This window comes from Gilliamella sp. B2824 (assembly GCF_026536245.1).
GTDB lineage: Bacteria > Pseudomonadota > Gammaproteobacteria > Enterobacterales > Orbaceae > Gilliamella.
In genome coordinates, this window is the sequence record NZ_JAFNON010000012.1 from 1 (window position 1) to 57,671 (window position 57,671).

At 32.7% G+C, this 57,671-nt stretch carries 51 protein-coding genes and 1 tRNA gene; 22 read left to right on the top strand and 30 right to left on the bottom strand.

The genetic code is table 11. The features are described 5' to 3' along the window. Positions 1-472: 472 nt before the first annotated feature. Both J3U56_RS10315 and J3U56_RS10320 read left to right on the top strand, forming a co-directional pair. The gene (locus J3U56_RS10315) at positions 473-1,186 is read left to right on the top strand and encodes a helix-turn-helix domain-containing protein (protein WP_267344126.1); all 714 of its coding nucleotides are present in this window, start codon (positions 473-475) and stop codon (positions 1,184-1,186) included. A gap of 51 nt (positions 1,187-1,237) precedes the next feature. Continuing rightward, positions 1,238-2,281: a YdgH/BhsA/McbA-like domain containing protein gene (locus tag J3U56_RS10320; protein WP_267367591.1), complete on the top strand. Its 1,044-nt coding sequence runs from the start codon at positions 1,238-1,240 to the stop codon at positions 2,279-2,281. Between the two features lie 101 nt (positions 2,282-2,382). On the opposite strand, the gene hrpA is transcribed toward J3U56_RS10320, so the two are convergent. Further along, positions 2,383-6,261: an ATP-dependent RNA helicase HrpA gene (gene hrpA, locus J3U56_RS10325; RefSeq protein WP_267367594.1), complete on the bottom strand. Its 3,879-nt coding sequence runs from the start codon at positions 6,259-6,261 to the stop codon at positions 2,383-2,385. Between the two features lie 74 nt (positions 6,262-6,335). Here hrpA and J3U56_RS10330 point away from each other — a divergent pair, with 74 nt between their 5' ends. The 4 genes from J3U56_RS10330 (at position 6,336) to J3U56_RS10345 (ending at position 12,208) form a co-directional block, all read left to right on the top strand. Continuing rightward, positions 6,336-6,755 carry an META domain-containing protein gene (locus tag J3U56_RS10330; protein ID WP_267344128.1) on the top strand — a complete coding sequence of 140 codons (420 nt, stop codon included), beginning with the start codon at positions 6,336-6,338 and terminating at the stop codon, positions 6,753-6,755. 335 nt (positions 6,756-7,090) lie between these two features. After that, the gene (gene pykF / locus J3U56_RS10335; protein ID WP_267332828.1) at positions 7,091-8,503 is read left to right on the top strand and encodes a pyruvate kinase PykF; all 1,413 of its coding nucleotides are present in this window, start codon (positions 7,091-7,093) and stop codon (positions 8,501-8,503) included. Positions 8,504-8,614: 111 nt separating this feature from the next. Further along, positions 8,615-10,672: a polyphosphate kinase 1 gene (gene ppk1 / locus J3U56_RS10340; RefSeq protein WP_267367596.1), complete on the top strand. Its 2,058-nt coding sequence runs from the start codon at positions 8,615-8,617 to the stop codon at positions 10,670-10,672. 66 nt (positions 10,673-10,738) lie between these two features. After that, positions 10,739-12,208, top strand: a complete 1,470-nt coding sequence (locus J3U56_RS10345) for an exopolyphosphatase (protein WP_416379550.1) — start codon at positions 10,739-10,741, stop codon at positions 12,206-12,208. 56 nt (positions 12,209-12,264) lie between these two features. Here the strand turns inward: J3U56_RS10345 and J3U56_RS10350 are convergent, their stop codons facing one another. The 3 genes from J3U56_RS10350 to J3U56_RS10360 all read right to left on the bottom strand — a co-directional run bounded on the left by J3U56_RS10350 (position 12,265) and on the right by J3U56_RS10360 (position 17,574). After that, on the bottom strand, positions 12,265-13,725 hold the full coding sequence (locus tag J3U56_RS10350) for a DASS family sodium-coupled anion symporter (protein WP_267332825.1): 1,461 nt from the start codon (positions 13,723-13,725) through the stop codon (positions 12,265-12,267). 90 nt (positions 13,726-13,815) lie between these two features. Continuing rightward, positions 13,816-14,775: an FAD:protein FMN transferase gene (locus J3U56_RS10355; protein WP_267367599.1), complete on the bottom strand. Its 960-nt coding sequence runs from the start codon at positions 14,773-14,775 to the stop codon at positions 13,816-13,818. A 27-nt stretch (positions 14,776-14,802) separates the two neighbouring features. Then, complete coding sequence (locus J3U56_RS10360) at positions 14,803-17,574, bottom strand: flavocytochrome c (protein WP_267367602.1); 2,772 nt, start codon at positions 17,572-17,574, stop codon at positions 14,803-14,805. A gap of 522 nt (positions 17,575-18,096) precedes the next feature. Here J3U56_RS10360 and J3U56_RS10365 point away from each other — a divergent pair. Then, complete coding sequence (locus tag J3U56_RS10365) at positions 18,097-19,152, top strand: hypothetical protein (protein ID WP_267344133.1); 1,056 nt, start codon at positions 18,097-18,099, stop codon at positions 19,150-19,152. A 75-nt stretch (positions 19,153-19,227) separates the two neighbouring features. On the opposite strand, the gene J3U56_RS10370 is transcribed toward J3U56_RS10365, so the two are convergent. The 3 genes from J3U56_RS10370 to dnaQ all read right to left on the bottom strand — a co-directional run bounded on the left by J3U56_RS10370 (position 19,228) and on the right by dnaQ (position 20,567). Then, positions 19,228-19,590, bottom strand: coding sequence for a YbaN family protein (locus J3U56_RS10370; RefSeq protein WP_267332821.1), 363 nt, complete (start codon positions 19,588-19,590; stop codon positions 19,228-19,230). Between the two features lie 101 nt (positions 19,591-19,691). Further along, a tRNA-Asp gene (locus J3U56_RS10375) sits at positions 19,692-19,768 on the bottom strand. A 118-nt stretch (positions 19,769-19,886) separates the two neighbouring features. Then, on the bottom strand, positions 19,887-20,567 hold the full coding sequence (gene dnaQ / locus J3U56_RS10380; RefSeq protein ID WP_416379709.1) for a DNA polymerase III subunit epsilon: 681 nt from the start codon (positions 20,565-20,567) through the stop codon (positions 19,887-19,889). A gap of 238 nt (positions 20,568-20,805) precedes the next feature. Here dnaQ and rnhA point away from each other — a divergent pair, with 238 nt between their 5' ends. From rnhA to J3U56_RS10395, 3 genes are all read left to right on the top strand, one after another. Beyond that, the gene (rnhA, locus tag J3U56_RS10385) at positions 20,806-21,279 is read left to right on the top strand and encodes a ribonuclease HI (RefSeq protein WP_267332819.1); all 474 of its coding nucleotides are present in this window, start codon (positions 20,806-20,808) and stop codon (positions 21,277-21,279) included. A gap of 64 nt (positions 21,280-21,343) precedes the next feature. Continuing rightward, positions 21,344-22,072 (top strand): hydroxyacylglutathione hydrolase, encoded by a 729-nt coding sequence (gene gloB / locus J3U56_RS10390; protein ID WP_267344134.1) that lies wholly within the window; start codon positions 21,344-21,346, stop codon positions 22,070-22,072. A gap of 42 nt (positions 22,073-22,114) precedes the next feature. Beyond that, entirely contained in the window at positions 22,115-23,374 is a 1,260-nt protein-coding gene (locus J3U56_RS10395) for a transglycosylase SLT domain-containing protein (protein ID WP_267332817.1), read from the top strand. Here the strand turns inward: J3U56_RS10395 and J3U56_RS10400 are convergent. From J3U56_RS10400 to rlmC, 6 genes are all read right to left on the bottom strand, one after another. After that, complete coding sequence (locus J3U56_RS10400) at positions 23,355-24,134, bottom strand: endonuclease/exonuclease/phosphatase family protein (RefSeq protein ID WP_267332816.1); 780 nt, start codon at positions 24,132-24,134, stop codon at positions 23,355-23,357. The two genes, J3U56_RS10395 and J3U56_RS10400, sit on opposite strands and share 20 nt — an antisense overlap. Before the next feature lies 1 nt (position 24,135). Further along, the gene (gene gshA / locus J3U56_RS10405; protein WP_267332815.1) at positions 24,136-25,698 is read right to left on the bottom strand and encodes a glutamate--cysteine ligase; all 1,563 of its coding nucleotides are present in this window, start codon (positions 25,696-25,698) and stop codon (positions 24,136-24,138) included. A 293-nt stretch (positions 25,699-25,991) separates the two neighbouring features. Beyond that, positions 25,992-26,510 carry a HugZ family protein gene (locus J3U56_RS10410; RefSeq protein WP_267347736.1) on the bottom strand — a complete coding sequence of 173 codons (519 nt, stop codon included), beginning with the start codon at positions 26,508-26,510 and terminating at the stop codon, positions 25,992-25,994. Between the two features lie 56 nt (positions 26,511-26,566). Next, the gene (locus J3U56_RS10415; RefSeq protein WP_267332813.1) at positions 26,567-28,243 is read right to left on the bottom strand and encodes an ABC transporter ATP-binding protein/permease; all 1,677 of its coding nucleotides are present in this window, start codon (positions 28,241-28,243) and stop codon (positions 26,567-26,569) included. Between the two features lie 82 nt (positions 28,244-28,325). Further along, positions 28,326-30,521, bottom strand: coding sequence for a TonB-dependent hemoglobin/transferrin/lactoferrin family receptor (locus tag J3U56_RS10420; protein ID WP_267347739.1), 2,196 nt, complete (start codon positions 30,519-30,521; stop codon positions 28,326-28,328). A gap of 338 nt (positions 30,522-30,859) precedes the next feature. After that, the gene (gene rlmC / locus J3U56_RS10425) at positions 30,860-32,014 is read right to left on the bottom strand and encodes a 23S rRNA (uracil(747)-C(5))-methyltransferase RlmC (RefSeq protein WP_267347740.1); all 1,155 of its coding nucleotides are present in this window, start codon (positions 32,012-32,014) and stop codon (positions 30,860-30,862) included. Positions 32,015-32,229: 215 nt separating this feature from the next. Here rlmC and map point away from each other — a divergent pair, with 215 nt between their 5' ends. Beyond that, complete coding sequence (gene map, locus J3U56_RS10430) at positions 32,230-33,018, top strand: type I methionyl aminopeptidase (RefSeq protein WP_065634177.1); 789 nt, start codon at positions 32,230-32,232, stop codon at positions 33,016-33,018. 205 nt (positions 33,019-33,223) lie between these two features. Here map and J3U56_RS10435 read toward each other — a convergent pair whose 3' ends face one another. Together J3U56_RS10435 and J3U56_RS10440 are read right to left on the bottom strand one after the other, a co-directional pair. Further along, positions 33,224-34,093 carry a co-chaperone YbbN gene (locus J3U56_RS10435; protein ID WP_267367604.1) on the bottom strand — a complete coding sequence of 290 codons (870 nt, stop codon included), beginning with the start codon at positions 34,091-34,093 and terminating at the stop codon, positions 33,224-33,226. A 26-nt stretch (positions 34,094-34,119) separates the two neighbouring features. Continuing rightward, positions 34,120-34,890: an SDR family oxidoreductase gene (locus J3U56_RS10440; protein WP_267332809.1), complete on the bottom strand. Its 771-nt coding sequence runs from the start codon at positions 34,888-34,890 to the stop codon at positions 34,120-34,122. A 101-nt stretch (positions 34,891-34,991) separates the two neighbouring features. On the opposite strand from J3U56_RS10440, the gene J3U56_RS10445 reads away from it, so the two are divergent. Together J3U56_RS10445 and J3U56_RS10450 are read left to right on the top strand one after the other, a co-directional pair. Further along, entirely contained in the window at positions 34,992-35,684 is a 693-nt protein-coding gene (locus J3U56_RS10445) for a 5'-methylthioadenosine/adenosylhomocysteine nucleosidase (protein ID WP_267332808.1), read from the top strand. After that, the gene (locus J3U56_RS10450) at positions 35,681-36,304 is read left to right on the top strand and encodes a TRIC cation channel family protein (protein WP_267332807.1); all 624 of its coding nucleotides are present in this window, start codon (positions 35,681-35,683) and stop codon (positions 36,302-36,304) included. The genes J3U56_RS10445 and J3U56_RS10450 overlap by 4 nt, the downstream gene beginning before the upstream one ends. 25 nt (positions 36,305-36,329) lie before the next feature. On the opposite strand, the gene rnd is transcribed toward J3U56_RS10450, so the two are convergent. Together rnd and J3U56_RS10460 are read right to left on the bottom strand one after the other, a co-directional pair. Beyond that, on the bottom strand, positions 36,330-37,421 hold the full coding sequence (gene rnd, locus J3U56_RS10455; protein WP_267367607.1) for a ribonuclease D: 1,092 nt from the start codon (positions 37,419-37,421) through the stop codon (positions 36,330-36,332). A 19-nt stretch (positions 37,422-37,440) separates the two neighbouring features. Beyond that, positions 37,441-38,589, bottom strand: coding sequence for a metallophosphoesterase (locus J3U56_RS10460; RefSeq protein ID WP_267367610.1), 1,149 nt, complete (start codon positions 38,587-38,589; stop codon positions 37,441-37,443). Positions 38,590-38,621: 32 nt separating this feature from the next. On the opposite strand from J3U56_RS10460, the gene cmoA reads away from it, so the two are divergent. After that, positions 38,622-39,392: a carboxy-S-adenosyl-L-methionine synthase CmoA gene (cmoA, locus tag J3U56_RS10465; protein ID WP_267332804.1), complete on the top strand. Its 771-nt coding sequence runs from the start codon at positions 38,622-38,624 to the stop codon at positions 39,390-39,392. A 36-nt stretch (positions 39,393-39,428) separates the two neighbouring features. Then, positions 39,429-40,397, top strand: a complete 969-nt coding sequence (gene cmoB, locus J3U56_RS10470; RefSeq protein WP_267332803.1) for a tRNA 5-methoxyuridine(34)/uridine 5-oxyacetic acid(34) synthase CmoB — start codon at positions 39,429-39,431, stop codon at positions 40,395-40,397. A gap of 439 nt (positions 40,398-40,836) precedes the next feature. Here cmoB and J3U56_RS10475 read toward each other — a convergent pair whose 3' ends face one another. Then, complete coding sequence (locus tag J3U56_RS10475; protein WP_065634168.1) at positions 40,837-41,259, bottom strand: hypothetical protein; 423 nt, start codon at positions 41,257-41,259, stop codon at positions 40,837-40,839. A gap of 657 nt (positions 41,260-41,916) precedes the next feature. After that, a complete protein-coding gene (locus tag J3U56_RS10480; protein ID WP_267367614.1) occupies positions 41,917-42,297 on the bottom strand; it encodes a helix-turn-helix transcriptional regulator in 381 nt (126 codons plus the stop codon). Positions 42,298-43,348: 1,051 nt separating this feature from the next. Between J3U56_RS10480 and J3U56_RS10485 the strand changes: the two genes are divergently transcribed. Continuing rightward, positions 43,349-43,558 (top strand): hypothetical protein, encoded by a 210-nt coding sequence (locus J3U56_RS10485; protein WP_065632933.1) that lies wholly within the window; start codon positions 43,349-43,351, stop codon positions 43,556-43,558. Between the two features lie 5 nt (positions 43,559-43,563). Here J3U56_RS10485 and J3U56_RS10490 read toward each other — a convergent pair whose 3' ends face one another. The 3 genes from J3U56_RS10490 to J3U56_RS10500 all read right to left on the bottom strand — a co-directional run bounded on the left by J3U56_RS10490 (position 43,564) and on the right by J3U56_RS10500 (position 45,587). Continuing rightward, the gene (locus J3U56_RS10490) at positions 43,564-43,770 is read right to left on the bottom strand and encodes a hypothetical protein (protein WP_065632932.1); all 207 of its coding nucleotides are present in this window, start codon (positions 43,768-43,770) and stop codon (positions 43,564-43,566) included. Between the two features lie 412 nt (positions 43,771-44,182). After that, on the bottom strand, positions 44,183-44,623 hold the full coding sequence (locus J3U56_RS10495; protein ID WP_267367616.1) for a hypothetical protein: 441 nt from the start codon (positions 44,621-44,623) through the stop codon (positions 44,183-44,185). A 271-nt stretch (positions 44,624-44,894) separates the two neighbouring features. Further along, positions 44,895-45,587: an HAD family hydrolase gene (locus tag J3U56_RS10500; RefSeq protein ID WP_267367618.1), complete on the bottom strand. Its 693-nt coding sequence runs from the start codon at positions 45,585-45,587 to the stop codon at positions 44,895-44,897. A gap of 126 nt (positions 45,588-45,713) precedes the next feature. Between J3U56_RS10500 and J3U56_RS10505 the strand changes: the two genes are divergently transcribed. Both J3U56_RS10505 and J3U56_RS10510 read left to right on the top strand, forming a co-directional pair. After that, positions 45,714-45,977, top strand: coding sequence for a LysR family transcriptional regulator (locus J3U56_RS10505; RefSeq protein ID WP_267367619.1), 264 nt, complete (start codon positions 45,714-45,716; stop codon positions 45,975-45,977). 56 nt (positions 45,978-46,033) lie between these two features. Further along, positions 46,034-46,612, top strand: a complete 579-nt coding sequence (locus J3U56_RS10510) for a LysR family substrate-binding domain-containing protein (protein WP_416380350.1) — start codon at positions 46,034-46,036, stop codon at positions 46,610-46,612. 322 nt (positions 46,613-46,934) lie between these two features. On the opposite strand, the gene J3U56_RS10515 is transcribed toward J3U56_RS10510, so the two are convergent. Further along, positions 46,935-47,375: a putative T6SS immunity periplasmic lipoprotein gene (locus J3U56_RS10515; protein ID WP_267332795.1), complete on the bottom strand. Its 441-nt coding sequence runs from the start codon at positions 47,373-47,375 to the stop codon at positions 46,935-46,937. A gap of 805 nt (positions 47,376-48,180) precedes the next feature. Between J3U56_RS10515 and J3U56_RS10520 the strand changes: the two genes are divergently transcribed. Both J3U56_RS10520 and J3U56_RS10525 read left to right on the top strand, forming a co-directional pair. After that, positions 48,181-49,389 (top strand): MFS transporter, encoded by a 1,209-nt coding sequence (locus J3U56_RS10520; protein WP_267367621.1) that lies wholly within the window; start codon positions 48,181-48,183, stop codon positions 49,387-49,389. 49 nt (positions 49,390-49,438) lie between these two features. Beyond that, complete coding sequence (locus J3U56_RS10525; protein WP_267347752.1) at positions 49,439-50,239, top strand: PQQ-binding-like beta-propeller repeat protein; 801 nt, start codon at positions 49,439-49,441, stop codon at positions 50,237-50,239. Positions 50,240-50,572: 333 nt separating this feature from the next. Here J3U56_RS10525 and J3U56_RS10530 read toward each other — a convergent pair whose 3' ends face one another. Next, positions 50,573-51,478, bottom strand: coding sequence for a LysR family transcriptional regulator (locus J3U56_RS10530; protein ID WP_267347753.1), 906 nt, complete (start codon positions 51,476-51,478; stop codon positions 50,573-50,575). 184 nt (positions 51,479-51,662) lie between these two features. Further along, positions 51,663-51,833, bottom strand: coding sequence for a hypothetical protein (locus J3U56_RS10535; RefSeq protein WP_267347754.1), 171 nt, complete (start codon positions 51,831-51,833; stop codon positions 51,663-51,665). A 117-nt stretch (positions 51,834-51,950) separates the two neighbouring features. Between J3U56_RS10535 and J3U56_RS10540 the strand changes: the two genes are divergently transcribed. Then, positions 51,951-52,073 carry a hypothetical protein gene (locus J3U56_RS10540; RefSeq protein WP_267332790.1) on the top strand — a complete coding sequence of 41 codons (123 nt, stop codon included), beginning with the start codon at positions 51,951-51,953 and terminating at the stop codon, positions 52,071-52,073. 101 nt (positions 52,074-52,174) lie between these two features. Then, a complete protein-coding gene (locus J3U56_RS10545) occupies positions 52,175-52,468 on the top strand; it encodes a hypothetical protein (protein ID WP_267332789.1) in 294 nt (97 codons plus the stop codon). Positions 52,469-52,656: 188 nt separating this feature from the next. Here J3U56_RS10545 and J3U56_RS10550 read toward each other — a convergent pair whose 3' ends face one another. The 5 genes from J3U56_RS10550 to J3U56_RS10570 all read right to left on the bottom strand — a co-directional run bounded on the left by J3U56_RS10550 (position 52,657) and on the right by J3U56_RS10570 (position 57,355). Next, on the bottom strand, positions 52,657-53,043 hold the full coding sequence (locus J3U56_RS10550; protein WP_267332788.1) for a hypothetical protein: 387 nt from the start codon (positions 53,041-53,043) through the stop codon (positions 52,657-52,659). Between the two features lie 1,191 nt (positions 53,044-54,234). Then, the gene (locus J3U56_RS10555; protein ID WP_267367624.1) at positions 54,235-54,588 is read right to left on the bottom strand and encodes a hypothetical protein; all 354 of its coding nucleotides are present in this window, start codon (positions 54,586-54,588) and stop codon (positions 54,235-54,237) included. Positions 54,589-55,101: 513 nt separating this feature from the next. Beyond that, on the bottom strand, positions 55,102-55,527 hold the full coding sequence (locus J3U56_RS10560; protein WP_267332786.1) for an NTF2 fold immunity protein: 426 nt from the start codon (positions 55,525-55,527) through the stop codon (positions 55,102-55,104). A gap of 190 nt (positions 55,528-55,717) precedes the next feature. Continuing rightward, positions 55,718-56,734 carry a hypothetical protein gene (locus J3U56_RS10565; protein ID WP_267367627.1) on the bottom strand — a complete coding sequence of 339 codons (1,017 nt, stop codon included), beginning with the start codon at positions 56,732-56,734 and terminating at the stop codon, positions 55,718-55,720. Positions 56,735-56,980: 246 nt separating this feature from the next. Next, positions 56,981-57,355, bottom strand: a complete 375-nt coding sequence (locus J3U56_RS10570; protein ID WP_267332784.1) for an SMI1/KNR4 family protein — start codon at positions 57,353-57,355, stop codon at positions 56,981-56,983. Positions 57,356-57,671: the final 316 nt, after the last annotated feature.

Below are 57,671 nucleotides of genomic sequence, written 5' to 3' on the forward strand. Positions count from 1 at the left end.
AAAATAACATCAAAAGGTCTGGAGCTGGGGGATTAAACGATATCGAAATTGGAAATGTTATAGCACGCTTAAATTTCCAATATAATAAAGTGCGCATAATGTATATTATGTTAAATTTATTAAATTGTTATTTTATTATTAATATTTCATTTGAATGTTTAAGTTGTTGTTGATTCAAATTATAGACCTTGAGTTTTGATTATGAAATGTTACGTATATCATCTTATTTATTCAAGCTTTTGAGTCTATGCTTCTCACCTACCTAGGCTTTTAATTTAAGTTACTTTGAAGCTCATAAAAATTTATGATTTGATCTTATCGAATTTAATCAGGCACTTTTAATCGAATTTATCATTTATTTTGTTCTTTTTTAACATATAAAAAAATAATGGCTAACTGTTATATATTGTTTTATTGTAAAATATGCGATTATTATCAATTATCGAATTGGAATTAATCCTTTTAATAAAATATGCAAAGTAACTATAAGCCATTACGTTCCAAAAGTTATTCAGTCCCTTGTGAATTATGTAGTGTAGGTTCATTATGTATTCCTATGTTAGTCAATAACAAATTGCATACAGTTTTAGATCGTAAATGTTCTTATACCAAAGATCAGATCTTGATAGAAGAAAATACACCTTTCACTAAATTTTATATTATTCATTCAGGTGCTTTAAAAACTTATATCACCACCGCCGATGGTAATGAACATATTAATGGGTTTTACTTGCCAGGTGACATTGTTGGTTTAGATTCTATTTCAACAAAAGTATATAACTATACTATTAAAGCCTTAAATAATGTTGCCGTTTGTGAACTTAATTATGAAGAATTAATGTCACTTATTGAAGTCAATAAAACCGTTAGAGATATGATATTCAAGTTGTTAAGTACGGATATCTATAACTATCAGAAATTACTATTATGCTATTCCCAGAAAAAAGCGGATGAACGATTAGCATTTTTTATCTATTCATTATATAAACGCTACGAAAAACGAGGTCACACCTCTTTGAATATAAAATTATCAATGAGTAGGACTGATATTGCCAATTATTTAGGATTAACAATTGAGACAGTTAGTAGAATTTTGTCTAAGTTTCAAGAGCAAGATATATTATCAGTAAAAGGAAAATATATTTTTATCAAAAATTTAAATGCTTTAATTGTTTTGGGAAAGTAATTTATTTCATGATAAAATATTTTAAAAAGTTCATATTAAGGTTTAACAACTATGATAAGTTTAAAGAAAACTCTTATAGCAGCAACTGTGGCCATTATGCCAATGAGTTCATTTGCTGCACAACAGCTCACTGAAGAGCAAGCTAAAAATTTGCAATCATTCAAACAGATTACTGTTCGTGGTGCATTTTACACTGATAGTGATTATGTAATGGCAATGTCTAAAGCAGCAGATAAAGAAGGAGCAGCTGCTTTTTTTATTACAACAACAAATATTAGTCCTTCAAATGATACTTTGCGTATTGTTTATGCTAAATTATATAAATCAGATGCACCAAAATTAGAAGAGCCCGCTGAAAATCTTCGCAAATTTGAAGGTGTTTATGAATATCCTAAGTCTAAAGCTATTCGATTAGAACCTTTTAATATTGTTAGAATTCGTGGCTATTTTCCTAATGATTACGATGTAAATCAAGCGATTGCAAAAGAAGCCTTAGCTCAAGGTGCATATGCATTTTATATTGATTCGCGATCAGAACTTGGTAGTAATTTGCAAGTTGCTGCATATTTATTTAAAAAAGATGCGCCAGAACGAAAATTACAACCTGAAAATGCTATTCCTTATGATTCAGAAGCTGGGCAACTTGCCTTAGCTCAAGGTGGTGAAGCTGCAATGCAAGTTGAAAAACCAGGCTATTATTCACCATCAGCATTTAACGAAAAATTCTATGCCGAAAAATTCCACAATAAAGTTATTGATAAAACCGCTAAACCAAGCAACACTAGCACAGTGAGTGGTACATCAACAACAGAAGCTGCAACCGCAGATGCAGCAAATGCACCACAACGAGCAAGCCGTTACACTGTCACTTTGCCAGATGGCCGCAAAATTCAAGAACTCAATGATGCAACTGCGGCGAAGATGGTTGCATATGATACCGTGAAGTTTAGAGGATATTATCCAACCGATCAGGAAATCTCGTATCAAGCGGGTAAACGTGCTATTGATGCTGGCGCTAAATATTATCATATTGCTCGCATCGCTCAAGATGCTAACGGACCAAATATCACAGTATTTGTTGATCTTTATCGATAATAACAGTATTGGGCGCTTTGGCGCCCTACTTTTTCAACTCTTCCTACCTTAATTTAAATCGGATTAATCAGCGTTCATATTTAAATTCAACACTATAAAAATTATAATTCCGATTTAACTAATTCAATTTGTTGTTTTATTCGTTTTGATGAAATTGGATATGGTGTACCTAGCTGCTGAGCAAATAGATTAACTCGCAACTCTTCAATCATCCAACGTATATCTTTCACATTATCTTGCAATCTTTGATTTTCAGGCAAAGTAGTTAGCCAACTTTCGTATTGATTTTTAACTTCTTCAACAATGTTCATGGCTTGTCTATCTTTATTTGGATTAACTGTTAATTTTTCGATACGTTTTTCGATTGCTGATAAATAGCGATAGAGATCAGATAATTTTTTATAACCTGTTTTAGATACAAACCCTTTATAAATCAGTCCATCGATTTGTTGTTTTATATCTGATAATGCAAAAACTAAAGACAAGTCAACTCGCCCTTTAAGCTTTTTATTAATACTGAAATGTAAAGTTAAAATTGATTCAACTTGCTTGGCGATATGATAGACATATTCATTCACATTAGCTTTGGTATAATTCAATAATTGCTGGTACTGTTCTTGGTTTTGGACAAATTGATTATTTTTGTCTATCAACTCATCAATTGCACAAGCAATACAATCATCGATTAAACTTAATACAGTGCCAAACGAATTAAAATAAAGACCTAATTTAGATTTATTGGGTAATTTTTCGTGTAAATACTTTATCGGTGAAGGAATATTTAACAACAACAAACGCCTTAATCCCAATTTACTTAATCGTTGTTGTTCTTCGTAACTATCCACTAGATTTATACTTACCGATGTCTGATTATCAACAATTGCGGGATAAGCTTTAATCGTGTAATTTTTTTGTTGTCCCTCATAAATAGTGGGTAGTGTTCCAAAATTCCAATCGATAATATTCTTTTTTTCTATTAAATCAGTTTTTTTAGTATTTATATTCGACAAAGCATGCTGTATTTGTGCTTTAAGTTGTTCTTTAAGCTGAACCAAATCTTTACCTGCGGCTAATTCTTTATTATTGATATCAATAATAGCAAAGGTCATTTTTAAATAATCAGGAATTTGATTTAACTGCCAGTCTTCATTGAGTATTTTTACACCTGTCATTTTTTTAAATTCACTTTGTAAACTTTCAAGTAAAGGAATGTCAGTTGAACTCACCCTACTTAAGAATGCATCAGCATAATTTGGAGCAGGAACCAGACTTTTACGTAGTGATTTGGGTAATGACTTGATTAATGCTATAACTAATTCTTTCCTAAAACCTGGTACTTGCCATTCAAATCCTCTATTTTTAATTTGATTAAGTGCATCGATAGGAATTTCAACTGTGACGCCGTCACGTTTATTGCCAATGTCAAAATGATAACTTAATGGTAATTTGAAGTTGCCTTGTTGCCAAAAGTCAGGAAACTCATTAAGGTTAACTTGTTGAGCACAATGATTAATCAACATATTTTTTTCAAAATTCAGCAAATCCGGATCTGACTTTTGTTTTTGTTTCCACCATGAATCAAAATGCTTGGCCGAAATAACAGACTGATCAATTCTATGATTATAAAAATCAAATAATTCTTGATCATCAATTAAAATATCTTGTCGACGAGACTTATGTTCTAAATCTTCGACTTCTTTAATCAGCTTTTGATTTTGTATAAAAAAACGATAATTTGTCTGCCAATCGCCTTCTACCAGTGCATGCCTAATAAATAAAGTTCGGCTTAAATCAGGATCGATTTTGCTATAGTTTATGACTCTATTAATGACAATTGGCAAACCAAATAATGTTGCCTTTTCATTGGCGATGGCAACCCCTTGTTTTTTTGACCATCTAGGCTCACTATAGCTATACTTAAGCAAATGTTTAGCCAAAGGCTCGATCCATTCAACGTCGATTTTTGCCACTATCCTACCCCACAAACGACTGGTTTCGACAAGTTCGCTTGCAATACACCACTTAGGCTGATTTTTAAATAATGTTGAATTCGGAAATAAAGCAAATTTAATATTGCGAGCACCTATATATTCGTGCTTTTCAAGTTCTTTCATCCCAATATGTGATAGTAAGCCGCTTATTAACGCTAGATGTACGGAACGATAATCAGCAGGTTGACTATTTATTGGAAAAGTTAATTGCTTGATTGTTTGTCTAATTTGAGTATAAACATCTTGCCACTCTCGAATACGAAGATAATTTAAATACTCTTTTTGACATAATCGTCGAAATTGATTTCCTGAAAGTTGGTTTTGTTGTTCTTCAATATAATGCCAGAGATTAATGAAAGAAATAAAATCTGATTGCTTATCGGTGAACCGTCTATGCTTCTCATCGGACGCTTGCTGTTTATCAAAAGGACGCTCTCTCGGATCTTGAATAGATAAAGCTGCAGTTATGATCATAATCTCTTTAGTGCAGCCCGATCGCCTTGCTTCAACCAACATCCTCGCTAATCTTGGATCAATTGGCAGTTGTGCTAATATTTTTCCTATTTCGGTCAAACGATATTGATGATGATGAGCGTTAATTGCACCAAGTTCCTCTAATAATCGAATCCCATCACGAATATATTTAGAGTCCGGTGCTTGAACAAATGGAAAGGCAGCGATATCACCCAATCCTAAGGCGGTCATTTGCAAAATAACAGAGGCCAGATTGGTACGCAAAATTTCTGGTTCGGTAAATTCTGGACGAGATAAAAAATCTTGTTCATCATATAAACGAATACATATCCCATCAGAGGTACGACCACAACGCCCTTTTCGTTGATTAGCCGATGCTTGCGAAATCGGCTCGATCGGTAATCGTTGAACTTTAGTTCTGTAACTATAACGGCTTATTCTCGCCAAACCAGGATCGATGACATATTTAATTCCGGGTAAAGTTAATGATGTTTCTGCCACATTGGTTGAAAGAATAATGCGTCGCTGAGTATGCGATTGGAAAATACGATTTTGTTCAGAAGCAGATAACCTAGCATACAAAGGTAAAATCTCAGTATGACGTAAATCTAGTTTATTTAATGTATCGGCCAGATCACGAATCTCACGTTCACCAGTTAAAAACACTAAAATATCGCCATGACTTTCAGCAGACAGCTCATCAATTGCATCAACGATAGGTTGAAAATCATTACTACTTTCATTGTCATTATCTGAATCACGAATCGCAACTTGTGGGCGATATCTCACCTCAACAGGATAAGTTCTACCTGATACTTCAATAATTGGCGCACAATTAAAATGCTGAGAAAATCGCTCAACATCTATTGTTGCTGATGTAATAATCACTTTTAAATCAGGGCGTTTAGGTAATAATTGTTTCAAATAACCAAGAATAAAATCGATATTTAAACTGCGTTCATGTGCTTCATCAATAATAATGGTGTCATAATTTAATAGTAATTTATCTTGCTGTATTTCGGCCAGTAAAATACCATCAGTCATTAATTTGATTAAAGTGTTATCACTAACATGATCAGAGAATCTCACTTTATAACCGACTAATTGCCCTATTTCAGTGCTTAACTCTTCCGCAATACGATTAGCAACCGAACGAGCAGCTAATCGTCTAGGTTGAGTGTGTCCAATAAAACCTTTTACACCTAAACCAAGTTCTAAACAAATTTTTGGAATTTGTGTGGTTTTACCTGATCCTGTTTCGCCTGCAATAATCACAACTTGATGATTTTTTATAGCTTGATAAATTGCTTGTTTTTTGTCAACAACAGGTAAATGTTGAGGATAACTAATTTGCTTCGGCAAAGATTGCAATTTAGTTTGGTAATGATCAACAGCTTGCAAAATAGCAGCATTAATTTTTAATGAATCAGCTTTGGTACGTGACAGTTTTATTATTTTTTGTTTATCACTTAAAGTCGTTGATTCGAGAAGTTTGAATTGTTGTTGAGATAACATAAAGTGTCAAGTATATTAGTAAACAATTATAATTATGTCATTATAGCAAAATTTACTTATTATTAGGAGTTGGTATGAAAAAAACGATTGGCTATATCTCTTTGCTCACAGCTTTTTTCACTTTATCTGGATGTGGGGAGTCAGGCAAAATTAAAGATACAGATTTAATGCATCATCATTTTGTGTTGATTAAAGCCAATGGTCAAGACGTTGCTTTAGATAAACAAGCCGACTTAGAATTTGGTGAAAAGATGACAATAACAGGAAAAATGTGCAACCAATTTTCTGGTCAGGTTACGTTAAAAAATGATGAAATTAAAGGTGTTGGCGTTGCTATGACAAAAATGCTTTGTAATGATGACCAACTTGATAAATTGGATATTGTGATAGATCAACTGATTAGTAATGGCGCTAAAGTTGAATTGACAAATAATCAACTTATTTTAAAAAATAAAGATAACGAACTTATCTATCAAGTCAAAGAATGGATGTGACACAAACTCCATAGTTTATCTTAAAACACTTGAGGTATTTAATTTTACATAAGGTTTTAAGGTAACTAAGTTGTAAAAAGAGAAGACACATATCACGATAAAAAGCTTTATTTTAACAATAGTTAAGAATATAATGACCACAGTTTTTTAAGGGTCACACTTTGATGAAAATAATCAATTCTTCAAATAATTTATTTAAATTGAGTAACCATATTGCAGTTACTCATTTCCCTTTACCTATCATTCCCATCAATGTACTGACATTGATTTTTTTTTATTTAAAAACAGTTTATTTAAAATTTTAACTTCAACCTTAACAACTAGTAGATAATATTATGAAAAAGACAAAAATCGTTTGCACCATTGGTCCTAAATCTGAATCAAAAGAGATGTTAGCAAAATTATTAAAAGCAGGCATGAATGTTATGCGTTTAAACTTCTCTCATGGTGATTATGAAGAGCATGGTAATCGAATCAAAAATTTACGAGAAGTGATGCAAGAAACAGGTTTAAAAGCCGCTATAATGCTAGATACCAAAGGTCCAGAAATTCGTACCATTAAATTAGAAGGTGGCAATGATGTTTCACTTGTGGCAGGTCAAACTTTTACCTTCACAACTGATGAAACCGTCATTGGTAATGCTGAGCGTGTAGCCGTAACTTATAAAGGCTTTGCACATGACTTAAAACCAGGTAATCGCGTTTTAGTCGATGATGGCTTAATTGCTATGGATGTAAAAGAAATTAAAGGCAACGAAGTTATTTGTACTGTTTTGAACAATGGTGATTTAGGTGAAAACAAAGGTATTAATTTACCAGGCGTTTCTATTAAATTACCTGCTCTAGCAGAAAAAGACAAAAATGACCTTATTTTTGGTTGTGAACAAGGTGTTGACTTTATCGCAGCTTCTTTTATTCGTAAGCGTTCTGATGTAGAAGATATTAGAGCTCACTTAAAAACTCATGGTGGAGAAGATATTAAGATTATTTCTAAAATTGAAAACCAAGAAGGTTTAGACAATTTTGATGAAATTCTGGAAGCTTCTGACGGTATCATGGTTGCACGTGGTGACTTAGGCGTTGAAATCGCGGTTGAAGAAGTTATTTTTGCCCAAAAAATGATGATTAAAAAATGTAATAGAGCATCGAAACCTGTAATTACTGCGACACAAATGCTTGATTCAATGATCAAAAATCCTCGCCCTACTCGTGCTGAAGCGGGTGACGTGGCAAATGCAATCATTGATGGAACTGATGCGGTAATGCTATCTGGTGAAAGTGCTAAAGGTAAATATCCATTAGAAACCGTCAACGTCATGGCAACTATTTGTAAACGTACCGATGGCACGATTCCTGCTTCGTTAGAATTAACTGCTAAAGAAGAAAAATTACGTATTACAGCAGCTGTTTGTTGTGGTGCGGTTGAAATTGCAGAACGTTTAAATGTACCATTGATCGTTGTAGCAACACGTAGTGGTAAATCAGCACGTGAAGTTCGTCATTATTTCCCTAGAGCACGTATTTTAGCACTGTCTTCTAGCCAAAAAACAGTGAACCAATTAGCACTATCAAAAGGTGTTGAGCCAATTTTAATTGATGCAATTAATTCTACTGATGATTTCTACCGATTAGGTAAAGAAATGGCGGTAAAAGTTTGCGGTTTACAACAAGGTGATACGATTGTAATGGTATCAGGTGCATTGGTACCAAGTGGGACAACTAATACAACTTCTGTACATCGTATTTAATCCACTTAAGGGTTATTAACTTAATTATAAAAAGCTAGCTAGATGCTAGCTTTTTTTTTATCTTAAGTTATCCTGTTATCATTAAAATTAATAAATTGTAAGAGATAAAAAATGCCTGAAGAGAAAGTATATACACCTAAAGAACTGAGTTGGTTATCCTTTAATCAACGAGTCTTACAAGAAGCAGCGGATAAAAATAATCCTCTGATTGAAAGAATTCGATTTTTAGGCATATATTCGAGTAATCTTGATGAATTTTATAAAGTACAATTTGCTAATTTAAAAAAATATGTGTTAATTGAACAAGAACAAGCCCAAACCTCATCCAATGCAAAACAACTGTTACGACAAGTTAATCAAAAAGTTATTCAATTAGAACAACAGTTCGATCAGCTCTATAATGAATTATTACTTGAAATGGCAAGAAATCAGATCTTTTTGATCAATGAAAGGCAATTAACCTCGTATCAAGAAAATTGGATAAAAAATTATTATAAACAGAATTTACGCCAGTACATTACGCCAATTTTGTTAGATAGTCATACTGAATTAATTCAGTTTTTAAAGGACGATCATGCTTACTTAGCTGTTGAGATAATTTGTGAAAATAGCATAAGCTATGCATTACTCGAATTACCGACAGACAATGTGTCACGTTTTGTCTTACTTCCGTCTGAAGTTTCAACAAAAAATAAATCAATCATATTTTTAGATAATATTCTGCGTTATTGCTTATCCGAAATTTTTAAAGTATTTTTTGATGCCAAGGAACTTAATGCTTATTCAATCAATATTAATCGTGATGCCGAGTATGAATTGAATACTGAATTAGATAGCTTACTCGAGCTCATGTCACAAGGATTAAAGCAACGTTTAACTGCCCAACCAGTAAGATTTACTTATCAAAAAGACATGCCTAAAGCACTATTTGAATTATTGATAAATAAATTACGATTAACTGAACAAGATGCAATGCCTGGTGGACGTTACCCTAATTTTAAGGATTTAGTCAAATTTCCAGATCTTGGCGTAAAAAATTTGTTGAATAAACGATTGCCAAGTCTTGCCTATAATCGATTTAAAAAGTTCAGAAATGCTTTTGCAGCTATCAAAGACCGCGATGTTCTACTCTACTACCCTTATTATTCATTTGGCCATGTACTTGAAATTATGCGTCAAGCTTCTTTTGATCCAGCTGTAACACATATTCGAATGAATATTTATCGGGTAGCGAAAGATTCTCGTTTTATTCATGCAGCAATTAATGCAGCTAATAACGGTAAGAAAGTCACTGTAGTCGTTGAGTTACAAGCGCGTTTTGATGAAGAAGCAAACATTAAATGGGCTAAAAGATTAATTAGTAGTGGAATTAAAGTTATTTATTCACAACCAAAATTAAAAATTCATGCGAAATTATTTTTAATTGATCGTAAAGAAAATGACGAAATTGTTCGATATGCCCATATTGGCTCTGGTAATTTTAATGAAAGAACGGCTAGAATTTATACTGATTTTTCACTGCTCACCGCCGATCCTGCCATAACAGATGAAGTGAGAAAAGTTTTCAATTTTATTGAAAATCCATTTAAACCCGTCTCTTTCAATTATCTGCTTGTTTCGCCTCAAAACACACGTTTGCGGTTCCATGAATTTATTGAACGAGAAATCAATCATGCAAAATCAGGAAAAAATGCCGCTATTTATCTAAAACTTAATGCAATAACCGATAAAGAAATGATCGATGCACTTTATCGTGCTTCATGTGCAGGAGTCAAAATTAGGATGATCGTACGTGGAACTTGCGTTTTAGTTCCTCAAATTGCAAATCTGAGCGAAAATATCTATGTAACGAGTATTGTGGATCAGTTTTTAGAACATGCTCGGGTTTATATCTTTGAAAATGAGGGTAAAAAAGATACATTTATCTCTTCTGCTGACTGGATGCCAAGAAATCTGGATAATCGCATAGAAGTCGGCGTTAAAATTTTCGATCCTATTTTAAGATCAACTATCCATGATATTTTTAATATTCAATGTAATGATAATGTTAAAGCCCGTGTAATTGATAAAGATAATATGAATAATTATGTACAACGAGGCAATAAGAAAAAAATTAGAGCTCAACATGCAATTTATGATTATTTAAAACAATTAGAAACACATGAATAAGGAATTCAAACAGTGAATAAATTCAATGAATATGCGGTTCTTGACCTAGGATCAAATAGTTTTCATATGGTTATTGCGCGCTGTATTGATGGTGCAACTCAAATTATTTATAAAAATAAAAAAAATATTCATTTAGCAACAGGCTTAAATGATAAAAATGAGCTAAGTGAATCAAGTATCAGTCGTGGTGTGGAATGCCTTGCTTTATTTGCAGAGCGGTTAAATGGTTTTCCTGTTGAAAACGTGAGAATTGTTGCCACACATACGTTACGTATTGCTAAAAATAGACAAAAGTTTTTAACTGCAGCTGCTAAAGTTTTACCCTATCCTGTTGAAATTATCTCAGGCCAAGAAGAAGCGCGTTTGATTTATTTAGGCGCCATGAGTTCTGAATCCACCTCTGAATTTGATACTAAATTTGTTATTGATATTGGCGGAGGATCGACAGAGATCGCTATAGGTAAAGGCAATGATCTTAAACCTTCGATAGTCGCCAGTCGTCCTATGGGATGTGTTACTTACACTAAACAATTTTTTCCAAATAAGATAATTGATAAAGCTTCATTTCAACGAGCAAAACTCGCAGCAACGCAGCAAATTGAAAACATTATAAATACGATAAAAAAACAAAATATTAGTGTCGCTTTTGGTACCTCCGGTACAATTAAAAGTATATATAAAATATTACTCGATATTGGTGTTAGCGACGGAATTATCACACCAAAACGTTTGGACGACTTAGTTAGCTATGTCCTAGAATTTAAATCTTTTCAGGATATCGATTTTCCATCTCTTTCAGATGAACGAAAAAAAGTGTTTGTTAGTGGTTTAGCAATATTTAGCGGTATTTTTGATGCATTAGAATTGCAAGCATTGCACTATTGTCCTTTTGCACTACGTGAAGGTGTTTTATATGAGCTAATTGATGGACCCAATTACCGTGATATTAGAGAAACGACAGCAGAATCATTATCGCAACACTATAATATTGATGAGCGCCATGCAAAACAAATTGTAAAAACGTCCAAACATCTATTTTCGCAATGGAAAAAGCAAGCCTTGATGATTATACCAACCAATGTTGAAGCAATTTTATATTGGGCCGCGCAGTTACACGAAGTGGGATTAAAAATTAATTTCTCTTCAATTCATAAACATTCAAGCTATATACTGCAAAATAGCAATCTGCCAGGATTTAATGAAGAACAACAACTACTTTTATCAACGCTGGTACGTTACCACAGAAAGTCAATTAATATTGATGATTTACCCTATTTTAGCCTTTTTGAATATAAACATATTGTTTCATTGTTACAAATTTTAAGGCTTTCAATTTTAATTAATAATCAACGTAATAATGATCTTAATGTAGAGGCTTTTCGTTTAAAGCTTACAAAAGATAAACTAACCCATATCATCTTAGAAGTTGATCAACAATTTATTGAAAATAATAAGCTTATATTGCTTGATTTAGAACAAGAGCAAAAATATTGGAAATCAGTCAATGATTGGGATTTATCCATTGAAACGTTTTGAAAGATAAACCCTATAACTTACCGCCAGATATGACTGGCGGTCATAATATAACGTGATTAACCTAATCCAATGATCTTCCACCATAAAATACCGATGGTAAAGACAATAATTAAATTTACAACACTACATATAAAGCCCACTTTCCACCATGTTTTTACTGGCACAAAACCTTCAGCAAAGAGTAAAGGATTTCTCGCATTAGCAAATTGTGTAATTGAACCAAAGTAATTAGTACAAATCACAAGAGCAAAAATGGCAATCATTTGTGGTACGCCCAGTGCAATAGCAACTGACAGAAAAACAGGGAATAAAGCTGCAATATGTGCATTTCCACTTGCAAAAAAGTAGTGTAGATAAACATAAGCCACACATAAAATGATTATCACAAATACCCAGCTACTATCACCTAAATGACCTTTTACTGCATTACCAATGGTGTCACCTAACCATTTAGTTACACCAAGTTTATTAACTTGGCCGGCCATCATCAATAATGCAGCAAACCAAATTAAAGTATCCCATGCTGCTTTCTCTCCTTTTATATCATCCCAACTGAGAACACCGGATAAAATCAAAATAGACAAGCCGATAAATGCAGTGGTTGTTGAGTCAATACCAAAATTACTGCCAAAAATCCAAAGGCATAACAATAATATAACAGTGCAGCCCATGATAATTTCTTTTCTTGAAACCGTCCCCATTTTTTTTAGTTCTTCAACAGCCAAAGTCGGCGCTTCTGGCGTTTTTTTCAGTTCAGGGTTAGTTAAAAAATAGATAACTAATGGAATAACAACAAACGAAACTAAACAAGGTACAATCGCTGCTACAAACCATTGCCCCCAGCCTAAAGTGATACCTAGTGACGTTGTCACTAATTTAGCGGCTAACAAATTTCCTGTAAAAGCTGTTAAAAACATAGCAGAAGTGATGTCGTTAACATGGCTAATAGTTAACATCAAAAAAGTACCTATGCGGTTTCTTGATTCATCTTTTGGGTTTGAATTAAAATTAATCGCCAGCGCTTCAGCTATTGGATATATAACGCCTCCAGCTCTAGCTGTGGTACTTGGAATAGCCGGCGCTAAAGCCATATCTGTTACTGATAAACCATAAGCTAAACCAAGCGTATTTTTACCTAAAATTTTAACAAGATAGTAAGCAATGCGTCTACTCAGTCCTGTTTTAATAAATCCACGGGCAATCATAAAGGCAATAACAATAAGCCAAATTAGGCTACTATTTAATTCACTTAACGATATTTTTATCGATTCTGCCGCAGACATAGCCCCTGAAGGTCTTAATACTGCAAAAACCGTAATAGCCAATAAACCAATGGCACCAATAGGCATAATTTCAGCAACAATGCAGGCAATGGTTGCGACAAAAATAATACTTGTTCGCCACCCTTCTATACTGATACCCTGCGGGGGGGATACCAATAACCATAATATTGCTGATAGCGCAGCAATAATTATTAAAGGTAACCATTTTACTGGTGGCTTATTTATTGTATTCATGGGATTTTTCCTTTTTTAATTTTAAAATTTCATGATCTAATTCTTAACAAACATTAAATTCAACATTCAATAATCATTTCAATTGAGGCATTAACGCATTACATATTGATGATTCGTTAATTCAAAAGCAAAATTGTGGGGATTAGCTAACTTTATCGTTTTATTTTTTAATAAAAAAATTGCTGATAAATTGCGGTGTTTTTGTAAATATTTATGAGCACGCTCATAGCCTAATCCATATAAAAGCGTTGAAAATAAATCCCCTTCAAGAGACGTATCAGAAATAATTGTGATACTTTCTAATTCGTTATTCAAAGGATACCCCGTTGAAGAATCCAAAATATGATGATAGAGAGTATCTTTGTGTACAAAATAGCGTTCATATATACCTGATGTCACAACAGATTTGTTTATTACCTTCAAAAAACCGACTAATTCATCATTGTTAGAGAAAGGTTTTCTTAATCCTATATGCCAAAAACCTTCGGCATTTGCCGGTGATTGATTTAAAGCCACAACATTGCCGCCTAAATTGATAATCGCTTGATTGATTCCATTTTGTAGCAAAATGGCTTTTACAATATCGGCAATATAGCCTTTTGCGATAGCGCCCATATCGATTTCCATGCCTTTTTTTTTCAAAAAAACAGTTTGTTTTTCAACATTGAGTTCAATATCTTGTGGATCGATTAATAAGCGCTTTTCATCAATTTGTTGTTGGCTGGGTGGAAATCTGCCATTAAATCCTATTTTCCATAACTTAACTAATGGCCCAATAGCGACATTAAAACAGCTACCGGGCATTAAACTGACATCTTTAGCTTGTGCAATTAAGGAAAAAATACTATGACTCACTTTAACAGGTTGTTGACCCGCAGCCAAATTAACAGACATCACCTCAGATACAGGGCGATTAACGGTTAACTTACTTTCAAGCACTTTTATTAACTCAAATATTTTATGAGCAACGTTTTCATTAGGTTCACAAAGTATTAATGAAACCGTTGTGCCTAATAAATTTTGCACATATTCATAGCTTGAATTAACCATGCTAAATATACCCTAAGTATAAAACAATCACTGATGAATATAATCTGTTGCTATTTTTCCAGCTTGCATACCAAATATGATAATATCAGCAACAGCATTACCACCTATTCGATTAGCTCCGTGTACGCCACCAACAACCTCACCAGCAGCAAATACACCTTTTATAACGTGATGTTCGACATCTAATACTTGTGTTTGGGTATTTATCGTTACGCCCCCCATAGTATGATGCACACCGGGTGCGATTTTTATTGCATAAAATGGCGCAGTATTAATAGGATGACGCATACCCGTTGTTCGTCCAAAATCTTCATCGTGTTGATTTGAAACAAATTGATTATAACGTTCTATGGTTTTAGTTAATGAATCAACATTAATTGATAATTTTTGCGCTAATTCATTAATGCTGCTAGCTTGAATAACCAAATCATGCGATATGTATTCTTCAACAGACTTGTTTTCATCACGCACTTTTTGATCAAATAAAATATAAGCATAGTGTTGAGGCAAATTGATGATCTCGGCAGACACTTTATCTCGCGTATCCAATTCATTAACAAAACGCTCACCATTTTGTGATACTAAAATTGCACCGCCACCTCGAATAGATTCCGAAATGAGATACGATGTTGTTTGTTCAACAGTTGGATGAATTTGAATTTCTTTCATATCCACTGTCCCTGCACCAAGTTTTTCTAAAATCATAATACCTGAACCGGTAGCACCTTTATGGTTCGTTGTCACAAATCCTTTAAGATCTGGACGATATTTTTCGACCATTTCACGATTTGCACTAAATCCACCCGTTGCAATTATCACCGCTTTAGCTTTTATGGTTTGAATAGTTCCATCGTCATCAACCGCTTTAATACCCATCACTTTATTATTTTCGGTAATAATTTCAGTTACATTCGTGTCTAATAAAACTTCAATGCCTCGTTTGTTAATGTTTTTAACTAAACCACTAATCAAAAATCCCCCTACAGCAGCCCCACTTTCAGGTCGATGGGTACGATCAACACTCATGCCACCAGTTGTTGTAATACCACTAAGTTCAATACCATTATCATCCAACCAATCAATAGCCTCAGGTGCATTTTCAACAAAATAACGCAATAATTCTGGATTATTTTTGTTTTTACCGCCAATCAACGTCTCTTTATAAAAAAGTTCTTTACTATCGACAATACCTTTTAGTTTTTGGAACTTAGTTTCTGCTGCATTCATTCCGGCGGAGGCTTTATTGGTATTACCACCAATAACAGACATTTTTTCAACAATCACAACATTTGCGCCTAAATCATGAGCTCGTATGGCTGCCGCAAGTCCCGCTCCACCACTACCAACGACAACAATATCATAAGCTTTATCATTTGGATCACCGCCTTCAGCCACTATCGCAGCTTTATTTGATTTAGCCATAGCTTTGGTTACCGCTTTTTTAAATGCTTCACATTGCGATGTTGCGCCAGAAATAGCATCGACAAAAGGACTATTGGCTTCAATGATGCGATGTTTAATTTCGGAAAAATGAGTTATAACTTCATTATCAAATTCATTAGCATTAACTAATTGCATGTCTTTGATAAAATCTTTGGCCAATTCTACATTAATGACAAATTCATATGATTCATCGTTCACTTTCTCTTGGTAATCACCTGGTTTAAATTTTTTTACACTTAAATTAACATCTCGAATTAAACTTTCAACCAAAGAGAAATGCCATAAAGGTTCTGGAATTTTAAGGGCTTCTCGCTTATCACTGTTGATAACTAGCTCAAGTTTTTCACCTTTTTCAATTCTGCTTACCCAATCAGGATATGCAATACAAGCTCGTCCAACTGCAACTAAATCATAACCGTTTTCTAACGCGGCATCGATATCGGTTTGATTTACTACGTTTCCCACACCTACAACAGGAATTTTTGCTAATGTTTCAGAACGCATTGCAACATATTTTCGAATTAATGGCGTAGGATCTTGGGTATCGACAATAGACGGTCTAAGAATTGCTCCCATTGAAAAATGAATGTAATCCAATCCTTTTTCGGCCAATTTCTCAAGTAGATACATCGTGTCATCAAAACGAATGCCAGGAACTTCTAATTCTTCAGGTGAAAAACGATAACCAATAATGAAATTAGAATTTGCGTATTGTTTAACCATGCTATGAGTAATATCTAAAATGGCTAAAGGAAATCTAGTTCGGTTATCACGGCTTCCACCCCATTTATCATTTCGTTGATTTGAATTAGGTGAATAAAACTGTTGTATCAAATAAGTATTGGCACCATGGATTTCGACACCATCAAATCCAGCCTGAATAGCACGCCGCACGGCTTGACCAAACTTATCAATCATATGCTCAACTTCATCACTCGTTAATTCAATTGGAGTTGCGGCACCGGGTCTTGGCGCTGCAATAGCACTCGGACCGACAGGTAGCTGGCCACCGATTAATTTAGGTTCAACCATTCGACCGCCATGATAAACCTGTATAATAGCTTTCGATCCTTTAGATTTGATCGCCTCAGCTATTTTAGCTAATCCTTCAATTTTATCGTCACTATCTAAACCAATTGCACCTGGGAAAGCCAAACCTTTATCATCAACAAAACCACATTCAACAATAATAGTGCCAATATCACCCGCTCTAACTTGATAATATTCAATTAAATCATGCGTTACCGATCCTTCATGAAAACCTGAACAAGTAGTCATTGGTGCCATCATTATGCGATTTTTTAATTCAACCCCATTGGGCAAAATAAAAGGTTTAAAAGTATTTTCGTTTCTCATCGTTAGTTACCTAATAATTACTTAAATTGATTTGTTACTGGTAATAATATCATTACTGATAACTGTTCTCCAATTACAATGGTCTGATCAGTTATGTCAGTATCATTTTTTCGACAAAAATTATTCAATTTTATTAATAGCTTATAAGAGCTTATTATTCAGAATAATTAGAAATTGCTTTTTTTGACAGTTAAATAGTTATAGTAGTGTATATAATTTAATTACTTGTCTCAAAAAAAACACTATAACTATTTCATTTACTTAGATATTTTTTCTTGTTTTTGGCTTGTGCTTTATTTTAATTCAGCTACAATGCCAAGCAACTCATATAAAAAGGAATGTATAAATGTTAGTGGTCCAGATACCCAAACAGAACGAAAAACTAAATCTTCATTCTTTTTTAATTACAATTATTAATCCTCCTTTATGGAGGATTTTTTATTTTAAGCATCTCTTAAATTTATTTTCCTCAACCATTATAAACCAAATTGATTTTAAGAACACACATAAATAGGAGCTGATATGACCGCCTTAATCCCTTTTTATAATCCGAACATCAGTTATGAAGATAATTATGCTCAAGGACCTTTTGGACTTTTTGCCGAATTGGACAAAGCAGAACACGTGCCGACTAAACAAACTAAATTCTTAAATGTTAATGTTAACCTACCTTTCGGTCAGCCTGCTGGACCTTTATTGAATGCCAATTATATTAAAGCTGCTTTTGCTTATGGATTCGATTTATGTGTATATAAAACAGTTAGAACAAAATTCCATAAATGCCATCCGTTACCAAATGTTTTATCAGTTCATCCTACAGGAAAATTATCAAGTAATCTTGATACTGTTTTAGCTGATACTAATTATCAACAACCTTTATCGATTACTAACTCCTTTGGCGTGCCCTCTTTTGCGCCAGATATTTGGCAGCCTGACATGGCTGATGCGGTAAATTCAGCGGGACAGGGTCAATGCGTTATTGGTAGTTTTCAAGGTACACAAGGTCAAGGTGAAATTGAAAAAGATTATGCTTTAGCTGCAAAATTAGTAAGAGAAACCAATGCACCAATACTCGAAGCAAACTTGAGTTGCCCAAATGAAGGGGCAAGTAAATTACTGTGCTTTGATGTTGATAAAGTTGAACGTATCGTTAATGAAATTAAAACAGCAGTACCAGATCGCCCACTTATCTTAAAACTAGCTTATTTTCCTGATGATGAAAGAATTGTTTCTTTATTAACGCGTGTTGGTTCTATTATCGACGGTTTAAGTACAATTAACACGTTATCCGCTAAACCAGTTGATGCCAAAGGTCATCCGGCTTTAGGTGATAATCGAAAAGAAGGAGGAATCTGTGGTGATGCAATTCGTTGGGCGGGTTTAGATATGGTGAGTCGTTTAGCTAAATATCGTAAACAGATGGATTTAAAATTTAGCATCATTGGCGTTGGTGGGGTTAGCAATAGTGAACATTATAATGAGTTGTTAAACGTTGGAGCTGATGCAGTAATGAGTGCTACTGGTGCTATGTGGAATCCTTTGTTAGCAATCGAAATTAAAAAGAGTCTGCAAAAATAACCATTAACTTGCATATTGTTACAGGGTAACTTGCCCTGTAATTTATTTGCTTGTTATAAACACTCCGCTTAGCTATTACTGCTTATTAAAATAATAATAACCAAAAACAAGGTGAGCTAAAAAGACTACCGCTAAGATAATTCTAACATGTAATGAATTAAAAATAATAAATGGAATTAGCAAAACAATAAACACCATTATTAACATTTTTAGCAGGCTTGATTTAGTGACTTGTTTTTCAATTAGCATCTTCTGGATATAAATCTGATAATAACGACTTTTGGTAAAATAGTGATAAAGACGATCAGAGCTATTAAGCCATAAATAGGCAGTTAATAAATAAAAAGGTACTGTTGGTAGAAGAGGAACAAAAATTCCAACTGTCCCTAATGTAAAAGCCATGCCACCACCGATGATAAATAACCATTTTTTTAACATGAGAATATAGCTCTATTTCGACTAAATATTGATTAATAGAATGGATACTAAGTAGATATAGTATAATTAGGTAACAAATAAGGACCAAAACAAGATTGAATTGGCGGAACGGACGGGGCTCGAACCCGCGACCCCCTGCGTGACAGGCAGGTATTCTAACCAACTGAACTACCGCTCCGCTTTTTAGCTTTCTTTAATGCAACAACATTAAAGTAGGCGTGATGTTAAAGATAAATTTTATTTTCGTCAATAATAATTTGCAAATTAATGTTTAATTGCATATAAAACCATCATTATTATGAGTTCCATAACGCCCCACCACTTTTTTTGTCAATTTTTTCTAAAATAGCTTTATGTTGGCCAAGTTCATCATCAGACGCTTTGATTACTTTTAAACGATTACCATTACGATCTATTTTCTTAACAGCATTAGCATCAGTGGAAGATGAAAGATGATCATCGTTACTAAATGACAAGGTGGTTTGCCCCCCTGTCATTGCAAGATAGACTTCTGCTAAGATCTCGGCATCAAGTAAAGCGCCGTGCAGCGTTCGGTGAGAATTATCAATCTGATAACGTTCACAAAGCACATCTAAATTATTACGTTTTCCCGGAAACAAGCGTCTTGCCATTGCTAAGGTATCGGTAATAATACAGTGATCTGCTGTTTTGAAATTTAAGCCACAAAGGCGAAATTCGTAATCCATAAAGCCGACATCAAACGAAGCATTATGAATAACTAACTCAGCACCATCTATAAACTTGATAAAATCATGAGCAATATTTTTAAAAATAGGTTTGTCTTTTACAAATTCATCACTAATACCATGAACTTTAAAGGCTTCTTCATCGATTAAACGTTCGGGATTAATATAGACATGAAAATGATTTCCTGTTAATCGTCGATTAACAATTTCAACAGCACCAATTTCAATAATCTTATGTCCTTCATAATGATTATTGCCTTCTTGATTCATACCAGTGGTTTCTGTATCTAATACAATTTGGCGATTACAATTGGTTATCACGTTATTCTCTTTTTGTTTATCAATAATTGGGGAATGATCAAAATAATGGTATAGTTTAGCACTAAACGCTTCTAATGTTGAGACCCAATAGTATAGAGGGTTAACTCATTTATAGTAACAAACACTCGTTTTGGTTTTATCTTTAGCAGATAGCTAACAATTAATATCATTTTAAAAGATTATTAACATGCTCAAACAAATAGAAATTTATACTGATGGTTCTTGCTTAGGCAATCCCGGTCCTGGTGGTTATGCCGCGATATTAAAATATAAACAAACAGAAAAAATCTTATCAAAAGGTTTTTATAAAACAACCAATAACCGTATGGAATTACTTGCAGCAATTGTTGCTTTAGAAGAGCTAAAACAACCTTGTTTAATTGAATTATTTTCCGATAGTCAATATTTGCGTAATGGCATTTTAAACTGGATCCATGCTTGGAAAAAAAACGGTTGGAAAACAGCTAATAAAAAACCAGTAAAAAATGCCGATCTTTGGACTCGACTAGATTCACTAGTACAAACGCATAAAATTGAATGGATTTGGGTAAAAGGACATGCTGGACATATTGAAAATGAACGTTGTGATGTCATTGCAAAAAGTATGGCTGAAAATCCAACTATGCATGACACGCTATTTGAACAATCTGCAGTTGACTAAGTGTTAATTCAATAAAAATAGCGTGATAATATTTAATAAATTTTGTTGAAAGGAGTTAGGTCATATGTTTCAATTGCATATTATTCCGGCATTAGCAGATAACTATATTTGGTTGCTCGAAAATGCCCATAGGCAAGTGATTATCGTTGATCCTGGTGATGGCAAACCTGTTATTAACTATCTAAACCAGCACCAACTCTCCCCCCTTGCAATTTTACTTACTCATCACCATATTGATCACCTTGGTGGTGTTAAATTACTGCAAGATTACTATACTGATATAGCCATTTATGGGCCAAGTGAAATTAATCTACCTTTAATATCACTATCTAATCAGCACACAATTACCATTGCTGATTTTAAATTTGATATATTAAAAGTACCAGGCCATACTTTAGGACATTTAGCCTATTACTGTGCGCCCTATCTTTTTTGTGGTGATACGTTGTTTTCGGCCGGATGTGGACGAGTTTTCGAGCAGCACTACCAGCAAATGTTAGATTCACTCAATAAATTAAAAAAGTTACCGGATAACACATTAATTTGTGCAGGTCATGAGTACACTTTATCGAATTTAAAATTTGCTACACACATGGTACCGGAAGACAAAAATATTACGCAATATTTAAATTATATTTCAAATAAAACAATAACTTTACCTTCAACGTTGTTGAATGAAAGACAAATTAATTTATTTTTGAGATGTAATGAAAAAAACTTACAAAGTAAATTCAATTTTAACAATGAGTTAGAATTGTTTACTTTTTTTAGGAGCCAAAAAGACAATTTTTAGGTATAATACTCAACTTAAATTCATGTTAAATCTTGTAAACTAATGAAAAAGTTAATAATTTTTACTGTGTTATGTTCTTTTTTAGGTGCATGTCAAAATCACGGAGCTCGCTATAATAGCACTTATAAAAAGCACAACTCTAAATCAATAATGACAACGAGTATCAAAAGTGGTGGTGTAAATTACTCATCAGTGACTCAAAATCCTTGGCAATTTATGTTAGCGCAAATCAATGTTAATGTGCCAGAGAATAGTCGAATTAAAGCTGAAAGAGAACGTTTATTACGTGATCCTCAAGGATTTGAAACTATCGCACTACGTTCTGAACCTTATGTATACTATATTATCAACCAATTACGTAAAAATAATTTACCGGTTGAGTTGGCATTAATTCCTTTAATTGAAAGTTCATACGATCCGATGGCAACCTCCTCTGCTCAAGCTGCGGGATTGTGGCAATTTGTGCCAATTACAGCCAAAGAATATGGATTAAAGCAAAGCAATTACTTTGATGGTCGCCGTGATTTGATTGCATCAACTAATTCAGCTATATCACTATTACAAAACCTTAATAGCAAATTTAATGGTGATTGGTTATTAACTCTTGCTGCTTATAATGCGGGTGAAGGTCGAGTTAGAAAAGCAATAGAAAAAAATCAAGCTAAAGGTTTACCAATCAATTATTGGTCTTTAGATTTACCTAGTGAAACCATGCACTATGTACCTAAGATTTTAGCCATCATTGATATTGTAAAAAATAATCAACAATATGGTATTAAATTACCCGATTGTAATTATGAAAATTCTTTAGTTCGAATCGATATGTCTAAAAATATCTCATTGGCTAAAATTGCCCAATATACTGGGTTATCACTCAATGATTTAATGACATATAATGCAGGGTATGTACAACAAACAGTAAATGGTCCTTTCCATCTGCTAGTTCCTTATGTTCATGCTGAAGATTTATTTAAAAAATTACAAGCAGAGAATCTGGTTGCTAATGAAATAACTGAACTATTACAAGACGTACCGCATGCTACAATGCCATTTGAAGTGAAATCGTCAACGATTAAGTATAGTTCAACAAATAATAAAACGGTTAATTCTATTTTAGGTAAAAATGGTAATAGCAGTAAAAAAATTACCTACCTTGTTAAAGCGGGTGATAACCTTTACTCTATCGCACAAAATTATCGTGTAAAAATTACCGATATACTTGAGTGGAATAAGTTAAAAAATTCGCGTGTAAAAGAAGGCGATATTTTAACTATCAACCTTGCTAATGCAAACCCAATCTAAAATTCACTAATAGAGGATTATGATCGGATGCCGTTGTACTAATAATTTCAGCCGCATCAAGTTGTAATCCTCGATAAAAGATAAAATCTAACGGTCTGCCCATAAATGTTTTTCGAATATCGACAGAAAAATTGACCGGTTTCAATCCTATAGAACGAATCAGATGATATAAAAGATTTAAACGTTGACGACTCCACGCATTAAAATCCCCAGCCAAAATGACCGGTCCATGATGTTCTTTAATACGATTTAACAATATGAACATTTGTTGGCGATAAACTTTTACCCCCAAACTAAAATTAATAGCATGTATATTGGCGACTAATAATTGCTCTAAAGAGTGCTCAATCGGGTAATAGGTAATTAATGCTGACTTAGGTACTCTAATTAGTGGCTCTCTCTCTTTAAAAGATAATAAGGCAGTAGGTAAACTATCAGTTATGGTCATAACGCCTGCATAGATATCATTTAAACAATAAGCCGGAACATGATCAGCTATTTTATTATGCTTTGCAATAAAGTTTAATAATTGTGGTGTGGTTTGGGCCTCTTGTAATAAGATTATTTTGGTACTTTTTGCATATTGCTCCAAAATTTGAATACAATCCGCCCTTTTTTGCTTGAAAATATTCCAAACTAAAACTGAAAAAGAGTTTTGGTCAATTAAAGGTTGATTTACGATGATATGATGATTAGGTAAAATCAATTCAACATCATTATTTCCTTGATATCTTAATGTATAATCACGATTTTTAAACATACTAAACGGTCATTTTTTGTTTCAAATAATCATCAAATGATAATGTATCACTTTGCTCTTTCTTTTGCTGTTTTTCAATAGATAAAATACGTTGCTGAACAAAATCACCATCGGTTAATAACGATAGTGGTTCGGTAATAAGTTGTTTTTTATATTGAGTTGCAAGTACTAAACCAAATTCAGACGTACCTAAATCACTAATAGCCTGTAATGTTCTTGCTGAAAGTGTTAGCTCTGGCTGATCAAACATCAATTCTAATCGTTCACAAACTTTACGATATTGCTGTTGATCATCTTTATGATCTAAAACATCAGCAACACGCAGTAAGTCTTTAAATAAATCATGACCAACTTTAGAAAGCGGCTCATGATAACTATCACAACCTATACCAATTTCAAGCCCAGGTTTACGCCCTTCTATGACAACACGATTCCAGTTTAATTTTGCACATTCAAGCTCTTGGCTACTCATTTCGGGTGCGGGTGCTAAGGCACACCATATTAAAAATAGATCAATAAAACGAATTTGCTCCTCAGTAATACCAATCGGTGAGAATGGGTTTACATCTAAGGCTCTAACTTCAATGTATTCTATTCCACCACGTAATAAAGCATCTGATGGGGTTTCACCAGCCCTAGGCACGCGTTTTGGTCGAATTGGCGCATAGAATTCATTCTCTATCTGTAATACATGATCATTTAATTGACGGTAGTGACCGTCAACTTTGATACCTAATTTTGCAAATTCTGGGGATTTAGTTTGCGTTGCTCGTTTTAATCCTTCGGCATAAGTCTCAAGATGATTAAAAGTAATACCTAATTGTTTTTGAGCATTATTGGTATACCCTATATCACTCAATCTTAATGAGGTCGCATAAGGTAAATAGCAATTACCATTGGTTTGTTCAATAAACGCTTTGGCTTTTTGGGGATCTTGAATGAAAGAAGAACACATAGAGGGTGATGCACCAAACAAAAAAGGAATGACCCAACCAAAACGATAATAATTACGAATTAATCTAAAATAGCCTTCAGAAATGACCGCTTTACCTTCTTCACTATTTTTAACACCATCACGAGCTTGCCAAAAAGCCATTGGTAATGAAAAATTATAATGCACGCCAGATATGGTTTGCATCATCGCGCCATAGCGATTTTTTAAACCTTCTCGATATGTTGTTTTGAAGCGTCCTTCATTTGATTTACCATATTGCGCTAAAATAATGTCATCTTCATTTGCGACAAAGCACGGCATGCTTAAAGGCCACATCATTTCATCACCAATATTGACACTAGCGTAACGATGTAAATCACGTAAAAACGTTAGCATATAATCGATGTTGGTATTAACTGGCGTAATAAATTCCAACATCGATTCGGCAAAATCTGTTGTGATCCATGGATGAGTTAAAGCAGCTCCAATTTTATTAGGAAACGGGGTCTTAGATAATGTACCATCAGGTAAAATACGCAACGTTTCACGTTCAACACCACGTTGAATACCTTGTAAAATAGTATAATGCTTTTCTAACCAGTTGAGTGCTTTAGAAACATCAGGAATCATAGTTTAGTGCTTCCTTAATCATATTTTTTATTAATATCATATTAACACAATTTGCCTTATGCTAAATGCAATTTTGATATTATTAAAATCATTAAATAAGCTTTTATAGAGTTAATCGGCAAAAACGGTAACATTGATTGAACAAAGTGCCGATTCCAATAATCAAACGGTTAATGTGTAGATGTTGATAGATAGAAAATAAAATACAACGTTATTATTTGTTTATAAATTGAGTAGACTTTATTAGCCTACTCAATTTTAACTATTTTTAAAACTGAACCCTGATTTTACTTTTATTGTTGTGCTTTTTGATTAGCAAGATAGCTTTCATCAACTGGCGTTATCACTTTGGTTTGATGATCGTAAATAAATGTTCGGCCAAAACCAATTACAACGCGACCCACTGTTGGTGTGATTTTGTATAAATTGAAATCATTCATTTCAGCCAACATATAAACCATTTTACTGACTCGCTTAGCCAAATTATCAATAATGTGTTCAAACACATCTGAACTTCTTTCTATGATCTTAGCTGTCGCTTGTGATGTTATACGCCTACGAGCATAAATGTTTTTAGTGTTTGTTTCATCCTCAATAATTAAAAACGATAGGTTAGGATTTGTTTTAATATTTTGACTATGAGGCGCCAAATTAGAGATCAGAATATAGTAATCATTCCCATCAAAAAAGTAAGGTGAATAGCTAGTTTCAATACCAGTATCTTTATTTATTGTTGATAATATCAAGGTTAAAACTGACTCATGCAAACTATTTAAAGTATTATGTACAAGATCATTTGTGGACTCAGCCATAGAAAAACTCCTTTTTTATTTTAATTTAATCTTCAAATTATGTTTACTGTCATGTGTTATAAAATCAATTGATAACAATTGGTAAAATAATTTGAGACATCTGTATGTGAAATAATAATAAAGCTACTTGAGGGTAACTTACGTTGTAATAATTGTAATAGTTGTTGTTCTGATTTTTTATCGAGGGCATTGGTTGTTTCGTCCATAAATATCCAATCAGGTTTTTGCATCAATATTCTGGCGATTACTAAGCGCTGCTTTTCACCACCAGATAGTTTGTTAAAATCACAATCAAGTAATTGATTTTCGATATTTTCTGACGAAAAACCAACTACTAATAAAAGTGCTTTAATATGTGTTAAATTTTTTTCGAGTAAAGGCTCGGGATAGCTAACTGCATGCGCTAATCCACCTATTGGAAAGTAAGGTGTCTGAGATAAAAAGAGTATTTTTGATGCGGGTAATTGCACTGTTCCTTCATAATAAGGATAAATGCCAGATAATATTTTTAACAGTGTCGATTTTCCCACTCCAGATACGCCAGACAAAATTACCGATTCACCTTGGTTTAGCTGAAATGTTGGGCATTTAAGTAAAACTTTGCCCTGCGGAGTTTTTATGATCAAATTGTTAATTTGCAGAGTATTTATCGTATCTTCAGGTTGATCGGATTGACGATGTATTTCCGTGACAGATTGCGTATATTTGACAAATTGACACAACCGGTGACTACAAGCAATCAGTTCAGCCAATTTATTATAATTAAAAATAAACCAAGATAAATTAACCACAACATTACTAAAAGTTTTGCTAATTTGCATCAATGAACCTAAACTGACTTTGCCAATCAAATAAATCGGTAATGCAAAAAAAGTGGGAATTTGAAGTACAGTCAAATTATAAGGTCTTGTGAAACAACCTAATCGTAATTGACGCTTAATTAATTGATACCAATTGTTTTTTATTTCATCGAAATACTGATTTAAAATTTGCTTTTCAACATTTTCACCTTTTAATAAAACAATAGGCTCTTTCGATTCTCGAAACCGCGTTAAAGCAAAACGATAATTTGCTTCTTTATGTTGTTGTTCAACTAAGAGTTTTTTTAAAGGTCTTCCTAACCAATGGGCAAGGCATGAGCAAAATAATACATACAACGGCGCTAACCAAATCAGATAATGAGAAATACTGATATTGATACCGCAAATACTAAAAGCTAATACAAAACTGTCGGTAATTTGCCATAACAAGACAAAATAAGAAAAAAGTCCTATTAACTGTGTAATAAATGAAAACCCTTCATTGGTTAATTTCTCAACAAATAACTGACAATCTTCAGCTATCCTTTGATCTGGATTATCAATTTTTTGTTGTTTGTTATTAAGATACCAATAAGCTCTATTATCAATCCAATAATCTAAAATCTTATTATTAAGTGTATTACGCCAAGTAATAGTCAAAACTTTTTTTAAATAATCAGCAATAAGATAAGTCATCGCCCCTAAAAAAGTTAATAAAATAAAAACCATTATTTGATTTAAAACACCCTGCATATCATACTTTTCTAATGCATTATAGAAGTTTTTATTCCAACCTATCATTTCGAGGCTGATTTTTATTAGAATAATATTCAAGCTAATGACAATAAATGCATAACCAAATCCCAACTTACCTTGTTTTGTATTGCAACATAACTTAATGAGCAAAAAAATATTTTTTAAGGTTTGCAACATCTTTACTCTCTATACTGCCTATTACTCATCAATATGATCAATTCTTTAAACAAAAATTGATCATTAATTAGATTTAAATTTTTTAGAAACTAACCGCTATATCAAAACCAAATGTTCGTCCCGGTGCGGTTTGCAATTCCAATGGATTGGTTGCTTTCACATTATCTTTCGGATCTTTATAATAAGTACTGAACATAGGCCATTTAAAATAACGTTTATCGAAAATATTTAAGACTGAGGCTCTTAACGTGATATGTTGATTAGGATGCCAATTAAAATAGGCATCATAAATGGCATACCCTTGAGGTTTAAATACGTCGCCTGCTGTCTCGTCATCTTTTGATACATGGCTAACCGCTTTAGAAAACGAACTCACAATCTCACTATCTAAGTTAAGGTCGGGTTGATGCCATTTAATGCCAAGATTACCTTGTAAAGGCATCGCTTCGTTAAAGTAAGATTTTTTCTCGCCAGGTGAAGATTGCTTTTTACCATACTGGTATGAGGCCGAAGCGTTCAAAGACCAATTCTCTAGAAAATGCCACTCAGCAGATGACTCTATCCCCCACATATTAACGTTAGATAAATTTTTGTAGGTATAATCTTTAGGCCCAACCTGAATAAAGTTTTTAATATAATTACTATAATTGGCTTTAAATAGACCAAAACTAAACCAGCCTTCAGAAAAATCACCGCGTAACCCCGTCTCATACGATTTTACTTTTTCGGGTTTTAAATTAGGATTAGGAATCAAATTCATTGAAGCCGAAGGTAATGAGGTATATAGCTGTTGCGCCGTTGGCATTTTAAAACCTTCGGCATAACGTGCATAAATTGAATATTGATCAGTAAGGGAAAAAAGTGTACCGAGTTGTGGGATTAAACGATGTGAAGTCAATTTACGAGGCTCTTTGTCTTTAATCACCACATAGTAATCATCAATATTGGGTTTGATTTCATAAGTGGCATAACGTAACCCCGGTTTGATTTTAAAGCGCTCTGTAATTAAATGAAATTCATCTTGAAGATAGATGTCTGCTCGACGAGTTTTTGCATTGGCAAAGTTAAATCCGCCACCAATTGTTTTTACACCATTTTTAGTGCTCTCATTACGATAATGGCTACGGGTTATATCACCTTGAAAACCATATACTAAATCATGCGCTGTATCTAAAAAATCAAAGCTAGAATTTAATTGTAAATCAAACTGTAAAAACTTCTCTTTATAATCATTAGTAGTATAAGTATAGATAGGTTTATTTTTCTTATCTCTCTGTTCACGGTGAGATTTTAAATATCGCTCTTGGGGTGAATAAGAAATCACTGTTTTTATTTGATCAACAAAATTTACCGAAGGTGACCACGTATCATCAATGGCATAATGTTTTCGTGTTTGTATTTGAGTGCGCTTATAGTCGCCATTAAAGGTTCCCGAAGATTGCAAACCATAATCATACAGCTGTTTTACATAAGAGTTTGAACGAAAATGTTCAAAAGTTAATTTTGTTTCGCGGTTATCATTATGGAAAACCAACTTAGATAACAGGTTTTCTGCTTTAGCATCTAATGGATTAAGTTTATTACATCCGATGGCTTCATCCCCTCTTGGGCACCCCCAAATTCCCCCATTAGCTTTAGCTTTTCTTAACTTAGCTTCTTGATAATCACGCCGACTAAAACTTAGTAAAGCTTCTAAATTTGGCATTAATTCGAAAGCAAGCATACCCGTTTTAGTATTTTGTTTATTTAAACTATCATAAGCACCATTAATTTGCACTGCATAAGGCTTATTCTGCAATAAATCACTTGGATCTAATGTTTTAAAGGCAACCACACCGCCCAGTGCGTCCGCTCCCCATAATACAGAGCCCGGACCACGAACAATTTCAACCGCTTTTATTGTTGATAAATCGATAAAATTACGGTTGCCATCTTGTAACCCTTCTATGACTCTCGCACCATCAACTTGCATTTGTATGCGGTTACCTGTCATTCCTCGTATTCTAATTCCACCTAAATTACCAAAAGGATCAGTCCCCGAGGTTTGTCTGCTAACAGTAACGCCGGGAAGATAGCGAACTACATCTTCCATTGTTGACATTTGATGATCTTCGATATTTTTTTTATTAATCACATCAACCGTTTCGGGAATGGCCAATTTTGCTTTCTTTTGTCGACTAGCGGTTACCGTAATGGTATCTAAATCATCATTTTCAGCATAAACCTGAAATGTCATTGAAGCAGCCAAAATAGTTAACAATACTTTATTTACTTTCATCCTGTTTTAAAAACCCTATCCATATGAACTATATTAACTATTGCTCCAATATTTGATAATTATCATTTTTTATTTTTTAATCTAACAAATTTAATTAAAATTATCAATGATAATAATTACCATTTACATATGATAATGATTATCATGTTGACGATATATAAATTATATTCAATCAAATTAATAGGTTATATAAAAACGCTTTGTGCTTAATAAAATAGAAGTAGTCGTGCAATAAAAATGGTAATTTGTATAACGTTCATAAAAGTGATGAAAAATAATTACCATTAATAATGCGTGGTTAATAGCATAAAGAAAATTGAGAACTGGCTATGGGAAAACTAATCTTTTTTTTGTAATAAGACTAATATTTCCATATGAGAGGTATGTGGAAACATATCAAATAATTGAGTTTTTAAGATCTTATAGTTAGATAATTCATTTAAATCATCTACTAATGACGTCAAATGACAACTCGAATATAAAATGTAATTTGGCTCAACCTGTTCTAAATATTGCATAAGCGTTTTACCTGCCCCACGTCGAGGAGGATTGAGTAACACTAAGTCAGGAATATCGTGCTGATTAATGGCATATTGAGTTGCATCGAGTGATTTAAAAGTTAAATGTTTAAACCCAAGTTTTTGAGCAGATTTATTGGCACATTCAATTGCATCACTGCTGATTTCAATCCCTGTTAACTTAATGTCATTGCAGATAGTATGATCAATATTTGTCACACAACTTAACCCAAAACCACCTACCCCACAAAAAAGGTCCCAAATAGAGTTAATTGGTAAATGAGTGACCCAGTCACTTGCGGTTTTATATAAATTTTCTGCAACATAGGTATTGGTTTGAAAAAAACTTTTCGATTTGATATAGAGTTCAATATTATTTAATTTTATTGGTAAATATGGATTTTCAGTAATAACCAATTCTTGTTCACCCTCTAAAATTGCGGCATGATTAGGTTGAATATTAATTGATACTACGTGTAAATTTTGTATGTAATTTTGTAACTGACTGATTGTGTTTTTAATTTGTTCAACAAATTTTGAGGATCTTAGGACAAATCGCAACATATAACTGTTTTGATTATTACTAGCACTTTCAGTAATAATAATAAATTTCAATTCACCTTTTCGTTTATTAATATTATAGGGAACTATTCCTTGTTTACGAATATAGCTACGTACAATTTTAAGAATGCTTTGCATGCTATCACTGTAAAGTGGACAATCACATAAATCAACAGCTTGTCCCTGGTGTTGTATGCCTAAGATTGGTTTTTCAACTGTTCCAAGTACTGCCATTTTTGCTTTATTACGAAACCCTTTTTGTTCACTGGCAAAAGGCGCTTTTAATTCTAACGGTTGGAAAGGTGTTAATTGTTTAATCAATTGTTGTTGTTTTTCATCGAGTTGTGTTTGATAAGGTCGTTCAATCCATGGACACGATAAACACTTTTTTTGCTGATAATAGCGACATTGCATGATGATAAAACCTATTTTTCTAATGTATATTTTATTGATAATTTTTTATGAGTGAGAATTTCTATTCAATTTTATACTAAAACATCAGCTTACCTTAATTTTTTTACCAAACATTTCAACATTTTTCGATTCATTGTAAATATACTAATAGCTATGATTTGACGAAATACCGGTATATGATAGGATAATGCCGTTAATATTATAGGAACGAATTAATGTCTATCAAGTTAAAAACTCCCGATGAAATCGAAAAAATGCGTATAGCTGGTAAACTTGCCGCTGAAGTATTAGAAATAGTTGAACCTTATGTTAAACCCGGTATAAGTACAGGTGAACTTGACCAAATTTGTTATGAGCATATTGTTAATGTTCAAAAAGCAATTCCTGCCAATATTGGTTATTGTGGATATAAACATACTAGTTGTATTTCAATCAATGATGTAGTTTGTCATGGCATTCCAAGTTTTGAAAAAAAAATTAAGGATGGTGATATTCTTAACATTGATGTCACTGTTATTAAAGATGGTTATCATGGCGATACTTCACGAATGTATATTGCGGGTAAACCGACCATTGCCGGTGAAAAATTATGTCAAGTCACTCAAGAAAGCTTATATGAAGCAATAAAAATTATTAAGCCTGGTATTCGTTTAAAAGAAATTGGTAAAACGATTCAAAAATATGTTGAAAAATTCGGTTTTTCATCAGTTAGAGAATATTGTGGTCATGGTATTGGTAATGTCTATCATGATGAACCACAGGTATTACATTATGATGCTGACGATGGCGGAGTGATTTTAAAACCGGGAATGACTTTCACTATCGAGCCAATGGTTAATACCGGCGATTGGCGTACTCGCACAATGAAAGATGGTTGGACAGTTAAAACAAAAGATCATGGTCTTTCTGCACAATATGAACATACTATTTTAGTCACCGATAACGGCGTTGAAGTGTTAACCCTACGCAAAGATGAAAACTTTCCTCGCATTATTGAACACTAAATAAAAAAGATTCAACAATGATACAGTTGTTGAATCTTTCATTACTTATTATTTTTAGCAAACCACCATTTTTTATTCGCTATCTATTGTTTAACTCACCAATACCAAACAATTCACTTTATTAGTTAGTTATACTGTTAATGATTAAAGTCAATAAAACAATAGATAGCAATAAATATTGATCTTTTTCGATACACTTTATCTATCAATATAATAATGTATAAAGTTTACGTCGATAAGCACTTGCCAGAGGATTACTGGTACCAAGAGCCGCTAATAGATCCAGCAATGTTTTTTTCACTTGCCCACCTCCAGCATTGAGATCTTTGGTCAGCGGTTGATATAATAATTCTAACGCTTCTTCATGACGCCCTACCTGCATTAATTGAGAAGACAATTGAATCATTAATTCTATATTATCGGGATGTTGAGCTAATTGCGCTTGCAACAATTGTAATTCAGGTGAATTAGCTGCTTGTTCGAGTAGTTCTATTTCTGCTTGTAAACCATGAAAAGTGGAATCCTGATCTTGCAATGGAATAGTACTAAGTACCTCTTTTGCTTCACTTAATTGTTTGAGTTCTATTTGCGATTTAGCAAGCATTAGTGCAATATCAGATCTTGGCTTACCTAGATGATCGGTCAAGGCTTTCCAAGCTTGTCTTAACAAAGGTAAAGCTTGTTCGTATTTAGCTTCATTAAATAATGATTGTGCTTCGATTAATTTTAATTCATCTTCATTTGGTAATACTTTAGCTAAAAAATCCCTTATCACTTGCTCTGATTGCGGCCCTTGAAAACCATCTACAGGTTGGCCGTTTTGGAATAGATACACAGTTGGTATTGCTCTTAAACCAAATTGAGCCGCCAACATTTGCTGTTCATCACAATTGACACTTGCTAATATAAATTGCCCATTAAATTCGTTTGCTAATTTTGTTAGTGTTTGTGTCATTGTTTCGTGTTCTGGACTTCGTGCAGACCAAAAGTAAAACAATACCGGTGATAGCGATGACTTTTCAATAATTGCTTGAATATTGTGTTCATTCACATCAAAAATAAATTGGTTTTGCATAAATGTTTCCTAAATTTTTCGGCTTATTATTTATTAGATAAAATTTTATCCATTAATCTATCGGGAAGCAAACGTTTAGCGATAGCAGCAAGTTTAGTGACTTTTGTTACCCTGTAACGAATTTTTGGCTTATTACTCTCTAATGCATGATATAAATAAGGTAATACCGCTTCAGGAAGAAGCGTAAATCGTTTAGCAATAGGTGGATTTTCTATAGTATTATTCTTTTCAGTTTGATTAACATTACTGGAAAAATAGGTTTTTAAGGGACCTGGTTCAATTAAACAAACTTTAATATTGGTTTTATATAATTCTAATCTTAATACGTCTGACCATGCTTCTAACGCATATTTGCTTGCAGAATAAGCCCCCCGACCAGGGGTTGCTACGATGCCCACAATAGAGCTTGTTTGAATAATTCGGCCTTCATTTTGTTCAAGCATTGCAGGAAGCAGTAATTGGGTTAACTGGTGAACACCAAAAAAATTGGTTGAAAATTGAGCTTCTAATTGCTCACGATTAATGGTATTTAACCGACCATAAACACCAAAACCTGCATTATTAAATAATGCATATAATTTACCGTCAGTTAATGTTAACACCTCTTTTGCTGCCTGTTTAACTGATTCAGGATTATCTAAATCAAGTAATACTGTTTCAAACCCTTGCTCAATAAGTTTTTTCTGGTCAGACGCTTTACGACACGATGCAATAACGCGATATCCACGTTTTTTTAAAGCAATCGCTGAAATCAAACCAATACCACTAGAACAACCGGTAATAAATATTGTTCGCAAATTTGGTCACTCCTTTGTAATGATATATTGTCAAGTTAATCCTCTGCAATTATGATAGCACATCTAAATTTAAGTGAGTTAATCAAAGCTAAGAGGATTAAATGAAAATCGCGATTATTGCCGCAATGGAAGAAGAAGTTGCTATATTAAAAACTAAAATCAATCACTATCGTGTAGAAAACCATTTAGGATGTGATTTTCATTTAGGTCAAATTGCCGGTTGTGACATTGTATTGCTCCAATCCGGTATCGGTAAAGTTGCAGCAGCATCGGGCACAACATTATTATTGAATAATTACAACGTCGATGCCGTTATTAATACGGGTTCAGCAGGAGGATTATCATCTAAACTTAATATTGGCGATATTGTTGTGTCACAGGATGTTTTTTATCACGATGTTGATTTAACTGCTTTTGGATACCTACCAGGACAAATGTCTGGCTGCCCTGCCACCTTTGAATCTGCTGAAAAATATCAATTACTTGCTGAAAACTGCATAAAAAAACATGGCGTCAATGCAATTGTAGGTTCGATTGGTAGTGGCGATGCATTTATTAATGGTAAAAACCATTTAGATAGAATAAAACAAACCTTTCCTGATGCAATTGCTGTTGAAATGGAAGCTGCAGCAATTGGTCATGTATGTTGGCTTTTTAAGGTGCCGTTTGTTGTGGTGCGAGCAATTTCCGATAATGGTGATAATGAATCAGCAATTGATTTTCAATCATTTTTAAAACTTGCTTCTGCACAGTCATCGTTGATTGTAGAATCAATGTTGAGTGAACTTGCGTGAGTTACCTTTTTTGGTTTGACCTTTTAGGCACTATTGTATTTGCTATTTCTGGCGTATTGTTAGCCGCAAAAAAAGAGATGGATCCAATTGGTGCACTTGTTTTAGCTGTTATTACCGCTATTGGCGGTGGAACTATTCGAGATATGGTGTTAAATCATGGACCGATTTTTTGGATAACTGACTCAACAGATTTATATGTTGCTATTATCGCCTCACTAATAACCATGTTGTTGTTGCGTTATTCATCAACCCTAACTATTCCTAAATGGTTATTTTCGGTATTAGATGCAATTGGTCTTGCCGTATTTGTCGGTATTGGGGTAAACAAAGCTATTGACTCTCAAGTCAATAGCCTAATTGCAGTATGTATGGGCGTTATGACCGGTGTTGGTGGTGGAATTATACGAGATGTACTTGCCAGAGATATTCCTATGGTTTTTAGAACCGATATCTACGCAACTGCCTGCATAATCGGTGGAACAACACATGTCATTGCTTATAACGCACTTAATTTGCCGTTAGAGATATCCACCCTGCTCGGTATTTCAGTGACACTTATTATTCGCCTATTAGCGATTTATCGTAATTTAACACTACCTATAGTTGGATTAAAAAAATAATCGCCATCACAATACTCTTGAATTTTTACTGCTCATTCGCGATATATTTTTCAAATAAAGGCTTTCGCCAACCAGCTAAAATATCAGGTAAAGCATCGGTTTTATCTATTTGCCATTTAACATACTGATTGATTAATCGTCTTGATAATAACAAATCTTGATTTAACCCAGTATGCTCAGCAATATCTTGTGCTGCTTGTTTTAATTTATCTGCAATATTTTTGTAGTTAGGGTAAGAGTTCACTCGACGAATAGGTGGAATGTCTGGAATAGGTTCTAATAAAATAGCTAAAATAGCCTGTCCATATAACCGTATTTCCTTGCCATTCATACCTAATTTATCAAGTTCAGCCAAGGAACTTGGCGAATAACGCGCTATTTTAAATAGTGTTTCTTCATTCACGACAAAATTTAAAGCGATATCGTTTTGTTTAGCGGTATTATAACGATAACGTGCGAGTTTATATAATTGACCTAAACTTTTGCCCTTTAGTTGCCAACTGTTTTTAATATTAAGATAAGCATCATCTGGATTAATGATTTCGCACTTACGCTTAATTACGGTTTGGCATTCTTGATAAGCTGCCGTTAGATAACCTTGTTTCGTTAATTGCGTTTTAAGTAAATTCATCAAAGGGAATAGATACAAAACATCATTAATAGCATAATTACATTGCTTTTCAGTTAATGGACGTTTTAACCAGTCTGTACGCGTTTCACTTTTATCTAATTCAACATTTAAATATTTGTTAACTAAGCTGGCATAACCACTGCTTATTGGATTATCTAAAAACGAAGCGAATATTTGGCTATCAATAATTGGCGTTGGCAAGCAACCAAAAAAGTGTAAAAAGACTTCAATATCTTCACTGCAAGAATGAAAATATTTTTCAATAGTAGGATTATTTAAGATAGCTAAAAAAGCCTGCCAATCAGTAATTGCTAGCGGATCAATCAGGGCAGCATATTCACCATTAAACACTTGCAACAATCCTAAATGAGGATAAAAAGTCCGAGTGCGCACAAATTCTGTATCCAAAGCAATTGCATTGCTATTGGCAATTTTTACGCAGTATTGATTTAACTGCGCATTATTGGTAATAAATTGATATGGCAAGGTCTGTTTCCTAATTAGTTTAGTTAGTGCTTGATGCTGGTTGTTTAGCAAAATCGATATCGATAACTGCGATTTCAGAACGCGTCATTAAACGAATTGGCGGTCCCCAAAGACCATAACCACTACTCACAATACTAACAAAAGGTTTCTCATTATCTTGATAGATGCCGTGGGCATTTTTATACATTGCCGCAACGAGCAAATTAATAGGAAACACTTGTCCACCATGAGTATGACCTGAAATCATTAAATCCACTCCTAACGAAGCAGGTTCAACTAAATCTTTCGGTTGATGATCCAATAAAATAACTGGGCTTTGCGTATCAGTAAACATCATCAAGTCAGATAAAGAAGCCCGTTTTACATCATATAACGCAGATGAAAAATCATCGCGCCCAACCAGGTTAATACCGACATCATCCAGATAAACTATATCATCTTTTAACACTTTCATATTCGCTTGTTGATAGGCATTAATGATATCTTGTTCACGATTATTCGGTTCCTTTGTACCTAAATATTCGTGATTACCGAAAATGATATATGTACCATATTTTGATTTTAATTGCTGAAATTGTTTATAAAAATCTTGCTCGATAAATGGTTTTAAACGTTTATCTAACGTATCACCAGTAATAACAATAAAATCGGCATTCAAACTATTCACTTTATCAACCATTTGTTGAATCATTCTATGCGTAGTTAATTCATTGATATGAATATCTGTAAGCTGAACAATACGTAAATGATCAACATTAGCCGGTTTATTAATTTTAACTTGATAATTAACAATTTTAGATTCGAAAGCCATCTCATGGCCATAACAAAATAGTGCGAGAACACAAATGATATAGATAATTTTGGTCGCTAAATTGGGACTAAATTTATTTTTAATAAGTTTATGCACAATATCAAACAATAAAGTGACAAAAATAGCGCAGATAATTAAACCGAAAGTAACATTCGCCAATAAAGGCAGCCAATAAGTAGACAAACTATCAAATATCTTTGAAAGTACTAAAGATAAACTCGCGATACCAACAAAAAACCAATAAGCAATTTGATATACACCACGTGGATGACATTTAAACCAAAATTGCCAACGTTTGCCTAAATAGATAGCGATCAGAATGCTAACAACTATGGCAATAAGCGCAATAAAACTCATAATTACCCGAACAATTGAACCTAAAAAATGGTATGATAACAGAATTAATTTCTATAGTACCAATAACTTTTATGGATATCAAAAAAGACCAATTATTTTCGACACCCATTGATAAATTAGGCGATTGGACATTTGACGAAAAGGTTGCAGAAGTTTTTCCTGATATGGTGCAACGTTCGGTTCCTGGTTATTCTAATATTATCTCAATGATTGGCATGTTAGCAGAAAGATTCGTTCAACCAAATTCAACAGTTTATGATTTGGGGTGCTCTTTAGGTGCGGCTACTCTCTCTATTCGACGTAATATCAATCATGCTAATTGTCGTATTATTGCAGTAGATAATTCCGAACCCATGGTTGAACGTTGTAAACGACACATCGAAGCATACAAAGCTAAAGTTCCTGTTGAAGTCATCTGTGATGATATTTGCAATATTAGTATGCAAAATGCATCAATGGTGGTACTTAATTTTACCTTACAATTTTTAACCCCAGACAATCGTCAACGTGTTTTAAATAATATCTATCAAGCATTAAAACCTAATGGTATTTTGGTCCTTTCTGAAAAATTTAGTTTTAGTGATCCAACTATTGATGAATTACTGTTCAATATGCATCATGACTTTAAACGTGCGAATGGCTATAGCGAACTTGAAATTAGTCAAAAACGAAACATGTTAGAAAATGTGATGCTGACCGATTCGATCAAAACACATAAAAAACGCTTATCTCAGGCAGGGTTTAATCATATAGACACTTGGTTCCAGTGTTTTAATTTTGGATCTATTATCGCAATCAAATAATGTATAAATGCAAACACAGATAACAAGGAATAACACATGATCGACTTTGGTGATTTTTACCAGATAATCGCAAAAAGTAAACTGAGTCGTTGGCTTGAGGTTTTACCGGCACAACTAGCCAATTGGCAAAAACAAAACATTGATAATCGCTTTAATCAATGGCTCAACAGTATTAAGCATCTACCGTCTATCACGCCTTATCAAATTGATTTATTGCATAGTGTCACAGCAAAAACCGAACAACCGCTAACTAATGGCGAACAATTACGGATTACGCAGTTATTAAAAACCATGATGCCTTGGCGTAAAGGACCTTTTAATTTGTATGATATTTATATTGATACCGAGTGGCGTTCAGATTGGAAATGGCAACGATTAATCAATCATATTGATACCTTAGAAGGTAAAACAGTTTTAGATGTTGGCTGTAATAGTGGTTATCATTTATGGCGTATGATTGGTGCTGGAGCCAAATTGGCTGTGGGCATTGATCCAATGGCGCTTTATTTATGCCAATTTGAAGCAATCCGTAAATTATTAGGTAATGACCAGCGAGCCCACCTATTACCACTAGGTATTGAAGAGTTACCCAAACTCAATGCTTTTGATACCGTATTTTCAATGGGCGTTTTATATCATCGCCGTTCCCCGCTTGATCATCTCTATCAATTAAAAGATCAGCTGATTAAGGGTGGGCAATTAGTATTAGAAACACTTGTCATTGATGGTGAGCTGCATCAAGCGCTAATGCCCGGTGAACGTTATGCTCAGATGCGTAATGTTTATTTTATTCCATCAGTACCCACCATGATTAACTGGCTCAATAAATGTGGTTTTACCGAAGTTAAGCTTGTTGATCTTTCGACTACTAGCTTGGATGAACAACGTAAAACAGAATGGATGACATCTGATTCACTTGCTGATTTTTTAGATCCCAATGACATAACCAAAACCGTAGAAGGCTATCCTGCCCCAATGCGGGCAGTATTTATTGCTAAAAACTAGTCTACAAACCAATAATAGACACAAATAGTGATGATGAGTGTTAATCAAAATGTCTCTTTAAAATGACTAATTAATTGACAATGACTAACAATTGGCACAATAAATGATTCGCAATAATGCGGTAATAGTCATTGCCTGACTGCGATCTTTTGCCTTACCCAACAGTAATAGATGAATATTGTGAATGATATTACAATACATGATTTATAACTTGAATAATGAGTTTTTGATGAGCAGTTAGTCAATCCTTATTTAAACATATTAACGATGTAGATTTGGCGAAAACCAATACGCTAGTAGCCAGTTTGGGCTTTTATGTGGAATAGGAAGTGGTATCAATAAATACGTTATGTTTGGATAAGACTTTTACAAAATATGGACATTATTTTATTAAAGCTTATCCAATAGCGATTAGCTAACGCATTCTTAACTAAAAATATTACTGACAAATTTCTTTAATCGATAGCGTAGCTGGTACGTTACGATCATCAGAATACTGGAAACGAAATAAAAAACGAATATCATAAAAACTCAAGACATTGACAACATCTTGCTTATTACAAAATTCATCTTTAAGCTGAACTCTAAAATAATCAGAAAGATCCTGTACTGGCAAGGTTTGGCTATCTGCGGGAATTTTATACTCAAATACAATGTTATTACTATTTGCGGTAATATTGGTTAGTTCTGTACCATCTGCCGTCTTATATGGAAACTTACCTTTTTCACCTAAAATCGATTTTTTTGCGCTATTAACAATGGCCGAACTTACTTTAGATACTGGCGGTAATTCATCGCAATAAGCCGATGAAAACATCAATAATCCAATCAATATCACTGCTGATTTCGCTAATTTTTTCATTGCGCTATCCCTTATTATATTATTTAATCTTACCCGATAAAAAATGCTCATTCACTATTTTTAGTAAGTGTTCTATTAACTGCTGATTATTATCAATATATTCTATTCATTAATATATTCGATGATTATCTTACACAAAATTTTTTATAAAAAAAGTATTTAATTAACTTACCCTATTTTTATTGTGCAATTGATCTTAATAAGATATCTAATGATAGAAATTTGCTTAAATCAATTGTCTTTAATTTTTAAATATATTCAATATGTTAATATATATAGCATAGCTAAAGGTTCATCTCTATCAAGCTGGAATAAGACTACAAAGTTAAATAAAATAATACGCTGGGCGATTATTAATCAATTCTATTATGACTAAGCTAATATCATAAAAATGAAGAAAAAGTTAGCAAAATAGATAGCTAGTCCAAATTAAATGAATTAGATTATTTGCCTTATTTAAATGATTGATAATATTCAACTCATCTAACATCAATTAAATAAAAAACAAATTTGAAATTGACTAGCTAGCAAAAGAATTAAATATGGTGGGCATCTTATAATGTCATGTTATCAAATAAAAAATTAAAAAAATTATTTTAGCATTGAATTGGAATGTTTTATTTTAAAAAGAGATGATTATTTAATAGTTTTTAATCACTATTCATTATTTACATCACCCATTTTGATAAGTGCCCTTTTCAATTCGTTATACTCTTGCGGTGTGATATCACCTTTTTCTTTAAAGGCTATTAGCCGCTCTAGTTTATCTAAAATTTTATCATATATAACCACTTCTTTGCCCGTATCCATCTGATTAAACTCTCCTTGACCATATGCTAACCATTGTAATGATGCACCTGTTTCGTCCATACATTTAATGACTAAATCAGAAGGAAACAAATCTCGTTTATAACGAATGGATAAGCTTGCAGCAGATGTACCCAAATAATTGCTATATTCAACTTTGGATCGAAAACCATAAGCCTCAATGATTCTATCTAATACTTTAGCTCCACCAGAATTAAAATTAATACTCATAATAAATTAAGCTCAGATAAAAATAATTAAAAAAACATTAAACTCAAACTAATATAATTTTATAATCAATTTAACTTTGTAAGTTAAATTAAAACACAATCATAAATTACAATTAGCTAGGAATAATGCACCATGATGACATCAATTTCAATCTCTATTTCAGCGAGTTATATTACGATTGACAAACTTGTTTGGATATAGGCATGAATGCTGATTAGGCAAAATATATCCGTGAAGAATATGATTCACGAACAAGCCGAATAGAAAATAACCATAAGCTACATGACTGAGTTTATCCATAAAAGTCTAAAGTATATAATCCGTTACTTAACTTACTCAAGGATCCATTATGAGTCATAACGCATATTTAAGCACTAAATTATAGAATAAGCCAATACTAATTTTTTACAAATTAATAAATTTAATCTAAAAACTGAGTATAAAATTATGAATAGTTAATTTTTCGAAAAAAATTATTAAAGACGTTTTTTATAATGCTCCATTTTACTGGCATCTCATAACCATCATAATATGCTTATTTGAAAAAATATACGATATATTTATCCATTAATTAATCATTTGCAAAGATAAACCAATTCTAAAAATGCAAATTAAACTCACTTTATTTTTTGTAAGAAAAATGTTTAATAAAAAATAAATGGAAACCGTTAGTATTATAACTAATTAAAAGATATATAACTTTGATAAAATTAAATGATCTTTTCACACATTTATTTTAACCAAACACCGACTTTTTTGAATTTATCGGGATAGCAAAAATAAAAAATTAACGGTATAGTGTAAATGCAGATTAGTCTAGGTTAAAAGCCAAACAATGGTTTTTTTAAAGGTCTGTTCTGAAAGTGATTTTTAAAACAACATTAGTAAAACCGATCCAAATGTATCGTTAATGTTAGCTAAAATGACATTTTGTTAAATAACCAGAAAAATTGATAACATTCTGATTAATCAATAATATTATCAACTAACAGTTGGTCGGAAAGGTAATTATTATTAACTGTATAGAAATGCAGTAAAAGGGTAATAAATAATGGATGAGTTAGAAAAAATAAAAACAATTGAACGGGCTGAATTACTTTCAAGAGTTATTACTGAAAATCTGAATTTAAGGGAACGGGATAAAGACATAGCGCTGTTTTGGTTTCGTGATTTGCTAGAGCCATTAAAACAACAAATATTAAACGAGCAAGCAAACAATCAAAAAGGTAACACAAATTGGTTACCTTTTGATGAAACGTAAAACAATTATTTTTTATTTGGATGAGGATCTTTCACAGAATCACCTTGACCTGACAACACATACCAACCATTTTTGCTATGCGGCTTTTTATTATAATCAGGGCAAGGTGGTAAAGATTTCTTACTTTGGTTTGAATAAATATAACCACAGTCGGCACACTTATAAGTGCCAGCTGAAACATCACTACCGTATGCAGCAAATTTTTGTACCATAATAAGCTTCTCCAGTAAGGTTATGTTTGCGATAAGCACATTACTTATCACTACTATATAAACGCGGTTTCAATAAAAAATCAAGCTTGGTATTAACTTTATTTTGTTCCATTTGGTTAGCTATCAAGAGCAAAATAGTCATATAAAAATGTAATCTATTAAAAATAATAAAATTAATTTGATTTACAAGCGTTATTCATTCACGATAAAATCCTAGGATTAATTAAATTGTAACAATTTTAATAGTAAAATTGGAATTAGTTTGCTCAAAGATACGTTTACCTAAGGTCTACCTTTATCAATTGATTTTTTAACAACCTTTAATTAACGAAATTATTAAGCAATTTTAGCTGATAAAAAATCACCAAACTGGATTATTAAAAATAAAAGATCATTTCAATCCTAATACAACTTATATGTTAAAACGACGTAAGCATTCAAACTCAATTTTTTCTCTATGATTGTTTAGGCTATCTTCTGGATAAATGGTTTCAAAGACATTAACCATTTTAAATTTATTCTGTGAATAATACTCAATACTTTTATGAACAGTTCTTATTCCGCCATGAGCTATTTTTAGCTGCTTAGGTTTATCATAAAAAGTTTTTAAATCAAAGGGGTGTGAATCTGTTTCTGTTTTCCATAAAAGTTGGCCACCTTCTAACAGATAATGAATATTGCCCTTTTCAGTTTTAACTTCGCCATAATCCTCAAAAGCGCCATTACGCCATTTAGCTGACTTCAAATTCGAAACACAAGACCAACTACCAACAAGCATCTGCTCGGTCACTTTATTTTCACTGCATCCAAACATGACTAAACACGCCAGTCCAATAATTATATTTTTATTCATATCATTCCATTACCTATAAATTGAGTATCAATAGTAGGTGATTTAACAATTAGGATCAATTAAAAAGACGAACAAAATTCTTTTATCTCAAAATAAAACAAAAAAACAAATAAAAAAATCAAAAATAGAAGCATATAAAGTAAAAATGCGAACCTGCTTAGGATAATCAATTAATGAAAATTGGTCTATTCTAATAAAGATATCAACCGGCGACTTGACAATTTGATCCATCGTCTACTCAAGTTTAGCAAACTTATTCAAGGTTATTATTCTATTCAACCAATATTCGATGCGCATTACCAAAATCAATAATTGCGCGTCCATTAGGCTGAATAATCACCTCTATAAGCGAAAAATCGGCAATCGTAAATTTTGCCCCCACAGTTAATAGCAAATCATTACCAATTCCAACACAATATGTTCCTGCTGCCACAGCAGATTTAACGCCACTGGTTGAATCTTCAAAGACCATTGCCTGTTTTGCTGCAATATTAAGATGCTTGATAGCCTTTAGATAAGGGTCTGGATAAGGTTTACCTCGAGTGACGCTGTCACGATCAATAATGACCGAAATACACTCATTAACTTCCAATAAATTCATGACCGAATTGACTTTTTCTAGCCAACCACTCGTAACAATGGCGACTTTCACACCGGCTTTATGTAAAGCAGTAATGAACTTAGCAACGCCAGCAATTGGTTTGTAAATAGCAGTGTTTTCAACATAAATAATATGTGCCTGTACTTTTTGTTGATCAGTAATAGGCAAGTCCCCAAATAGAGCCGCAATCGTATGTCGACCAGGTTGACCATGAATATGTCGAACCATCTCTGTTTCGCTAATGGTTCGACCATACATGTGTGCAGCTTCACGCCACGCTCGTTCAATTACCTCACTCGAATCAATCAATACCCCATCCATATCAAACAACACTGCAGTAATTTTAGTAAGTGATTCACTCATAATTTTTTCCTTATCTTTCATGTTACACAAGTCAAAACAACCAATATCTGTTATCCTGACAAAATAATTCCTATCATAGATTTGATTTTAGACTCTGTATAATTCCAATTTTTTAGGATTCAATAAATGCAAGGAATAGATTTAAGATTATTACGTGCTTTTGTAAAACTTGTTGAAACCGGTAATTACGGTTTGGCAGCAAAAGCGTTATTTATTACCCAGCCGGCTTTATCCAAACAAATACAAGCGTTAGAATCTTTAACTGGCGGTCAACTTTTTTTCGAGGTCGGCAAGGTGCAACCGCGACTACTTTTGGTGGTCAACTCTATGCTCAAGCAAAGTCGATTCTACAATCACATGACAATTTTCTTACTTATGCCAAACAGATAAATAAAAAGTATCAACAAACCTTATCAATTGGGTTTAGTCTATCTACCTATCAAAAAATACCATTATGGGTTGATCAATTTGTCAAACAAAGACCTGATTGCCAAGTTACGCTCAATCAGCTTCCTTCAAGTGTTCAAATTAATATGCTATTAGAAGGATCCCTACAAATCGGATTTTTACGGATGCCTTTTACTAATCAACTAAGTTCACAGCTTATTGTCCACGAAAAACTTGCCTTAGCCATTCCCTCTAGTAGCCCTATCGATTGGCATAACTTATCGGCAATTTTAAAGCACTATCCTTTATATCAACTCGATAAAGATCGCTTTCCATGTCTGGCAGAACAAACCGAACAATTTTTGATACAAAATCAACTTCAAACTAATAAAATATTAATAAATGGTGATTTGACAACACTATTAGCGTTAGTTGCTGGCGGCAATGCTATTGCCTTTATGCCACAAAGTATGAAGCAATTTTTGCCAAGGAACGTAAAACTCATCATTCCTAAACAAAAAACAGTACATTGGGACATAGCAATGGCCTGGAATGACAAAGTAATGTGTGATTTTCGAAATATTTTTATTGATGTAGTGAATAAAGATAGCGGTAAAATACAGGGTAATCATTGCTAGTTTTGTTTTTTATCCCCACTAAAGCGCGACTCAAACTCAGCAATCATTTAGGTCAAATTATTATGCTAATATGGGAACTGATCGCAAATGTATTAGCTTGTTAGTTTGAATAATTATTGGATAAATTAATAGCGATCGATGGTATGCATAATTTATGGGATTTTGCCTGATAGCTAATCATTCATAAAAAAATGGGTATATGAACATTCATAATTAACTAATAATGGTGATGTCATTTTATTTTATCTATAATCACGTAACCTATCTATTAAATGTACAAATTTTATATAAAACCTGTTAAAAAATTAAATATTGACTGAATTTATTCAGTTTTAGTTTCATCAGGATCATTTGGCCATAATATTTTCAAATTACCATCAGCCTTCTTTTTTAACCGAAAACTAGCAATCCATGGTTTATCCTCATTATTTTTGAGGTTGGTTGAAACAAAATCAATTGAATAATCCACATCGACTTGAAAAGGATAATCAAAGCGTAAACATTCACCTGCTTTAGCTTGATAAATTGAACCATGATCTTCCTGTTCCCAAATATACCCAATATGCGTTACAAAAATACTGCTAGATGAAATATTAAACACATCAGTTGAACGCGCTTTTTCTTTTGGTATGTTGATGCAAACTTTTTGATTTTGATCTAATTTAACTTCAGCGGTGTTGACTTTATAGGTACAAAAAAAACAGCCGGTTAATAACAAAACAATGGTAATAAAAAATAACGGACGAATTAGATTTAATTTCATTTTGTTATTCCATATAGTGCAGACATGGTTATTTAGTCGCCACATTATCCAATAACCTTATTTTTTAATCAATCAGCTATTCAAAAAACAATGTATAACAATCTTATACATGCCATAAAGTTGAATAAATCATTCATCTTGAAATTAAACTATCTGCGCTTTATGCTTACAAAGCATAACAATAATTAATTTTAAAAATGAGATGAATACCCCTTTTATTTTAGATTGATAGTATTCAAGAGCTAACTAAACTTTTTTAAAGCACTTTGTTTAGAATAAATGGGGAATAAAAAATAGAGATTGAGCATAAAGCAAGTAATTTAATTACTTTACTGTTCATAAATACATGTTCAATTACCATTTAAATAGCACAATCATCATTTTTTGTTATTTTACAAGGCACTTATCCAGATGAAAATTTACATTGTTTTATTTAAATAACCACGCCTTTTAATCACCAATCCTTGCATAAAAATAGTCGACTTTGCTTATCCCTATTATTCAAAAACAGAAATCAATTAGACTGTTTGATTTTAAACGATCAAACTAAGTTTTATAGCTAACATATTGTTATACCGATTAATATTTATAATAAAAGCACTTAAGCAACACGTTTTAAACTGACTTTTCAACTCTGATAGTTTTTTACTATCACAAAATAAGTATTTCCATATTTTACACTTGTTATCCTATGCTTATTGCCAAAAACAGTGATAGTAAATCTAAGGTTTAGATCGTTTTACTCTCGACCTAAACCTTCAGTACACATCAATCACAATATTGTTTAATAAGGAACTTTAGCCGTATGAATTCAAGGATGACATCCACTCAACGATTATCAAATAAAATGAGCATTATTATATCTGCACTTCTTATTATGCTTTTGGTTGGTTCTGTTTATATTACTCAACTTATTTTTCAGGAGATATCGATAAACTTTAACATTGAGATTTTAGATGCAAGATTAGTTTTTAGCTTATCATGTTTTTTTTATGCATTAGCCTTTTTTATCTATGGGCCGTTATCAGATAAACTATCCACACGTCTGTTAGTGACATTTGGCAGTCTTGGCACAGTGCTTTGCCTATGCATTGCCAATATAGTAACGTCATTTAATCTATATCTTAGTGTAATGTCATTAATTGGCTTTTTTGCCGCCTCAGTACCGGCTGCTTTATTTGCTTACACAGCCAAAAATACAGACAACGCAAAATTATCACAAGCAATGGGGATGTTAATTTCGGCCTCAATTGTAGGAATGATATTCAGCCGTAGTTTAGCAGCCATGTTAACCGATATCTATTCTTGGAAAGTTGCTTTTGGGGTTTATGCTTGCCTGATTTTAATTGTCACTATTTTTATTCCATCTGCGATCAAACCCACTTTGAACAACACGGCTAAAATCAGCATCATTGAAACTTATCAACACGCATCAAAACTGCTGTTTAATCGAACTGTCATTATTTTCTTATTGGTTGGATTTTTGCTCTTTTTTGTTTATTTAGGGTTGTCTTCATTGCTCACTTTTTATTTGAAAGGTTCACCATTTTATCTAACCTCAACAGAACTTGGTTGGTTAAATTTTGCAGGAATCAGCGCAATAATTGGTTCGATCATTACGGGAAAATTGGCACAGATTATCAATAAAAACAATTTACTCATCTTATTACTTTTATGCGTAAGTGCTTCAATTACGATCATTGGTTTTGGTACCAACATATTAATGATTAGTTTAGGTATTTTTTGTCTATTTATGTTTGTATTTGGAATTCAACCCATTGTCATGGCTATGCTTAATCAAATTGTACCACTCAACTTACGAGGCGCGGTATCGTCTTTATACTTACTTGCATGCCTTATTGGTGGCAGTTTAGGCACTTATTTATTAGGAAGCATTTATCAACAATTAAATTGGCCTAATTTAATTGTGGCTATCTTAATTTTAACCATACTTAATATTGCTTTAGCTTTACTTGGTATTAAATTAATCAAAATTAAACAAAGCAATACTTAAACAATAGGCGAACATATATCGCAATACTATCACTTTACGAGGAAAAACAATGATCAAAAAAGTATTTTTTCAAATTGCACTATTTATCTGTTTTATTCTATATGGGGAATTAGCTATGGCAAAATTGAATCTTATTGCAAAATCTTTTAGTGCGCCAACCGCTATCGCCTTCGATAGCCAAGGTTCGATGTATGTGACAAATTGGTCTGGAAGTTCAATAGAAAAAATCACAACGGAAGGTAAACGTAACACTATTTATAACAACATATCCTCTCCTGCAGGAATAGTTATTGATAAACAAGATAATATCTATGTTTCATCTTATAGTGGCAATTTTATTTTACAAATCACCCAAGATGGCAAAGTAGAAAAAATATCGACTGACTATCATACGCCAACTGGAATTGCATTTTCTAATACAGGTGAATTGTTGATTACTAATCGCTCCTCTGGCGAGGTTGTCGCTTTGGATTTAACGACAAAGCAAAAAAAGGTTGTTGCAAAAGGATTATCATTACCTGTCGGTGTAACACAATTAGCTGACAATCGCTTAGTTGTGTCACAATATAGTGGACGCTTAACTTTAATCGAACCTAATGGAAAACAGATAGAATTAGGGAGTGCATTTAACCAACCCGGTGTAGGTATAGTAAGTCTTTCACCTAGCGAAGTTGCTGTCATTGATAATGGGGCAGGTGCAGTTCGTAAAGTCGATGTCAATAGCAAAAGTACCACTACACTAGTTACATCATTGTCTGGTGCTGTAGCGTTAAGTCTGTACAAAAACCAATTGTATATCGGTACTTGGGGTGATGAATCGGTTTATCAATTAACTAACATCAACCCATAATAAACACGCTTGATTAATTATCGGCAAAGATAGAATTTTTTAAGGGTATCATTTCAATCAATGTCATTTCGGACCTTTTTAAACAAAATCAGGTCCGAACTTTTAGCCATACTATCATTAGTATGTAAAAATCTTTCTAATTTTTTAATACGATAATATCAAGTGTTTACAATCTATCGCAATGCTATTTTTAAACGTTTAATGGTTATAGAGTTGGTCTAGAGTAAAAACGACAGTAGCCATGAATACGATATTTAATCATGCAAACCACTTGGTAACGCTATCGTCACTCTTTTTACATCACAATTAGTCAAATACCCCTTAAGTAACTACTTATAACGATTTGAAATAATTGATAATTTGTTCATAAATCAAGTTAGCGTGTAAATTATTTCGCCAAACAAGATAAATATCGATATATAATTTACTGGTTTGGGTACTAATCAATTTTTTATACACTACCCCATCAATGTTGGCCTGTGTCATCGACTGAGGTAATAGCATCATACCTCTCCCTAATGCAATATCCAATAACATAGACAGCGTGTCTGGTCGTTCAGCTCGACGAACCAATGGATGATTTAACGTTTTAAATACAGACTCGCACTGTGCATAAAAAGTCTTATTTAAATGGGCTTTAAACCAAAATAACGGTAAATCAGTGACATCATTAAGATCAACATAATCTTGTTGGCTACAAGGATGGCTTTCTGGAAGAACCAAAATAAGCGGCTCCTGATAAATTAGCATCGAATTTTCTTGTTGGTTTCTTGAAGCAAAATCAGATACAACAGCAAAATCCAAATTGCCTTTTTGAAGTTCTAATAACAGCTCTTTAGACGTGTAGTCATGTTGATAAAGTTTTATATTATCATTGAAATTTGCTAAAAACCTTTTGAAAAAAGGTATAAAATCAAAACACAGTGTTTTCGTCATACCTAACATGACTTGATTGCCTTGACAAGATTTAATATTATCCACTGATTGACATAAACTGTTTAATACCTCCAATGCTTGGCTTTTAAATTTTTCACCTTCTTTAGTTAATACCATGTTGTGAGAATTTCTTAAAAATAAGCTCACTTGCAATTTATCTTCTAGTTCTTTTATTTGCACGGATAATGGCGGTTGACTTACACCCAGTTTATCTGCTGCAGCACGAAAACTATGCATTTCACAAATCGCAATAAAATATTGCAATTGCCTGATTGTTGGTAGTTTTTTATTATAAATATCCATATTTTAAATTACTTCGCAATTGATGATTAAATCGATGGGGTACTCAATGTATTTTATCACACTAATTTACCAATAAATTCATGACTTTTCTAAGTTTTAAACATATAGTAAGATTAGTTAAAAGTTTATAGTAAATATTCTAAAGTTGGGATGATTTTACTCTATTTACAATTTACAAACTAATTTAAGATGAGTAGAGTGAAACTAACGCTAACTTGCCACTTGGAAATAATTGAATGGTTAAATTATTGCTAGATAAATTGACCCGTTCATTACCCTGTTCAACTTGCCAAGCGCTACGTTCAGCCCATGATAACCATTTTGCAAGTCGCCAATAATTGTCGAGTTTGCCCAATATTACGGGAAGCTCTTGATTACCGTGAAAATCAATATTAATTACTTCGACAACATCATTAACTGAATAAATGTTGATATTGCCATTCGTCCTATAGACCGTAAAATATGGTTAGATATGCTGTTTGAATTAGGTATTACTCAAACAAAATTATGTGAACGTACAGCAAGTTTAGTAACAGTGTTAACAGTATTGGCTCATCAGGGATTACTATCACTAGTTTGGCCTATTTTTGACTAGATTATTCCCTATACACCAAAGCTACTTGCAGGCGCAGTGGAAGCCGTAATGCAATAGCGGAGTTTTTACCAAAAGTTGAGTACGCTGTAGCACAAGGTTTAGTGGAAGATAAAAACCTACAATTATTAGTCATCAGAACATTGACCGCTAAAAATAGCCAAGCTAGTGCGCTTAAAAAAGCACAAGCCGTTGAGGCTAAATTACCTCAAACCAGCAACAAGCAAACCGAAAGCACCAAAATGATGCTAACCCATGATGATTTCAATAAAATTTGGCCAAAATCACAATATATAGCCGACCTGCCAGATAACAAAATATCAATCAATCCAAGGCATTGTTGCCCAACCCCAACCAAGCGTTGTGACTTACATATTTTCAGTGTTAAATACATGTAGGGATAATACTTTTCTAAAAGCACAAAACATTATTGAAGGTGATCTCATTTTTATAAATGATTGATTCAGTATTCAATTATCTAGATGAGTGAATTCTTTATTTTTTTACGAAAAATTTCAGCAACTAAAATAAAACCTTCGAAATGAAGGTTTTAGGATAATTATGATTAAACGGGGATGTAATTGAATTAGTTATCCATTCCTGTTTTAACATACTGTTTAAATGCAGCCATAGCGCCATATTTATTTGGTACACATCCAAACATATTATCGCAATATGCGGCGATCAAGATTTGATATTTATCAGAAGTAATAGGTTTTTTAGAAACCTGAAATGCTAAGTAAGGATCATTCGCTAATGGATTAGCTGTTCTAATAGTCACATCTGTTACTGTTTCAAGTTTCCATCTAGAGTTTGTTGAAACCCAATATTCCGCTCTTTTCCAATATAGAGAACATTGTTCAGCCCCATCGCAGTATAATGGCTCTTTTGCTTTTTGTTCAATCATTGGATCTATATTACTTGCACACCCAACTACAAATAATGCTAAAAATATACTAATTAGTTTTTTCATTGTAACTCCGAATCTGTTTTGTAAAAAAATGACTTTTAATCCATTAATTGATAATCGCGCTACATATGAATATTTTATTCTTTATCGAATTTATATTGTCTAAGTATGTTAACCATCTGATATAAGCGCATGTTATATTAATTTTTTATTATTTTAACCTTTGACTTTGATTTACATTCCTATATAGCTGTGAACTGATTGATTATATTTGCAGTATCATCTTAAGGCTTAGAAATAATTACTCTTATCAATAATTTTTATTTAATAACCATATATTCTATATATAGTTTCTAATATATTAATATAAACTTTACACTTTTTCAACAATGACTTTACACTTTGACGCATATCATCTTTGTTAGAAAACCACTAAATTAATTTCGATTACATTCATTTTCAATATAATTCAATTTTCCAAGAGTAAGATGTGTGTGTTATTGGATAAAGTTTGCAATTAGTATAAAACTGATGCATGAGTAATACTGAATATATCGTCCATAGCTTATTAACCGAAAAAAATAATATTAATAATCAATACCTAGTAATTATACAATCAACCGCGAAAAAATTTGTTAATTTCTTTATGTAATATATTGATGGTTATAGGTTAATTAGAACTAACAAGTTACTTTTTTCTATTGATAATAGACTAATCGACTCCCATGACATCAATAAGTTTTGATTCTTCAAAAATATTGACTTTAAACCTTTTGTAAATTAATGATCAGGTACATTATCTATTCAAAATTACGCTTCTCACTAACCTATTATTTTATAATCATTAATTCGACTATTATTATCAATTCTTATCGAAAATGACCAAGTTATGAGGTTCATAATATTAATGTTGAAGAGGTTCAGTAGTTGGATAATATAGTGTATTTAGTGGCAGTATTTTTTTTACACCTTGTTAAGCGGGTAACCAATATAGTTTGACATTAATTGTTTTACGTTTTGTTAGATTTACTTGGATGTTAGATTGTGTTACTTTCTCTAATAATATTGCATTTTGATTTGAACCCAAAGTCCATCTGTTCAAGTAAAAATGAGGACCAATTGCAATATTTTTAACACCAAGTAACGCACTATCTTATAGCGCTCATTAACACAACTTTTATCTAACATTGCCAGTTTATTTTTTAGTCATGTTAAACCGATTATTTTTAATCAATACTCGACGTTTGATTATGCTTAGTATTCAATACGATAACGACCAACAATATCAAAAATATGATCGTATGTGCTGAGTATTATGCGTTTTTTACCTTTGTGATGAACTTGTTCAACAAGATCAAAACTTGAGGTTAAATATCTTTGATTAGGATAATTATCTAATTTAGAAATAGATAAGTTATCAATATCAGTAAAAATAAATTTTACCCATACATCAGGCACGTTCAACACTTCGGGCTGACAATTAGCTAGCGATAGTGACGTTTCAACAATCAATGTAAACGGGTAGCAATCCAAGTTAACCTTTTTTAGAATTAATGCGTTTCGAGCATAAATAATGCCGTATTTGATTGGTATCGCTTTAGTTATCATTTTTTTTACTTTGTCATAACTTCTTTAAAATTAATTGGAACTTATTAAATTATAACATTATATGGTGTTAACAATATAACATTTAATTTAACAGTATGTTATTCAACAATACTTTGCATTACATTGATTTAATTAAATTTAATAGCTTATATTTAAGTAAGTTAAAAATTTAAGTCTTATTGCTACATTGGCATAATGTTATAAGCATCAATCACAAAGTAGGCAAAATTATTCAATATAATTTTAAGTGTCAATGCCATTTAATAGTCTTTATTCTGTTATGTAATAAAGACGACTTAATTCATTTTATAATACGCTATAGGCTTTTAGCTTTTATTTAACGTATCTAAAAAAAGGTAAATAGAGATAACAACTCATCAAATGAAATAAATTCATTTCGTTTATTGAGCTTATATTGGCTGGTAGTGATATCTATAATTTCAGGCATACAGCTTAGCAATCGAATAACGACAATTATCAAGTTAAAGCGATGTTACAAGCCGTTATCCCTTTTTATAATGAAAATTTTTCCCATTTATTGTCAGACTTATCAAATATTTCTTTTTTATCAATTCGCCATTGTTTATGAGTATATATTAAGGAATAACGAAACTGACTTTTAAATTCTGTATGTTGTTGCGTATAAATGAGTAGTTTGTTTTCTGATAGTTGTTCTGTTTTTAGTATTTCTTCATCGGGTGAATACTCTGGTGGATATCCACAGTCTAATGAAACTTGGCGACCGTACTTTCTTTCTTTAATAGTACAATACTGATTGAATATAGTATTTAACTCACTTCTCATCTTATCTTTTAAAGGCTCGTCATCCTCACCATTTTCGATTAGCTCGCAAAGTGGTTCACAATATCCTTCCCACTTATTCATATCCGTTATAAAATTTTTTAACACTGATACAGCCTGCTGTACATTTTTTTCCATATTATTCCTTAACTAACAAATATATATTTTCTTTCCATTTCTTTAAACTTTGAATGATTGATCCTAAGGCGATCTATTTTATGGCAGGTTATTTAACAACAATAACCCAATGCTAATTCATTTCTCGATAAACGTCTAAAAATGAATCAATAAAAATCAGAAACAACGCTTCAATTCAATACGAATTAACTTAATCACTTTCTCTAATTTGTGCTAAAGCTTGTTCAAGACGACTAACGTTTTGATATTTATTAGCAGCAGTTGTTTTGTCTACTGACGCTAACCAATCATCTACTGCTGTTTTAAATAATTCTAAGCCATCTGGCGTCAGGTTTGACTTTTTAATCACCGTATCAGTCTTCAAATTTCCTTTTTTATCAAATGGTTCAACACCGATCAATAATTGATGTTGTTTTAAAAAAACCAATAAAGCAATTGAAGACTGTATGATAGGCTCAGGTAACTGATTGATTTTATTAGTAGCCAGTGACACAGCAACATCGTATACGATAAAATCGACTTCTTTGTTTTTATTTTCCCTAATCTTTGCCAAACCTTTTTCAAGACGGCTGACGTTTTGATATTTATCAGCAACAGTGCTCCTGTCTAGATAATTATACCAACCATCTACAGCCGTTTTATATAATTCTAAGCCATCAGGCGTCAGGTTTGACTTTTTAATTACCGTATTGGTTTTCAAATTTCCTTGTTCATCAAACGGCTCAACCCCAATTAATAATTCATGTTTTTTTAAAAAGCTCAATAAAGCTGTTGAGCTCTGCATGATGGGTTCTTGCCACCATTTGTTTTTATTTTTAGTAAGCAACATTGGTAAATTATGTAAAGCATAATCGTTTTCATCCCTTGCTTTTATAAAATCTCTAATTTCGGTTAAACCATTTTCAAGTCGATTGAAGTTTTGATATTTATTAGCAGCACTACTCCTGTCTAAATATTTTAACCAACTATTTACAACTGTTTTAAATAATTCTAAGCCATCAGGCGTCAGGTTTGACTTTTTAATTATTGTATTAGTTTTTAATTTTCCTTGTTCATCAAACGGTTCAACACCAATCAATAAATCATGTTTTTTTAAAAAACGCATTAAAGCTGTTGAAATTTTAGTGCTATGCTCTTGCCAAAGATTTGTTTTATTTTTAGCTATCAACATGGGCAAATCATATAAAATAGGATCTGGTTTATCCATTATTTTCTTCCTCCCACTTTTGATACGCTACAGTTAATAATATTATGTTAGTTAAGCTTTACGACTATATTTCGCAAAAATTAGGACCACTTTGGGCATTTTTCTTTTTTATTATTCATGAGCAAATATTCAAAGCATTATACCGAGTTATTGCTCCAATCAATCCACTATTTTATATTCAACTATCATCAGCTTAATGGTATAAGAAAACGAAGCAATTCATTTTGAATAGTGTTTTCAGATACATCATTTAACATATTTTCCTAAGTGATAAATATCAGTTGCTTCTTTATCCATGTCAAGGCAGCCTAACGCCCCCAAATCCAAACTATATATATAATTAGATTCATTATCTTTTTTTACAGATACAAAATAGCCTATATCACCATCTTGACCGATTAAAAAATAATTAGGCTCAACGTCTTGTATATTATAGGTACTATTTCTCTCTTTAATATTATTTATATTATAGATGTATATGTACTCTTCCCTTTCATTGATTAATTCATATGGCTCTTTATCTTGAACCTCTTCGGATAAAAATTTTACATACAAATTCGGAAATTTAATATTCATCTCTTGCTCAAGAATATTCAACATTTCAATAACTCTTTTTTCCATCTAAAATTCTCCATTCAACGAATAGGGTATAATTCAAAAACAAAATTGTTAGTATTAAAGTTAGCATATCATCAAAATATTTTTAGCCTTTTTTTAAAGCTTGTAAAAAAAGCTTTGGTGACTATTGTTTTAAACCATTCAGATGAAGTATGTTTAATGCATCTCTATCGAATAGCGTCCTCTGATATTTCATAAAATATCTTGTTTCAGATTAATGCAATTTCAACAATAACAACTTTGAAAGTAGATATTTACCTAATGTTGTCATTTTTCTCATGAAGAATCTTAATAAACAAACTATGTATGTCATGACAAA

Bases quoted from the DNA above. Each gene is read 5' to 3' on its own strand.
- hrpA (WP_267367594.1), bottom strand. From the start codon at position 6,261: ATGTTATCTCAACAACAATTCAAACTTCTCGAATCAACGACTTTAAGT.
- J3U56_RS10515 (WP_267332795.1), bottom strand. From the start codon at position 47,375: ATGAAATTAAATCTAATTCGTCCGTTATTTTTTATTACCATTGTTTTG.
- J3U56_RS10345 (WP_416379550.1), top strand. From the start codon at position 10,739: ATGGTTATTGCGCGCTGTATTGATGGTGCAACTCAAATTATTTATAAA.
- J3U56_RS10485 (WP_065632933.1), top strand. From the start codon at position 43,349: ATGGATGAGTTAGAAAAAATAAAAACAATTGAACGGGCTGAATTACTT.
- J3U56_RS10445 (WP_267332808.1), top strand. From the start codon at position 34,992: ATGAAAATCGCGATTATTGCCGCAATGGAAGAAGAAGTTGCTATATTA.
- J3U56_RS10570 (WP_267332784.1), bottom strand. From the start codon at position 57,355: ATGGAAAAAAGAGTTATTGAAATGTTGAATATTCTTGAGCAAGAGATG.
- gshA (WP_267332815.1), bottom strand. From the start codon at position 25,698: ATGATTCCTGATGTTTCTAAAGCACTCAACTGGTTAGAAAAGCATTAT.
- J3U56_RS10415 (WP_267332813.1), bottom strand. From the start codon at position 28,243: ATGTTGCAAACCTTAAAAAATATTTTTTTGCTCATTAAGTTATGTTGC.
- J3U56_RS10355 (WP_267367599.1), bottom strand. From the start codon at position 14,775: ATGGTTAATTCAAGCTATGAATATGTGCAAAATTTATTAGGCACAACG.
- gloB (WP_267344134.1), top strand. From the start codon at position 21,344: ATGTTTCAATTGCATATTATTCCGGCATTAGCAGATAACTATATTTGG.
- rlmC (WP_267347740.1), bottom strand. From the start codon at position 32,014: ATGCAATGTCGCTATTATCAGCAAAAAAAGTGTTTATCGTGTCCATGG.
- J3U56_RS10520 (WP_267367621.1), top strand. From the start codon at position 48,181: ATGAATTCAAGGATGACATCCACTCAACGATTATCAAATAAAATGAGC.
- J3U56_RS10500 (WP_267367618.1), bottom strand. From the start codon at position 45,587: ATGAGTGAATCACTTACTAAAATTACTGCAGTGTTGTTTGATATGGAT.
- J3U56_RS10560 (WP_267332786.1), bottom strand. From the start codon at position 55,527: ATGGAAAAAAATGTACAGCAGGCTGTATCAGTGTTAAAAAATTTTATA.
- J3U56_RS10505 (WP_267367619.1), top strand. From the start codon at position 45,714: ATGCAAGGAATAGATTTAAGATTATTACGTGCTTTTGTAAAACTTGTT.
- rnhA (WP_267332819.1), top strand. From the start codon at position 20,806: ATGCTCAAACAAATAGAAATTTATACTGATGGTTCTTGCTTAGGCAAT.
- J3U56_RS10350 (WP_267332825.1), bottom strand. From the start codon at position 13,725: ATGAATACAATAAATAAGCCACCAGTAAAATGGTTACCTTTAATAATT.
- J3U56_RS10540 (WP_267332790.1), top strand. From the start codon at position 51,951: ATGCTGTTTGAATTAGGTATTACTCAAACAAAATTATGTGAACGTACA.
- cmoB (WP_267332803.1), top strand. From the start codon at position 39,429: ATGATCGACTTTGGTGATTTTTACCAGATAATCGCAAAAAGTAAACTG.
- J3U56_RS10370 (WP_267332821.1), bottom strand. From the start codon at position 19,590: ATGTTAAAAAAATGGTTATTTATCATCGGTGGTGGCATGGCTTTTACA.
- J3U56_RS10480 (WP_267367614.1), bottom strand. From the start codon at position 42,297: ATGAGTATTAATTTTAATTCTGGTGGAGCTAAAGTATTAGATAGAATC.
- J3U56_RS10420 (WP_267347739.1), bottom strand. From the start codon at position 30,521: ATGAAAGTAAATAAAGTATTGTTAACTATTTTGGCTGCTTCAATGACA.
- J3U56_RS10555 (WP_267367624.1), bottom strand. From the start codon at position 54,588: ATGATAACTAAAGCGATACCAATCAAATACGGCATTATTTATGCTCGA.
- J3U56_RS10460 (WP_267367610.1), bottom strand. From the start codon at position 38,589: ATGAGTTTTATTGCGCTTATTGCCATAGTTGTTAGCATTCTGATCGCT.
- J3U56_RS10395 (WP_267332817.1), top strand. From the start codon at position 22,115: ATGAAAAAGTTAATAATTTTTACTGTGTTATGTTCTTTTTTAGGTGCA.
- pykF (WP_267332828.1), top strand. From the start codon at position 7,091: ATGAAAAAGACAAAAATCGTTTGCACCATTGGTCCTAAATCTGAATCA.
- J3U56_RS10315 (WP_267344126.1), top strand. From the start codon at position 473: ATGCAAAGTAACTATAAGCCATTACGTTCCAAAAGTTATTCAGTCCCT.
- J3U56_RS10360 (WP_267367602.1), bottom strand. From the start codon at position 17,574: ATGAGAAACGAAAATACTTTTAAACCTTTTATTTTGCCCAATGGGGTT.
- J3U56_RS10525 (WP_267347752.1), top strand. From the start codon at position 49,439: ATGATCAAAAAAGTATTTTTTCAAATTGCACTATTTATCTGTTTTATT.
- J3U56_RS10550 (WP_267332788.1), bottom strand. From the start codon at position 53,043: ATGAAAAAACTAATTAGTATATTTTTAGCATTATTTGTAGTTGGGTGT.
- J3U56_RS10400 (WP_267332816.1), bottom strand. From the start codon at position 24,134: ATGTTTAAAAATCGTGATTATACATTAAGATATCAAGGAAATAATGAT.
- ppk1 (WP_267367596.1), top strand. From the start codon at position 8,615: ATGCCTGAAGAGAAAGTATATACACCTAAAGAACTGAGTTGGTTATCC.
- map (WP_065634177.1), top strand. From the start codon at position 32,230: ATGTCTATCAAGTTAAAAACTCCCGATGAAATCGAAAAAATGCGTATA.
- J3U56_RS10435 (WP_267367604.1), bottom strand. From the start codon at position 34,093: ATGCAAAACCAATTTATTTTTGATGTGAATGAACACAATATTCAAGCA.
- J3U56_RS10490 (WP_065632932.1), bottom strand. From the start codon at position 43,770: ATGGTACAAAAATTTGCTGCATACGGTAGTGATGTTTCAGCTGGCACT.
- J3U56_RS10495 (WP_267367616.1), bottom strand. From the start codon at position 44,623: ATGAATAAAAATATAATTATTGGACTGGCGTGTTTAGTCATGTTTGGA.
- J3U56_RS10365 (WP_267344133.1), top strand. From the start codon at position 18,097: ATGACCGCCTTAATCCCTTTTTATAATCCGAACATCAGTTATGAAGAT.
- J3U56_RS10475 (WP_065634168.1), bottom strand. From the start codon at position 41,259: ATGAAAAAATTAGCGAAATCAGCAGTGATATTGATTGGATTATTGATG.
- J3U56_RS10565 (WP_267367627.1), bottom strand. From the start codon at position 56,734: ATGGATAAACCAGATCCTATTTTATATGATTTGCCCATGTTGATAGCT.
- J3U56_RS10330 (WP_267344128.1), top strand. From the start codon at position 6,336: ATGAAAAAAACGATTGGCTATATCTCTTTGCTCACAGCTTTTTTCACT.
- J3U56_RS10320 (WP_267367591.1), top strand. From the start codon at position 1,238: ATGATAAGTTTAAAGAAAACTCTTATAGCAGCAACTGTGGCCATTATG.
- J3U56_RS10410 (WP_267347736.1), bottom strand. From the start codon at position 26,510: ATGGCTGAGTCCACAAATGATCTTGTACATAATACTTTAAATAGTTTG.
- cmoA (WP_267332804.1), top strand. From the start codon at position 38,622: ATGATAACAGAATTAATTTCTATAGTACCAATAACTTTTATGGATATC.
- dnaQ (WP_416379709.1), bottom strand. From the start codon at position 20,567: ATGAATCAAGAAGGCAATAATCATTATGAAGGACATAAGATTATTGAA.
- J3U56_RS10530 (WP_267347753.1), bottom strand. From the start codon at position 51,478: ATGGATATTTATAATAAAAAACTACCAACAATCAGGCAATTGCAATAT.